The sequence below is a fragment of the Sphingopyxis sp. QXT-31 genome, from assembly GCF_001984035.1.
Lineage (GTDB): Bacteria > Pseudomonadota > Alphaproteobacteria > Sphingomonadales > Sphingomonadaceae > Sphingopyxis.
On the sequence record NZ_CP019449.1, the window covers coordinates 558397 to 612722 of the forward strand.

Annotated in this window: 64 protein-coding genes (1 of these 64 running past the window's edge); 42 read left to right on the forward strand and 22 right to left on the reverse strand. The window is 65.8% G+C overall.

The features are described from left to right. The 3 genes from BWQ93_RS02780 to BWQ93_RS02790 form a co-directional block, all read right to left on the reverse strand. Positions 1-48, reverse strand: partial view of an error-prone DNA polymerase gene (locus tag BWQ93_RS02780; protein WP_077029186.1) — the beginning only. The gene continues 3273 nt to the left of window position 1, outside the view; 48 of the gene's 3321 nt are visible here — the first part of the coding sequence; the start codon lies at positions 46-48; the stop codon falls past the left edge of the window. Positions 49-145: 97 nt separating this feature from the next. Further along, on the reverse strand, positions 146-1693 hold the full coding sequence (locus BWQ93_RS02785; RefSeq protein ID WP_077029187.1) for a DUF6504 family protein: 1548 nt from the start codon (positions 1691-1693) through the stop codon (positions 146-148). Then, on the reverse strand, positions 1614-2345 hold the full coding sequence (locus tag BWQ93_RS02790) for an ImuA family protein (protein WP_077029188.1): 732 nt from the start codon (positions 2343-2345) through the stop codon (positions 1614-1616). The genes BWQ93_RS02785 and BWQ93_RS02790 overlap by 80 nt, the downstream gene beginning before the upstream one ends. Positions 2346-2808: 463 nt before the next feature. On the opposite strand from BWQ93_RS02790, the gene BWQ93_RS02795 reads away from it, so the two are divergent. After that, positions 2809-3135: a DUF736 domain-containing protein gene (locus BWQ93_RS02795; protein WP_056350326.1), complete on the forward strand. Its 327-nt coding sequence runs from the start codon at positions 2809-2811 to the stop codon at positions 3133-3135. A 53-nt stretch (positions 3136-3188) separates the two neighbouring features. Here the strand turns inward: BWQ93_RS02795 and BWQ93_RS20635 are convergent, their stop codons facing one another. Next, a complete protein-coding gene (locus BWQ93_RS20635; RefSeq protein WP_156878112.1) occupies positions 3189-3341 on the reverse strand; it encodes a hypothetical protein in 153 nt (50 codons plus the stop codon). Between the two features lie 318 nt (positions 3342-3659). Between BWQ93_RS20635 and BWQ93_RS21040 the strand changes: the two genes are divergently transcribed. The 13 genes from BWQ93_RS21040 (at position 3660) to BWQ93_RS02855 (ending at position 12944) form a co-directional block, all read left to right on the forward strand. Then, positions 3660-3824 carry a hypothetical protein gene (locus BWQ93_RS21040; RefSeq protein WP_198040457.1) on the forward strand — a complete coding sequence of 55 codons (165 nt, stop codon included), beginning with the start codon at positions 3660-3662 and terminating at the stop codon, positions 3822-3824. Between the two features lie 126 nt (positions 3825-3950). Then, positions 3951-4385, forward strand: coding sequence for a hypothetical protein (locus BWQ93_RS02800; protein WP_077032166.1), 435 nt, complete (start codon positions 3951-3953; stop codon positions 4383-4385). Between the two features lie 314 nt (positions 4386-4699). After that, a complete protein-coding gene (locus BWQ93_RS02805; RefSeq protein ID WP_077029189.1) occupies positions 4700-5017 on the forward strand; it encodes a DUF736 domain-containing protein in 318 nt (105 codons plus the stop codon). A 184-nt stretch (positions 5018-5201) separates the two neighbouring features. Then, the gene (locus BWQ93_RS21225; RefSeq protein WP_077029190.1) at positions 5202-5411 is read left to right on the forward strand and encodes a transcriptional regulator domain-containing protein; all 210 of its coding nucleotides are present in this window, start codon (positions 5202-5204) and stop codon (positions 5409-5411) included. Then, on the forward strand, positions 5317-5982 hold the full coding sequence (locus tag BWQ93_RS02815; protein ID WP_083720562.1) for a DNA -binding domain-containing protein: 666 nt from the start codon (positions 5317-5319) through the stop codon (positions 5980-5982). Before BWQ93_RS21225 ends, BWQ93_RS02815 begins: the two co-directional genes overlap by 95 nt. Before the next feature lie 117 nt (positions 5983-6099). Further along, positions 6100-6351, forward strand: a complete 252-nt coding sequence (locus BWQ93_RS02820; protein WP_054727809.1) for a helix-turn-helix transcriptional regulator — start codon at positions 6100-6102, stop codon at positions 6349-6351. A gap of 35 nt (positions 6352-6386) precedes the next feature. Next, positions 6387-6893 (forward strand): DUF2840 domain-containing protein, encoded by a 507-nt coding sequence (locus BWQ93_RS02825; protein ID WP_077032168.1) that lies wholly within the window; start codon positions 6387-6389, stop codon positions 6891-6893. After that, entirely contained in the window at positions 6890-7480 is a 591-nt protein-coding gene (locus BWQ93_RS02830; RefSeq protein ID WP_077029191.1) for a S26 family signal peptidase, read from the forward strand. Before BWQ93_RS02825 ends, BWQ93_RS02830 begins: the two co-directional genes overlap by 4 nt. After that, the gene (locus BWQ93_RS02835; protein WP_077029192.1) at positions 7477-7809 is read left to right on the forward strand and encodes a DUF736 domain-containing protein; all 333 of its coding nucleotides are present in this window, start codon (positions 7477-7479) and stop codon (positions 7807-7809) included. Before BWQ93_RS02830 ends, BWQ93_RS02835 begins: the two co-directional genes overlap by 4 nt. Before the next feature lie 3 nt (positions 7810-7812). Beyond that, positions 7813-8541, forward strand: coding sequence for a lytic transglycosylase domain-containing protein (locus tag BWQ93_RS02840; RefSeq protein WP_083720564.1), 729 nt, complete (start codon positions 7813-7815; stop codon positions 8539-8541). 222 nt (positions 8542-8763) lie between these two features. Further along, positions 8764-10506, forward strand: coding sequence for a relaxase/mobilization nuclease domain-containing protein (locus BWQ93_RS02845; protein WP_077029193.1), 1743 nt, complete (start codon positions 8764-8766; stop codon positions 10504-10506). An 18-nt stretch (positions 10507-10524) separates the two neighbouring features. After that, complete coding sequence (locus tag BWQ93_RS02850; RefSeq protein WP_077029194.1) at positions 10525-12516, forward strand: conjugal transfer protein TraG; 1992 nt, start codon at positions 10525-10527, stop codon at positions 12514-12516. Then, the gene (locus tag BWQ93_RS02855) at positions 12513-12944 is read left to right on the forward strand and encodes a CopG family transcriptional regulator (RefSeq protein WP_077029195.1); all 432 of its coding nucleotides are present in this window, start codon (positions 12513-12515) and stop codon (positions 12942-12944) included. Before BWQ93_RS02850 ends, BWQ93_RS02855 begins: the two co-directional genes overlap by 4 nt. Here BWQ93_RS02855 and BWQ93_RS21045 read toward each other — a convergent pair. The 4 genes from BWQ93_RS21045 to BWQ93_RS02880 are packed head-to-tail and all read right to left on the reverse strand — an operon-like array spanning position 12920 to position 15276. Then, positions 12920-13891: a JAB domain-containing protein gene (locus BWQ93_RS21045; protein ID WP_198040458.1), complete on the reverse strand. Its 972-nt coding sequence runs from the start codon at positions 13889-13891 to the stop codon at positions 12920-12922. The two genes, BWQ93_RS02855 and BWQ93_RS21045, sit on opposite strands and share 25 nt — an antisense overlap. Next, on the reverse strand, positions 13840-14328 hold the full coding sequence (locus BWQ93_RS21050; RefSeq protein ID WP_077029196.1) for a hypothetical protein: 489 nt from the start codon (positions 14326-14328) through the stop codon (positions 13840-13842). Before BWQ93_RS21050 ends, BWQ93_RS21045 begins: the two co-directional genes overlap by 52 nt. Before the next feature lie 41 nt (positions 14329-14369). Continuing rightward, positions 14370-14699: a hypothetical protein gene (locus BWQ93_RS02875; protein WP_077029197.1), complete on the reverse strand. Its 330-nt coding sequence runs from the start codon at positions 14697-14699 to the stop codon at positions 14370-14372. A 58-nt stretch (positions 14700-14757) separates the two neighbouring features. Then, positions 14758-15276 carry a helix-turn-helix transcriptional regulator gene (locus tag BWQ93_RS02880; RefSeq protein WP_077029198.1) on the reverse strand — a complete coding sequence of 173 codons (519 nt, stop codon included), beginning with the start codon at positions 15274-15276 and terminating at the stop codon, positions 14758-14760. A gap of 266 nt (positions 15277-15542) precedes the next feature. Here BWQ93_RS02880 and trbB point away from each other — a divergent pair, with 266 nt between their 5' ends. The 13 genes from trbB to BWQ93_RS02940 are packed head-to-tail and all read left to right on the forward strand — an operon-like array spanning position 15543 to position 24930. Continuing rightward, complete coding sequence (gene trbB / locus BWQ93_RS02885; protein ID WP_077032171.1) at positions 15543-16478, forward strand: P-type conjugative transfer ATPase TrbB; 936 nt, start codon at positions 15543-15545, stop codon at positions 16476-16478. Next, the gene (locus BWQ93_RS02890) at positions 16475-16825 is read left to right on the forward strand and encodes a TrbC/VirB2 family protein (RefSeq protein ID WP_156878113.1); all 351 of its coding nucleotides are present in this window, start codon (positions 16475-16477) and stop codon (positions 16823-16825) included. The genes trbB and BWQ93_RS02890 overlap by 4 nt, the downstream gene beginning before the upstream one ends. Then, complete coding sequence (locus BWQ93_RS02895; protein WP_077029199.1) at positions 16825-17094, forward strand: VirB3 family type IV secretion system protein; 270 nt, start codon at positions 16825-16827, stop codon at positions 17092-17094. The genes BWQ93_RS02890 and BWQ93_RS02895 overlap by 1 nt, the downstream gene beginning before the upstream one ends. Continuing rightward, positions 17091-19532: a conjugal transfer protein TrbE gene (trbE, locus tag BWQ93_RS02900; protein WP_077029200.1), complete on the forward strand. Its 2442-nt coding sequence runs from the start codon at positions 17091-17093 to the stop codon at positions 19530-19532. The genes BWQ93_RS02895 and trbE overlap by 4 nt, the downstream gene beginning before the upstream one ends. Next, positions 19529-20239: a P-type conjugative transfer protein TrbJ gene (gene trbJ, locus BWQ93_RS02905; RefSeq protein ID WP_077029201.1), complete on the forward strand. Its 711-nt coding sequence runs from the start codon at positions 19529-19531 to the stop codon at positions 20237-20239. Before trbE ends, trbJ begins: the two co-directional genes overlap by 4 nt. 1 nt (position 20240) lies before the next feature. Beyond that, positions 20241-20492 carry a putative entry exclusion protein TrbK-alt gene (gene trbK-alt / locus BWQ93_RS02910; RefSeq protein WP_077029202.1) on the forward strand — a complete coding sequence of 84 codons (252 nt, stop codon included), beginning with the start codon at positions 20241-20243 and terminating at the stop codon, positions 20490-20492. After that, positions 20489-21769, forward strand: a complete 1281-nt coding sequence (gene trbL / locus BWQ93_RS02915; protein ID WP_077029203.1) for a P-type conjugative transfer protein TrbL — start codon at positions 20489-20491, stop codon at positions 21767-21769. Before trbK-alt ends, trbL begins: the two co-directional genes overlap by 4 nt. Positions 21770-21773: 4 nt before the next feature. Further along, positions 21774-22457 (forward strand): conjugal transfer protein TrbF, encoded by a 684-nt coding sequence (gene trbF / locus BWQ93_RS02920; RefSeq protein WP_077029204.1) that lies wholly within the window; start codon positions 21774-21776, stop codon positions 22455-22457. Beyond that, a complete protein-coding gene (gene trbG / locus BWQ93_RS02925) occupies positions 22454-23290 on the forward strand; it encodes a P-type conjugative transfer protein TrbG (protein ID WP_077029205.1) in 837 nt (278 codons plus the stop codon). Before trbF ends, trbG begins: the two co-directional genes overlap by 4 nt. Then, complete coding sequence (locus BWQ93_RS21445) at positions 23287-23985, forward strand: hypothetical protein (protein WP_335694416.1); 699 nt, start codon at positions 23287-23289, stop codon at positions 23983-23985. The genes trbG and BWQ93_RS21445 overlap by 4 nt, the downstream gene beginning before the upstream one ends. Continuing rightward, complete coding sequence (locus BWQ93_RS21450) at positions 23949-24512, forward strand: TrbI/VirB10 family protein (protein WP_335694418.1); 564 nt, start codon at positions 23949-23951, stop codon at positions 24510-24512. The genes BWQ93_RS21445 and BWQ93_RS21450 overlap by 37 nt, the downstream gene beginning before the upstream one ends. Further along, positions 24509-24733, forward strand: coding sequence for a DUF2274 domain-containing protein (locus BWQ93_RS02935; protein ID WP_077029206.1), 225 nt, complete (start codon positions 24509-24511; stop codon positions 24731-24733). The genes BWQ93_RS21450 and BWQ93_RS02935 overlap by 4 nt, the downstream gene beginning before the upstream one ends. Continuing rightward, positions 24730-24930 carry a helix-turn-helix transcriptional regulator gene (locus tag BWQ93_RS02940; protein ID WP_077029207.1) on the forward strand — a complete coding sequence of 67 codons (201 nt, stop codon included), beginning with the start codon at positions 24730-24732 and terminating at the stop codon, positions 24928-24930. The genes BWQ93_RS02935 and BWQ93_RS02940 overlap by 4 nt, the downstream gene beginning before the upstream one ends. Before the next feature lie 1020 nt (positions 24931-25950). Here BWQ93_RS02940 and BWQ93_RS02945 read toward each other — a convergent pair. Beyond that, positions 25951-26709 carry a hypothetical protein gene (locus BWQ93_RS02945; RefSeq protein ID WP_156878114.1) on the reverse strand — a complete coding sequence of 253 codons (759 nt, stop codon included), beginning with the start codon at positions 26707-26709 and terminating at the stop codon, positions 25951-25953. 399 nt (positions 26710-27108) lie between these two features. Here BWQ93_RS02945 and BWQ93_RS02950 point away from each other — a divergent pair, with 399 nt between their 5' ends. Beyond that, positions 27109-27810 (forward strand): hypothetical protein, encoded by a 702-nt coding sequence (locus BWQ93_RS02950; protein ID WP_077029209.1) that lies wholly within the window; start codon positions 27109-27111, stop codon positions 27808-27810. 705 nt (positions 27811-28515) lie between these two features. On the opposite strand, the gene arsH is transcribed toward BWQ93_RS02950, so the two are convergent. The 4 genes from arsH to BWQ93_RS02970 are packed head-to-tail and all read right to left on the reverse strand — an operon-like array spanning position 28516 to position 31126. Then, positions 28516-29274 carry an arsenical resistance protein ArsH gene (arsH, locus tag BWQ93_RS02955; protein ID WP_077029210.1) on the reverse strand — a complete coding sequence of 253 codons (759 nt, stop codon included), beginning with the start codon at positions 29272-29274 and terminating at the stop codon, positions 28516-28518. Positions 29275-29279: 5 nt separating this feature from the next. Continuing rightward, the gene (gene arsB, locus BWQ93_RS02960; RefSeq protein WP_077029211.1) at positions 29280-30344 is read right to left on the reverse strand and encodes an ACR3 family arsenite efflux transporter; all 1065 of its coding nucleotides are present in this window, start codon (positions 30342-30344) and stop codon (positions 29280-29282) included. A 10-nt stretch (positions 30345-30354) separates the two neighbouring features. Further along, the gene (gene arsC / locus BWQ93_RS02965) at positions 30355-30783 is read right to left on the reverse strand and encodes an arsenate reductase (glutaredoxin) (RefSeq protein ID WP_077029212.1); all 429 of its coding nucleotides are present in this window, start codon (positions 30781-30783) and stop codon (positions 30355-30357) included. A gap of 13 nt (positions 30784-30796) precedes the next feature. Next, the gene (locus tag BWQ93_RS02970) at positions 30797-31126 is read right to left on the reverse strand and encodes an ArsR/SmtB family transcription factor (protein ID WP_077029213.1); all 330 of its coding nucleotides are present in this window, start codon (positions 31124-31126) and stop codon (positions 30797-30799) included. Between the two features lie 525 nt (positions 31127-31651). On the opposite strand from BWQ93_RS02970, the gene BWQ93_RS02975 reads away from it, so the two are divergent. Continuing rightward, positions 31652-32014, forward strand: a complete 363-nt coding sequence (locus BWQ93_RS02975; protein ID WP_077032173.1) for a hypothetical protein — start codon at positions 31652-31654, stop codon at positions 32012-32014. Here the strand turns inward: BWQ93_RS02975 and BWQ93_RS02980 are convergent. The 3 genes from BWQ93_RS02980 to groES form a co-directional block, all read right to left on the reverse strand. Further along, entirely contained in the window at positions 32004-33329 is a 1326-nt protein-coding gene (locus BWQ93_RS02980; protein ID WP_232314721.1) for an alginate export family protein, read from the reverse strand. The genes BWQ93_RS02975 and BWQ93_RS02980 overlap by 11 nt on opposite strands. A gap of 207 nt (positions 33330-33536) precedes the next feature. Further along, positions 33537-35156, reverse strand: a complete 1620-nt coding sequence (groL, locus tag BWQ93_RS02985; RefSeq protein ID WP_077029214.1) for a chaperonin GroEL — start codon at positions 35154-35156, stop codon at positions 33537-33539. A 47-nt stretch (positions 35157-35203) separates the two neighbouring features. Continuing rightward, entirely contained in the window at positions 35204-35518 is a 315-nt protein-coding gene (gene groES / locus BWQ93_RS02990; RefSeq protein ID WP_077029215.1) for a co-chaperone GroES, read from the reverse strand. 261 nt (positions 35519-35779) lie between these two features. On the opposite strand from groES, the gene BWQ93_RS02995 reads away from it, so the two are divergent. Then, positions 35780-36007 (forward strand): hypothetical protein, encoded by a 228-nt coding sequence (locus tag BWQ93_RS02995; RefSeq protein WP_077029216.1) that lies wholly within the window; start codon positions 35780-35782, stop codon positions 36005-36007. After that, on the forward strand, positions 36004-36273 hold the full coding sequence (locus BWQ93_RS03000) for an usg protein (protein WP_077029217.1): 270 nt from the start codon (positions 36004-36006) through the stop codon (positions 36271-36273). The genes BWQ93_RS02995 and BWQ93_RS03000 overlap by 4 nt, the downstream gene beginning before the upstream one ends. A gap of 100 nt (positions 36274-36373) precedes the next feature. On the opposite strand, the gene BWQ93_RS03005 is transcribed toward BWQ93_RS03000, so the two are convergent. Then, positions 36374-36853 carry an Hsp20 family protein gene (locus BWQ93_RS03005; protein ID WP_077029218.1) on the reverse strand — a complete coding sequence of 160 codons (480 nt, stop codon included), beginning with the start codon at positions 36851-36853 and terminating at the stop codon, positions 36374-36376. Between the two features lie 309 nt (positions 36854-37162). Then, the gene (locus BWQ93_RS03010) at positions 37163-37384 is read right to left on the reverse strand and encodes a hypothetical protein (RefSeq protein WP_077029219.1); all 222 of its coding nucleotides are present in this window, start codon (positions 37382-37384) and stop codon (positions 37163-37165) included. A gap of 438 nt (positions 37385-37822) precedes the next feature. On the opposite strand from BWQ93_RS03010, the gene kdpF reads away from it, so the two are divergent. From kdpF to BWQ93_RS03050, 9 genes are all read left to right on the forward strand, one after another. Then, positions 37823-37912 (forward strand): K(+)-transporting ATPase subunit F, encoded by a 90-nt coding sequence (gene kdpF, locus BWQ93_RS03015; protein ID WP_037516526.1) that lies wholly within the window; start codon positions 37823-37825, stop codon positions 37910-37912. 12 nt (positions 37913-37924) lie between these two features. After that, a complete protein-coding gene (gene kdpA, locus BWQ93_RS03020) occupies positions 37925-39628 on the forward strand; it encodes a potassium-transporting ATPase subunit KdpA (protein ID WP_077029220.1) in 1704 nt (567 codons plus the stop codon). A 12-nt stretch (positions 39629-39640) separates the two neighbouring features. Continuing rightward, entirely contained in the window at positions 39641-41677 is a 2037-nt protein-coding gene (gene kdpB / locus BWQ93_RS03025) for a potassium-transporting ATPase subunit KdpB (protein ID WP_077029221.1), read from the forward strand. Between the two features lie 10 nt (positions 41678-41687). Then, positions 41688-42278, forward strand: coding sequence for a potassium-transporting ATPase subunit KdpC (gene kdpC / locus BWQ93_RS03030; RefSeq protein ID WP_077029222.1), 591 nt, complete (start codon positions 41688-41690; stop codon positions 42276-42278). Next, positions 42275-44944 carry a sensor histidine kinase gene (locus BWQ93_RS03035; protein ID WP_077029223.1) on the forward strand — a complete coding sequence of 890 codons (2670 nt, stop codon included), beginning with the start codon at positions 42275-42277 and terminating at the stop codon, positions 44942-44944. Before kdpC ends, BWQ93_RS03035 begins: the two co-directional genes overlap by 4 nt. Further along, positions 44941-45654: a response regulator gene (locus BWQ93_RS03040; RefSeq protein ID WP_077029224.1), complete on the forward strand. Its 714-nt coding sequence runs from the start codon at positions 44941-44943 to the stop codon at positions 45652-45654. The genes BWQ93_RS03035 and BWQ93_RS03040 overlap by 4 nt, the downstream gene beginning before the upstream one ends. A gap of 92 nt (positions 45655-45746) precedes the next feature. Then, the gene (locus tag BWQ93_RS20645; RefSeq protein ID WP_156878115.1) at positions 45747-45902 is read left to right on the forward strand and encodes a hypothetical protein; all 156 of its coding nucleotides are present in this window, start codon (positions 45747-45749) and stop codon (positions 45900-45902) included. 98 nt (positions 45903-46000) lie between these two features. After that, a complete protein-coding gene (locus BWQ93_RS03045; protein ID WP_077029225.1) occupies positions 46001-46294 on the forward strand; it encodes a hypothetical protein in 294 nt (97 codons plus the stop codon). Positions 46295-46439: 145 nt separating this feature from the next. Next, complete coding sequence (locus BWQ93_RS03050; protein ID WP_077029226.1) at positions 46440-47258, forward strand: TorF family putative porin; 819 nt, start codon at positions 46440-46442, stop codon at positions 47256-47258. A 24-nt stretch (positions 47259-47282) separates the two neighbouring features. On the opposite strand, the gene BWQ93_RS03055 is transcribed toward BWQ93_RS03050, so the two are convergent. Genes BWQ93_RS03055 through BWQ93_RS03065 form a run of 3 tightly spaced genes read right to left on the reverse strand, consistent with a single transcriptional unit; the run spans position 47283 to position 49955 of the window. Further along, positions 47283-48059: an FkbM family methyltransferase gene (locus tag BWQ93_RS03055; protein ID WP_077029227.1), complete on the reverse strand. Its 777-nt coding sequence runs from the start codon at positions 48057-48059 to the stop codon at positions 47283-47285. Next, positions 48059-49213 (reverse strand): hypothetical protein, encoded by a 1155-nt coding sequence (locus tag BWQ93_RS03060; RefSeq protein WP_077029228.1) that lies wholly within the window; start codon positions 49211-49213, stop codon positions 48059-48061. The genes BWQ93_RS03055 and BWQ93_RS03060 overlap by 1 nt, the downstream gene beginning before the upstream one ends. Before the next feature lie 4 nt (positions 49214-49217). Then, positions 49218-49955 (reverse strand): HAD family hydrolase, encoded by a 738-nt coding sequence (locus tag BWQ93_RS03065; RefSeq protein WP_083720573.1) that lies wholly within the window; start codon positions 49953-49955, stop codon positions 49218-49220. Between the two features lie 159 nt (positions 49956-50114). Between BWQ93_RS03065 and BWQ93_RS03070 the strand changes: the two genes are divergently transcribed. Next, positions 50115-50792, forward strand: a complete 678-nt coding sequence (locus BWQ93_RS03070) for a response regulator transcription factor (RefSeq protein WP_077029229.1) — start codon at positions 50115-50117, stop codon at positions 50790-50792. Further along, on the forward strand, positions 50789-52153 hold the full coding sequence (locus tag BWQ93_RS03075) for a HAMP domain-containing histidine kinase (RefSeq protein ID WP_077029230.1): 1365 nt from the start codon (positions 50789-50791) through the stop codon (positions 52151-52153). Before BWQ93_RS03070 ends, BWQ93_RS03075 begins: the two co-directional genes overlap by 4 nt. A gap of 51 nt (positions 52154-52204) precedes the next feature. Here BWQ93_RS03075 and BWQ93_RS03080 read toward each other — a convergent pair whose 3' ends face one another. Then, positions 52205-54322, reverse strand: a complete 2118-nt coding sequence (locus tag BWQ93_RS03080; RefSeq protein WP_077029231.1) for a prolyl oligopeptidase family serine peptidase — start codon at positions 54320-54322, stop codon at positions 52205-52207. Positions 54323-54326 lie beyond the last annotated feature (4 nt).

A 54326-nucleotide genomic window follows, 5' to 3' on the forward strand; every position in this document is an offset into this window, starting at 1 on the left:
ATGCGTCGTGACCTGCAGCTCGACATAGGCCGGTCCTTCATCGGTCATGCTAAGGCGCCGCTATTGAGCGGCCGCACTCTCAAGCGAATGCGATTTGATGCCGGCCGCATTCTCAAGCGAATGCGATTTGATGCCTGTCGCATTCTCAAGCGAATGCTCCGTGAATAAACCAGCGCATGGAGCCGGTGGCCGGATTGACCCCGTCGCCGAGGCGGAAGAGCCAGTAACGGCCGCCCGTCTCGGTCTCGACCTGATAATAGTCGCGGACGGTGAGGTGGGTTTCGCCTTCAATCCCGCCCTCGCGCCACCATTCGCCCTGCAGTCGCTCGGGTCCGTCGCCCTGCGTGACCCGGTAGCGTTTGCGGCGCCAGATGAAGAGGCGCGGCGCATCATCGGGAAGCAAGGCGACGACATCGACCGGTTCGGGCCGCGCGAGCATACGCGAGGGGCGCGGCCAGTCGCTCCAGCTCTCGCCTGTCCCGGGCGCGAGCGCGGGGAGGGCGGCGACCGAGCGCTCGGGCATTGCGCTCGGTCGCGGCGCCGCGCGCTGGAGCGCCCGCTGCCCGAAGCGGTTGACGAGCGTGTCGACGAGCGCGGGAAGATCGGGGCCGCGCCGTCCGATATTTTCGAGCGCGTCGGCCTGGCTCCCTTGCTGCCGCTCGGCGAGCGCCGCGACCAGCGTCATCGCCTCGATCCCGAGACCGGGATCGACGCTCTCGATCCGCGCGGCGAGCAGTTTTGCAAGATGCCTGGGATCGCGCGAGGGGGAGGCGGTTCCGACGCGGATGGCCTGGGTCTGCCCATCGACGCGGTGGAAATAGCAGTCGAGGCGCCGCGCACCCGTTCCGGCGCGGGTGAGTTGGCCTGCGATATCGTGCGCAAGGTCGCCGATCACCTGCGCCAAGGCATCCGCCGTCGCGAGCGGCTCCATGAAGCCGCGCCTGGCCTGCGGCAGCTCTTCGGGGAAGAGCGGTTCGATCGGCTCTGGCAGCGTGCCGAGTGCCTGGTCGAGCCGGCGATGCAGTTCGCGCCCGAACCGTTTCGCGAGCGGACCGCGGGGACTTCCGATCAGCTGCTCGATCCGCTCGAAGCCGAGTTTGCGCAGGCCTTCGACATCGGCGGACGGCAGGCGGAGCGCTGCGACGGGAAGGAGCGCGATCGCCTTGCGATGCGCTCCGGGTTCAACCGTGACGGGCCGCCCGGCGGGAACATGGCGCGCGGTCGCATGCGCGCAGCCGGCCGTGTCCGCGACCGCAATTTGCAGGCTGAGACCGAAGGCTGCGACGCGGCGGTGAAGATCCTTGAGCAAGGCTCGCTCGCTGCTGAAGATAGCCGCGCAGCCGGTAATGTCGAGCCAGAGCCCGTCGGGCGGATCGGGCGCGACAATCGGCGAATAACGCGCGCCTGCCCAGAGGGCGAGGCGCCGCAGCCCGTCGAGATCGGCTTCGGGCTCGCCGTCGACGACATCGAGCTCGGGCGCGAAAGCCCGCGCTTTCGTGATCGTCATGCCTGTCTGGATGCCAAGTATCCGCGCCTCGCGGCACGTCGCCGCGACGATACGCCGGCCATGGTCGGGAATCGCGGTAACGAGCGGGCGGGGCGGGACGCTGCCGTCAGGCTGCGGCTTGCGCATCTTCCTGCGCAGCCGGTCGGTCGACCAGTGCGGCAGGAAGAGCGATACGACCCGTCGCATCGCAGCCCTCCACGATCCAGTTGTGCGGATTGCCGCCGCGCGCGCGCTCGAGCGCGACGCGCCAGCGCGCGCGTCCGATCGCGGGGATGCCGAGATCCTCGGTCGGACTCGCGGTGATGCGCCAGCGGGTCACGGCGGCGCTGCCTTCGGCAGGCTCGCCGGCCTTGCAGGCGCGGCGGAAGATGAAGGCGGGGACCCCCGAGGCCTCGGCGGCGAGCTGCAGCCGCTTCGAAGCGGTGGTGCTGTATTTCTTGACCTCGCCGACGACCCCGGCGAGTCCCGGATGGCGGAGGCATTCCTCCATCGCGAGGAGGACGTTGGTGTCGCTGCCCGCTTCGACATGAATCAGCCGGTCGGGATGGAGCCCGGCAAGATGGAGCGCGGGGGCGAAGAGATCACGCCAGCGCAGGCACCAGAAAACCGGGCCGTCGCTCCTGGCGAGGATGCCGGCGAGGAAGATCGTGGCGCTCGCATCGTCGGCCAGTTCGGGACTGCCGGCGAGCTCGTGGAGCGCGCCGGTGGCGATTCCGCGCGCGGGAATCCGCGAGTCGAGATCATCGATCCCGAACGGGATGACGTCATGGCGTGCGCCCACGCCTTCGATTTGCGCGATTTTGGCGCGAATTTCTTCAAGGATGGCGGACTGGCGCATAGGTGCGGATAACTCGGTAAGCTGGCCTTATGTTCCTTCTTTGTTCTCATTGCCTGCTCTTCGTCAAGGCGCGCTGCGGCGAAGCGATATCATCGCTGTGGATGAAAAGCCGGAAAGCGAGGGTGCCGGGGGGTGCCGCGGGGCGGAGATACGAGCCGGCGGTGCGACAGATCGAAGGTGCGGGGCATTACGCCGGGACTAGGGGACGGGGTGTGGAGCGGGGGTGGGCCGGGCAGCCGTGAGCCCGGCTTTCGCATCCTGAGTCATGATTTCCGCTGAAACCCATCGGCTCCCGTTGCATGGGACCTTTCCCTCATTGGCTGCCTGATTGCGGGGCTCGGCTCGCCTAATGCCGTCAACCCCCTGCGGGGGTTCGCCCTCGCATGCGCTCGGTGACGGCGGCTCACGGCCCCTCCTTCTGGCGCCATCGGGGATGGTCCCCGAGCATCAAAGGAGACTGAACATGGGTACCACCATCGGAAATCTGACCCTCAAGGACGACGGCAGCTATGAAGGCACGCTCGCGACCCTGATGGTCACCGTGCCGATCGCAATCGTCCCGAACGGCCGCAAGATGAAGGAAAGCGAGCCCGATTTTCGCGTCGTCAGCCGGCGGAACGGATTCGAACTCGGCGGCGGCTGGGTGAAGACCGCCCGCTCGACCGGCGCCGAATATATCTCGGTGTCGCTCTCCGCCCCCGAACTCGGCGAGATTTTCTGCAACGTCGCGAACGCGCCGGGCGACGATCCCTCGAAGAAGGTGCTGATCTGGAACGCCCCCGGCAACTGACCGGACAGCATCGCGGCCCCGCCTTCGGGCGGGGCCGCATTCGCATGTTCGCATCACGCTTTGTCGAGCGCGGCCTCTATCGCGTCGAGAATATCCTCGAGCTCCTGCGACATATAGCCGCCTTTATCGCTGGCGCGGTCGACCAGGTTGCCTTCATCGCGGATGCGGACGAGCGAGCTGAGCACCTGGCGCAAATTGTCATCCATCGGGTCGGCCTTTCCAGTCGAGCAGCGCGAAACAAGCCTGTGCGGCAACATCGGTCCGCCTCATCATCGGGCACCCATCGCCATATTTCAACGGCAACCGGGAGGAGGGGCACGGCACGGCTACTGCCGCCGCGGCACCAGTCCCGCTCTCGATTGCCGCTATTCCCTTGGCCGAGGCCCGGCCTCCTACAGTCAACCCTTTCAGGGTCCCTGCGCAAGCTTGGGCCGCGGCTTTGCCGCGGTGACTGCGGCCTGTCCCCGTCCGGCGGGGCGACTGTCGAGCGGGAATGGTCCCGCTCCCGATGCAGGAGCTCCGACATGTCGCTTACCACCGCCCAATCGCTCGGCTGGAATCTCGCCCGCACGATGATGACCATCATCGTCCTGATCGAAACATCGGCCGGATATTCGGTCATGCCGCTCGACGAGTTCGACGGCGATCCCGCTTGCATCGTCTGCGAATATGACCCGTTCAGCCGCTGATATCGCGCGGGATTTCGCTCCAGGGTGGACCCGGTTCCGGTTTCACCTTCGGGGCGATTTCGCTATGCTCGCCGGGCAGATTGCGCTGTGGTGGTGGTGGAGAGCGCGTCCGACAGGAGGACGCCCGTGACCTTCATCTTCCTCCTTGGCGGCGCGGCCGCCATCTATATCGCCATGCTGATGTTTCGCCTGGCTGCGGTGGCACTTCCGCTTTACGCCGGCATCGGCATTTCGATTTACCTCATCGGCCGCGACTTCGGCTATCCGGCCTCGATCGCGGCGGGATTGCTGGTGGGGGCTCTCATTCTCTTTGCCGGACGGGCACTTTGCGCTGTCCTGCCGCCCTTCTATCGCGCGATCGTCGCGGCAGTATTTGCCGGTCCCGCCGGCTTTGCCGGTTATCAGGCCGCGAAGGGGCTGGCCGGGCTCGCGATCGGCGGAGGATATGCGCTTGAGGTGCTCGGATTTGCGGGCGCTCTCGCGGCAGCCGTTGCAGCCTGGCGGGGACTCGGGACAGCCGAGAGGCATCGCACGCGCGACGGAGCGATCGGCAGAGCTTGAGCCTGATCTCTTATCAAACCGGGTCCGCTCAAATACCCGAACTCGCGTCGAAGCCTCGCAGCATCCCCGCACCAGCCCGGCCTCCGATCTGCGCCATCTGCCGGCAAGCCGCTGACGCTGGATCGCTGGCCGCAACGGGGGGCCTGCGACTTTCTTCCCCCGGCGTTCCGCCGTTCCTCGCGAGCCAAGAAACTCTTTGCCCGCCGTCCTCCGCTTCGCTGCGGGCCCGGCGGCTGCGGCGCGCTCCCTTGCCGGCGGTCGATGCGCATCGAGGCCGCGCTGGTGCGGCCCGACATGCAGCAAAGGACATCGTCATGAGCAAGATCGGCAGCTTCAAACTCGTCTCGGGTGAATATCAGGGCGAGATCGTCACGCTTTCGGTGCAGGCCAGATCGGTCCGCATTGTCCCCGAGCGGAACCACAGCGGCAACGCCCCGAGCCACCGCGTGTTCGTCGGCGACGCCGAGGTCGGCGCAGCCTGGTCGAAGACGAGCCAGGACAAGCGTCCCTATCTTTCGGTCAAGCTCGACGACCCGAGCTTCATCGCCCCGATCTTCGCGCAGCTCTTCGCTGGCGAAGAGGGCGAATATGACCTGGTCTGGAGCCGTCAGAATCGCCGCAACGACAATTGATCCGGCACCCATCGCCCGGCTTCGGCCGGGCGATGTTATATCCAATTTGAGGGCTTTAGCGTGCGTAGCTCGGATATTTTTGCGCTAAGTCCATGATGTATGCGCCGGTAACCACGCCGCCATGGGCGAGGCAGTATTGGCTGAACGCGGCGGTTTATTCTCCTCAAACGGGTCGGAGGTGCGAATGGATCAGGCAGTCGGATGGCAGTCGCCATATTTTCCGAAAATATTCGAGCGATATGATCGCGCGGACTTCGCGCAGGAATTCCTGCGGCGAAGCCCCGCCTATCGCGGCGCCTATGCCGCCGCCGCGGCGGCGCCGGGCGCCGACCGCACGCGGCTCTTTCGGCGGCTCGCCAGCCGCTGGGGGTTGGTCTTTCGCCTTCGATCCTGATCTTCCGGCCGCGGCCGCACCCGCCCTGTGGCGGCCGCAGACCTGCGCCTTCGTCACGATCGCACGGCCGGCGCCCAAGGGCTTTGCCGCGCTGCGCCTCGCCGAGATTGTCGACGGACCCGAGATTGCCGCCGAGCTTCTCTCGTACCGCGACTGGCATGTCGTCCTGCTCGCCGGCGGACGGCGCTATCGTCTGCTGATCCGGCGCTGCCGCGCGAACGAGCGGCTGGCGTATCTCACACCCGCCGATGCGCAGGCCGGCCTCCGTGCCTCGCTGATCATGGCGCTGCACCGTGAACTCCTCGATACGGGTGGCGCTCGTCCCGCGCCGGACAGCGTCCCGGGCGCGACCGAGCACTGGCGCCTCGTCCAATGGCTTCGCCTTCTCGACGCCATGGCCGAGGGCGCATCGGCCCGCGACATGGCGGCGGCGCTGCTGCTCGCCGAGGCGCGCGACTATTCCGCCGCCGAATGGGACGCATCGAGCGAACGTCGCCGCATTGCGCGCTGGCAGCGCGCCGCCGTTGCCATGCGCGACGGCGGGTTCAACGCGCTGCTCGGCGCAGCCTGATCGGGACATTCCGACGCCCTTCGCTTTGTCCGTTCCGAATCCTCCGCTTGATTTTCCAAGAACGCCTCCTCGTTCCTGAACCCTGATCCGGGTTCCGGTCCTTGGCAGGAGGCCCCATTGTCCGATCGTCCCACGCCCGTTGTCGCCCGCTATCTGAGGACGCCGGAAGCAGCCGTCCATTTGAGCCTCTCGGCGGCAACGCTCGAGAAGCATCGCTGCTACGGGACCGGGCCGCGCTATCACAAGCTTGGCGGCCGCGTTGTCTATGCAATCGCCGATCTCGACGCCTGGGCGGCGATCGGACGCAAGACATCGACGTCGGATCCCGGCGTTGGCGATATTTCGCCGCTGCGCCCGGGTCGCCGCTGATGCGCCCGCGAATGGCCTCGGCTTTGCCGTCGCCCATGCCGGCGGCCCCCCCTCCGCCTGTCGGCTTCCGGTTGCCCGCAAGCGGCCTGACCGACGTCGAGCTGACCTGGATCGAGGGCCGTCTCGAACAGCAGCTCCGCTTCGGGCGGGTTGCCGCCGAGCGGTCCGGCGGTCCGCACAAGCGCATCGCATCTTTCCGACCGGGGGCGAGCTTCGGGCTGATCGGCTGCACCGTGAACGATCTCGGATACGTGTTCTGGAGCCTTGCCATCATCAGGTCAGTCGCGCCCGGTGCGCCCTTTGGTACCCATCCGGGTGTTCGACCGGGAGGGGAAATTCTCCTCAGCCTTTCCGACCCCGAACTGATCCGCGCGGTGTGCCGCGAGATCGACATGATCGAGGCCTCGGGCGTCGATGTGTGCGACGTGTCGCCCGATCACTGGCGCCATATCGGGCAGCGGCTCGCCGCCGCGCTGCCGTTCCGCTCCTACTCGGCCGAACGCCATACCGCGTGGCTGCGCCGCGGCGAGGCCCGGCCATGAACCGGCGGTGGCTCCGCGCGACCGCGGCCTGCGGCGCGTTCTTTTGCGGGCTGTTCGGCGCGGCCGCGATCCTCGCGCCGCAGCCGCGGCTCATATGGAACGCGAGCGCGAGCGTGCCGGTGGGGCTCTACGCCATCGACGTCGGCGCCAAGCCTGCGCGCGGCGACCTCGTCGCCATTGCGCCGCCCGCGCCGCTCTCCACCTGGCTTTCGAAGCGCGGCTATCTGCCGCGCGGTGTGCCGCTTCTGAAGCGCGTCGCCGCAACGCACGGCGCGCTCGTCTGCCGCAGCGGCGTCTTCGTCACGATCGACGGCGCGCCTGCGGCGCGCGCGCGATCGGCCGACCGTATGGGACGAACGCTGCCGCTCTGGCTCGGCTGCCGCCGGCTGGAGCGCGGCGAGCTGTTCGTCCTCGGCCTGTCTCCCGACAGCCTCGACGGTCGATATTTCGGGCCGCTGCCGGCGTCCGCCGTCATCGGCACCGCGCATCCCATTTTCACCCGCGACGCTTCCGGCGCGCCGCTTCGCTGGCGCCGGATCGGCGCGCGGCATTCCACCAACTTGCCGGACGAGGAACAGACATCATGATGATCGGAAGCTTTCAAACCGCAGGCGAGGGCTACGCAGGATCGATCCGGACCCTCCTGCTCGACGCGATGATCGCGATCGTTCCGGCTGCGCCGTCCGACGCGGAAAATGCGCCGGGCTGGCGGGTGCTGCTAGTCGAGGCCGACGATGGCGTCGAGATCAGAGCGGGCTGGGACCGGAGCGGCGAGCGCGCCGGTTCCTATATCGCGCTGCAGATCGACGACCCGGCCTTGCCGGCACCGCTTCGCGCCAATCTCATTCGCTCCACGCGAAACGAGGATGAATATCATCTTCTGTGGTCGCGCCCGGCACCGCAGGCGAAGGGCTGAGCGATGCGGCCTTCGGCTCGCTCGGCGCGCTTCCGCGCCATGCGCATCGCCGCTGCCGCCTTGCTGGCGCCCGCGGCGCTGCCTGCCGTTCCGGCGGCAGCGCGCGATGCTGCCACCGCCGCGCCTGCCGCTCAACCTTATGCACCGCATGTGAGCGAGGCTTCGCAGCGGTTCGCCATTCCCGAGGCATGGATATGGCGCGTCATGCATGTGGAGAGCCGCGGCCGATCGCGCGCCGTGTCGCACGCGGGGGCGATGGGATTGATGCAGATCATGCCCGCGACCTGGGCCATGCTGACTGCGCGATATGGGCTGGGCTCAGACCCCTTCGATACGCGCGCGAACATCCATGCGGGTGCAGCCTATCTGCGCATGATGTGGGACCGATATGGCGTCGTCTCGCTCATGCTCGCCGCCTATAATGCGGGTCCCGGCCGCGCCGACGCCTATGTGGCCGGACGGCGCCGACTTCCCGCCGAGACCATCGCTTATGTTGCCGCGATTGCTCCGGCGATCGGCGCATCGGGCATCGCTTCGCTCGCCCCCGCGCCGACACCGACGGCACCGTCCTGGCGCAGCGCATCGTTGTTCACCGAACGCTCCGGCGACGATGCGGCTGCGCAGCCCGGTGCAACTCCGCTGCAATCCGGGCGCAGCGCAAATGCAGCGGAAGGTGCATCACCTCGCGCGCCTGCGGCGCTCTTCGTTCCGCTTTCCGGCCGCGACCAATGACCCATCGCGCCTCGCCTTCGATGGCTTGCCGGGACCTGTTGGCTCGGGGGTTTTGGCTCGGCTGGGAGGAGAAGGGGGCATGGCAAGATAAAAGACCGGCCAGCTCGCTGGCGGTATGCGGTTGGCTTGTCTCGGCTTTTGCGTATGGCACGTCGCCCGCCGCGCCATCTTTGATGCGGGATATGTCTTCCTTTCAACGGCTTGCCGTCTGGCACGCAGTCGATGAGCGGTGACGACAATGATTTCCGGATCAGGCCGGGACGGGGGAGAGACGCGGGGGCGGGTTCTGCTGCCCGCGGCAAGCGGCTCGCGGCGGAAGTGCGGCGCGCGGCCGCGCGTTCCGGCGCCACGCGGCTCCGGCGCGCCGGGCCTCCGCGCGGCGGGACCGGCCGCCACGGGCGTGGTCGCCGGGCGCTTGCGGTCATCCGGCGCGGCGCGGCGATGCGCCGTGTCACCGTGATGGCGCGGATCGTCCGGCATCGCGGGGCGGGGTTTCGCGCCGCTCCGCTCGGACGTCACATAGCCTATCTCGAACGCGACGGCGTGACCCACGACGGACGCGACGCCTCGATGTTCGATGCCGCCGGCGATGAGGCCGATCGCGGAGCCTTCGCTGAGCGCTGCGGCGGCGATCGTCACCACTTCCGCTTTATCGTCAGTCCCGAGGATGCGGCCGAGCTTGGAGACCTGCGCGGCTACACGCGCGACCTGATGCGCCAGCTCGAGATCGATCTCGAGACGCGCCTCGACTGGGTCGCGGTCGATCATTGGAATACCGACAATCCGCACATCCATGTCCTGCTGCGCGGGGTCGCGCCCGATGGCACTGATCTCGTCGTCGACCGGGGCTATATGGCAGAGGGTGTGCGCGGCCGAGCGTCGGAGATCGCGACCTTGGAGCTTGGCCCCAGGAGCGAGCTTCAGGTCGATGCGGCGCTGCACCGCGAAGTCGAGGCCGAGCGCTGGACCAGCCTCGACGCCGAACTCGCGCGGCGATCGCGCGAGAATGAAATCGTCGACCTCCGTCCGGTCGCGGGGCGCGAGGCGGGAACCAACCAGCACCTGCTGGGGCGCGTCGCGAAGCTCGAAGCGCTGGGGCTCGCCTCGCGCATCGGCCCCGCCCAATATCTCATCGATCCGGCGGCCGAGGAGCGGCTTCGCGCCATCGGGGAACGCGGCGATATCATCAAGACCATGCACCGCGAGATGTCGGCGCGCGGGATCGCATTCGATCCTTCGGCCCTGGCAATCGGCGAACAGGGCGAACGGGCAGTCATCGGCCGCCTCGTCGCACGCGGGCTCGACGACGAACTCGCGGGCTCCGCCTACGCGATCGTCGACGGGGTGGATGGCCGAACCCACCATATCCGCTTTCCAGACCTCGAGTGGACTGGCGACGCAAAGCCTGGCGCAATCGTCGAGCTGAGGCACTGGGACGGCCGCGACGGCGCCCGCCACATCTCGCTCGCGGTTCGCTCGGACCTCCCGCTCGGCGAGCAGGTGGAGGCCCGCGGCGCGACCTGGCTCGATCGGCAGCTTGCTGCGCCCGACCGGTCGATGCGCTCGCAAGGGTTCGGCCGCGAGGTCCGGGATGCGATGAAGGCGCGCACCGCCTTTCTCGAGCGCGAGGAATTGTTGCCGCGCGGTTTGGAGCGCCGGTCATCCCGGGAGCGGATCGAGACACTCCGCCGCAGCGAGCTGGACGCGGCCGTCGACGCGATCGCGGCGCGGACCGGACTCGAGCATCGGCCATCGGCACCGGGCGAGCATGTGAGCGGTATCTACCGCGAGCGCGTGCTGCTCGCCTCGGGACGCTTCGCGATGATCGACGACGGGCTCGGCTTCCAGCTCGTGCCCTGGCGGCCAGCGCTCGAGCCGCACCTCGGAAAGCATATCAGCGGTACCGCGACAGCGACCGGCGGCATCGACTGGTCACTCGGCCGCGGCCGCGGGATCGGCATCTGACCGGACAGGAGAAAGCCCATGAACGACCGCATCCTCTGGGGACAAATCACCGTCATCTTCCTGATCGTCCTCGGCGCGGTATGGACCGCGACGCAGTGGACGGCATGGGAGCTTGGCTATCAAGCGGCGCTCGGCGATCCCTGGTTCCGCCTATCGGGCTATCCCGTCTATCCCCCGCCGGCCTTCTTCTGGTGGTGGTTCGCCTTCGATGCCTATGCGCCGCCGGTCTTCTATCGCGGCGCGGCAATCGCGGCGTCGGGCGGCTTCCTGTCGATCATCGTCGCGATCTTCATGTCGATCTGGCGCGCCCGCGAGCGGCGCCGCGCCGAGACTTATGGCTCAGCGCGCTGGGCGAGCGACCGCGAGGTTCGCGCCGCCGGCATGCTCGGCGAGGACGGGGTGATCATCGGGCGGCTTGGCAAACGCTATCTGCGCCATGATGGCGCCGAGCATCTGCTCTGTTTCGCGCCGACTAGGTCGGGGAAGGGCGTCGGTCTCGTCATCCCCACGCTGCTCACATGGCCCGGTAGCTGCATCGTCCATGACATCAAGGGCGAGAATTGGGAGCTCACGGCAGGCTTTCGGGCGAAGCATGGCCGCGTGCTGCTCTTCGATCCGACCAACAAGGCGTCGGCCGCCTATAATCCGCTCTTCGAGGTCCGCCGCGGCGAGTGGGAGGTGCGCGACGTGCAGAATGTCGCCGATGTGCTCGTCGATCCCGAGGGCAGCCTCGAAAAAAGAAACCATTGGGAGAAGACGAGCCACGCACTCCTCGTCGGTGCGATCCTTCATGTCCTTTATGCCGAAGAGGACAAGACGCTCGCGGGCGTCGCCGCTTTCTTGTCGGACCCGCGCCGCCCGATCGAGACGACGCTGCGGCGCATGAAGACGACGAAGCACCTCGGTACATCGGTTCACCCGGTGGTGGCTGCAGCGGCACAGGAGTTGCTCAACAAGAGCGAGAATGAGCGGTCGGGCGTGCTCTCGACCGCCATGTCCTTTCTCGGCCTCTACCGCGACCCGGTCATCGCCGCCGTCACCGGATCGTCCGAATGGCGGATCGCCGACCTCATGGAGGATGATGTCCCGGTCTCGCTCTATCTCGTCGTACCGCCGGGAGACATCAGTCGAACCAAGCCGCTGATCCGCCTCATCCTCAATCAGATCGGAAGGCGCCTTACCGAGGAGCTCAACCCCGCGGCGCGGCCGCGCCGGCTATTGCTGATGCTCGACGAATTCCCGGCGCTCGGGCGGCTCGATTTCTTCGAAAGCGCGCTGGCCTTCATGGCCGGATACGGCATCAAGGCTTTCCTGATTGCGCAGTCGCTTAACCAGATCGAGAAGGCTTATGGCCAGAACAACGCGATCCTCGACAATTGCCATGTCCGCGTCAGTTTCGCGACGAACGACGAGCGAACCGCCAAGCGCATATCGGACGCACTCGGGACCGCCACCGAACAGCGAGCGATGAAGAATTATGCCGGCCACCGGCTCTCGCCCTGGCTCGGTCACCTGATGATATCGCGTACCGAGACGGCCCGCGCATTGCTCACGCCCGGCGAGGTGATGCAGCTTCCGCCCGACGACGAGATCGTGATGGTCGCGGGTCTTGCGCCGATCCGGGCGAGGAAGGCGCGATATTTTCTCGACGCCCGGTTTCGTGCTCGGATCATTGCGCCGCCCGATCGGAAGGCCGGACCGATGAAGCCTCATGACTGGGCGCGGAGAGAAGAAGCTGCGCCCGCTCCGGCTCGTCTCGCGCTGCCCGCGCCTGAAGCGAAGGAGCACGACAGCGAGAGCGACACTGCGAATAGCGGGATCCGGCAGGAACCCCAGCTTCCGGAACATGAAGATGTCGCGCCGCCAAGCCGTCCTGTGCAGGGCGAGTTCGACTATGCCGACGACGACGCACAGGGCGACGCAGCCCGCGCCCGCGCCGCTGCCGATCGCCGCCTGTCGCGCGCGGCGCGCAATGCCTCGCTCGATCCCGGTGACGGGATCGACCTGTGAGCCGCGCCCATATCAAGCAGACGTTCCGCCTCGACGCTGGCCTCGTGCGAAGCGTGGAAGATCGGGCCCGCCAGCGCGGCACCACCAAGACCGAGGTCGTGGAGGCCGCGCTTACCGCCTTGTTGCTGCCCCAAGATCAGGACCGTGCCGAGGCCTTGCTGATCCGGCGCCTCGACCGCTTGGGCCGGCTCTTGGAACGCCTCGAATGGCATACCGACCTCACCAACGAGACGCTGGCGCTCTTTGTGCGGCACTGGCTTAACAGCACGACACCGCTTCCCGACGCCGCGCTCGCTGCGGCGCAGGCGACCGGCAAGCGGCGGTGGGAGGGATTTGTCGATGCACTCGCGAAGCGGATGGATGGTGGCGCCAAGCTGGCGGCAGAATTGAGCCGCGGCGAAGCTCAATCGGACCCGGCGAGGAAATAGGCGCGGAGGCGGTGGGACACGTCGGGGTTGAGCTCGACGAAGACGCGGCGACCATCGTAGAGGTCAGGCTTTCGCCGGATGAGGTTGGCGTCGCAAAGCTTCTGGCAGAGGCGAATGGCGCTGCTCATGGGAATGCTGGGTGTGACGCATAGCGAGGTTACCGAGATGGGCTTTCGCTCGCATTCGTGGATGAAGAGGTCGACCAACATCTCCCAGGCCGGATCGCCGAAGAGTTCGGGCGCGCCGAGTAATTGCTGGCGAAGCAGCCGTCTCCGCATCATTGCTCGGGCATTGGCGAGCGCCAAGTCCTCGTCGTCCGAGGTCTGCTGGTTGTCGGGGCTGCGGAGCGTGAAAGGCGCTGCTGGATCCCGATTGGCCGTCGGATCCCGATTGATGAGGTGATGTGTGTAGGCGGCGGTGACGACGATATGGTCGAGCACCTCGATCCCGAGCGAACGGCCTATCTGGTCGAGGCGCCGCGTCACCTCGATATCTTCCGCGCTTGGGTTGGGATCGCCGCTCGGATGATTGTGCACGAGGATGATCGCGGCGGCGTTCACCTCGAGCGCACGGCGAAAGATGGTTCGCGGATAGAGGCTGATCTGGGAAATCGTCCCGCGCTGCATCTCTTCGTCGGCGATCAGGCGGTGCGAAGAATCCAGAAAAAGGATGCGGAAGCGCTCGTCGGCAAGGCTGCCCATCGACAGGATCAGATACTGTCTGACCTCAGCTGCGAACGGATCGATGCGAATTCCGCGGATGTCGGAACTCGCCGCCGCGATTGCGGCGTCGCGGGCATGAAGGATCAGGGACGCCACTGGCGAATTGCTGCCGACGATCCTCGCTATGGCCTCGGGCTCTTGTGCCCACAGGCGGCCGAGCGACTGGAATTCGTCTAGGAGAGCGTTGGCGACTGCTGCGCCGCGTCCCGGGGCTGCGATTTCCACGAGATGTGCCAGGACGGATCGCTGCCGAACTGCTTCAGGCGACGCTGGTGATGCCAGGTTGCAAGGATGAGCAGGGGTGGTACCAGCCAGGACGATGCGACCTGCATCGTCAGATACACGACAGGACTGATGGAGAGGTCCACGGCTCGGCTCAGATGGGCGAGCAGTGGTAAAGCATGAAGGATCGCCGCGGGAATGGTCCAGAAGCGGTACGCGATCATCGCCAAGGCTAGCGTCGAGAGAGCGCCGAATGCGTCTTGCGCGAGATATCCAATATCGAGCGCATAATATGAGACCAGCCCTGAAGCGACCAACAAGCGATCCCAGACCACAATGGTAACGGCTATCCCGACCATCGCTCGCTCCGGGCCGCCCCCCTTCCACGCCGCATAGACGAGAGCGATCAGCAGTATCGTGGCGAAAATGGCTATGCGCATTCTCGTGACTTTTCATGCGGATCGCTCTCGGTCAATTCGCTTCATGCAGCCGACGAAAGCGGACCGACCTCCGTGCCGGCAACGGACGGGCATTCGCGCAGATCGTAGCCGGCCGTTTCCTTGCCGATCTCGGCCAGTTCATTGTGCGCACGAAGAATGCTGCCGCTGACCTTGACGAGCGACATCTGCGCCTCGACCAGGCGCATGATCGTTCCTTGGCCGGTCTTCGCCGGCGCGCCGATCGCTCGCCGTGCCATAACGACGCTGGTCGTGAGCGAAGCCACGGCGATCAGGGCGTCGTCGATACTTCCTTCGGCGTTTGGAACGTCGCGATGCAGCCGGGCCGCCATTGCGGCAATATTCTGAGACATAGGTTCTCCTTCGCCGAAGCCGCAGAGCCTCAGCCAATTGGACCGATTTGAAGAGAGGTCAGTTCTGGATCAGCTGGTTCAGCGCTTGGGCAACGCCGAGACCACCCAGGACAATCCAGACCGCAGCGGCAAGTCCGGCGAGATAGATCCAAAGCCGGTTTGCCGAATTATGATCGCGCTTGAAAAGACCTCTGAACGGCGGGCGAATTCCCGATGACCCGCCCCGCAACGCCGAACTGTCGTGCAGTTCCATGAGGTTGGGCGAGCCGCCGTCCGGAAACTCGGATCGCACCAATGCCGGCGTCGCCGGAACCTCCACCGCGTCGTATGTCACTCGGTCGTATTTCTCCTTCATCTGACGGTAGATGAAGGCGGACTCGTTCCGGTCCTGCGCGCCAAGTGTGTCGCGCGCCAGATTCAACCGCTGATCGACGGTGTGCTTCGAAATATCGAGAAGCCGAGCGATCTCTTTCGAGGTCTTGTGCTCGATGAGCAGGTCAAGGCACGCGCGCTGCTTCTCTGTCAGGCGGTTCCATCGAGCTTCGTCGTCAAGTGGGTGCGACCCCGAATCATTCATGTTTACATGATTGTCGAAATAGCGCCGCGCGCAAGCGTCATCGGAGTGAGTCGCGGTAAGATGGCTGCAGACCGGGCCGGCTGCATAGGCAATGGCTAGTCATTCTTTCCGATGGTTTGACGCGCGTAAATCCCTGTTGAAGCCGGGACTTTTCTGCGTCTCTTACTCGTCCCCGTCGAGCCGGGCGCCGTTGCCCGGACCAATGAACGGGGACTCCGATGGGCGCAGCATCGACCGGCAATGAGCCGCAGGCACGCGGCGCGCGCATGCTCCGGACCGCGCTTGGCGGCGCCATCGCCGAATGGCTCGCCGACCCCTCGGTCATTGAGATCATGCTTAACCCCGATGGCCGTCTTTGGGTGGACCGGTTGGGCATCGGCATCGCCGACAGCGGCATCCTTCTTGCCGCCGCCGATGGCGAACGCATCATTCGCCTCGTCGCGCATCATGTTGGCGCCGCGGTCCACGCTGGCTCCCCGCGCGTCTCTGCCGAACTCCCGGAGACCGGCGAGCGCTTCGAAGGGCTGTTGCCGCCGGTGGTGGCAGCGCCGACCTTCGCCATCCGGAAGCCCGCCGTCGCGGTGTTCACCCTTCACGATTATGCCACCGCCGGTATCATGTCGGACCTCTCGGCCGAGATCCTCCGCTGCGCAGTGTCCGAGCGGAAGAACATCCTGGTGGCCGGCGGCACTGGTACCGGAAAAACTACGCTTACCAACGCATTGCTCGCGGAAGTTGCGAAGACATCGGATCGTATCGTTCTGATCGAAGATACGCGCGAGCTTCAATGCGCCGCACCCAATCTCGTCGCGATGCGAACGAAGGACGGCGTGGCGACGCTCGCGGACCTCGTCCGCTCTTCGCTCCGGCTGCGGCCTGATCGCATCCCGATCGGCGAAGTCCGGGGAGCGGAGGCGCTCGACCTTCTGAAAGCTTGGGGAACCGGCCATCCAGGCGGCATCGGGACGATCCATGCCGGCAGCGCGATCGGTGCGCTCCGCCGGATGGAGCAGCTCATCCAGGAAGCCGTGATCACCGTTCCGCGCGCGCTGCTCGCCGAGACGATCAATCTCGTCGCTGTGCTGGTCCGCGACGGCGCCGGGCGGCGCCTTGCCGAACTCGCTCACGTCGACGGGCTCGACGCCGCGACCGGCGACTACCGCCTCAATTCGCTCATCCCCCCTGAAGGAGTGCCAGCATGAACAAGAAGGATACCAAGCGCCGTTTGCTCGGCGGGACGACGCTCGACCGCTTCGGCGCGGCTGCCATCACCGCTGCCGGCCTCATCTACACGGCGCCCGCGCGGGCCGGTGGATCGTCGATGCCTTGGGAAGCGCCGTTGCAATCGATTCTCGAGAGCATCGAGGGGCCGGTCGCCAAGATCGTCGCGGTGATAATCATCATCGTGACCGGGCTCAGCCTCGCTTTCGGCGACACCTCGGGCGGCTTCCGTCGGCTGGTCCAGATCGTGTTCGGCCTGTCGATTGCCTTCGCCGCGTCGAGCTTCTTCCTCTCCTTCTTCTCCTTCGGCGGCGGAGCGCTGGTCTGATGGACCGGGAAGGGGAAGTGCCTGGCTTCTTCGCACCTGTTCACCGGGCGCTCGCCGAGCCGATCCTGCTCGGCGGCGCGCCGCGGTCGCTCGCGATCGTGAACGGCACACTCGCGGGCGCGATCGGCCTCGGCCTCCGGCTCTGGATCGCGGGCCTCGCCCTCTGGGCGATCGGCCACGCGCTCTCGGTCTGGGCGGCGCGCCGCGATCCGCTCTTCGTCGACGTCGCCCGGCGTCACCTCAAATATCCTGTCTGGATGCGGCCATGATGAACCTCGCCGAATATCGTTCGAAATCCGCCTGCCTTGCCGATTTTCTCCCGTGGGTCGCGCTGGTGGGCGAGGGCGTGGTGCTGAACAAGGATGGATCGCTGCAGCGCACGGCGCGCTTCCGCGGTCCCGATCTCGACAGCGCCACGCCCGCCGAACTCGTCGCCGTGACCTCGCGGCTCAACAATGCGCTGCGGCGCCTCGGCTCGGGCTGGGCGGTATTCGTCGAGGCGCAGCGCCTGCCGGCGAGCGACTATCCGCAATCGGACTTTCCCGATCTGGCCTCGGCGCTGGTCGATATGGAGCGCCGCGAGCAGTTCCGGGAGGAGGGCGCGCATTTCGAGAGCCGCTACTTTCTCACGCTTTTGTGGATGCCGCCGGCCGAGGATGCCTCGCGTGCGGAAGGGTGGCTCTATGAGGGCATGGCGCGCTCGGGCGTTGATCCGCGCGAGCATGTCGCGAGCTTCACAGACCGGACGAACCGGGTGCTTCATCTCGTCGAAGGTTTCATGCCCGAGGCCAAATGGCTCGATGATGGCGAGACGCTGACCTATCTTCACTCGACCGTCTCGACGAAGCGGCAGCGCGTCCGCGTTCCCGAAACGCCGGTCTATCTCGACGCGCTTCTGACCGATCAGCCGCTCGTCGGCGGGCTCGAGCCGCGGCTTGGGTCGGCGCATCTGCGGACGCTGACGATCACCGGCTTCCCGTCGTCGACTTGGCCGGGGCTGCTCGACGAGCTCAACCGGCTCGCCTTCGCCTATCGCTGGTCGACCCGCGCCATCATGCTCGACAAGACCGACGCGACCAAGCTGCTTACGAAGATCCGGCGGCAGTGGTTCGCGAAGCGCAAGTCGATCGCGGCGATCCTGAAGGAGGTGATGACCAACGAGCAGTCGGTCCTGATGGACAGCGATGCCTCGAACAAGGCGGCGGATGCCGATGTCGCGCTGCAGGAACTCGGGGCCGACCATGCCGGCATCGCCTATGTGACGGCCACCGTGACCGTGTGGGACGCCGATCCGGCGCTTGCGGCGGAGAAACTGCGTCTCGTCGAGAAGGTCATCCAGGGCCGCGACTTCACCTGCACGATCGAGGGCATGAACGCGATCGAGGCCTGGCTCGGGGGCCTGCCCGGCCATGTCTATGCCAATGTCCGCCAGCCTCCGATTTCGACGCTCAATCTCGCCCACCTGATCCCCCTCTCAACAGTGTGGGCGGGGGCGGAACGGGACGAGCATTTCGGTGATGCCCCCTTGCTGTACGGCAAGACCGAAGGCTCGACCCCGTTCCGCCTTTCCCTCCATGTCGGCGACGTCGGGCATTGCCTCGTCGTCGGGCCGACCGGTGCCGGCAAGTCGGTGCTGCTCGCCACGATGGCGATGCAGTTCCGCCGCTATCCGGGAGCGCAAATCTTTGCCTTCGATTTCGGCGGCTCGATCCGCGCCGCCGTACTCGCGATGGGCGGCGACTGGCAGGATCTCGGCGGGGCGCTGCACGACGGCGAAGGCGGGGTGGCGCTGCAGCCGCTCGCGCGGATCGACGAGGCGGCCGAGCGGAGCTGGGCGGCGGAATGGCTCGCCGCGATGCTCGCGGGCGAGGGCGTCGAGATCGATCCGGCCGCGAAGGAGCATCTCTGGTCGGCGCTGACCTCGCTAGCAACCGCACCGATGTCGGAGCGCACGCTGACCGGGCTCGCGGTCCTGCTCCAGTCGATCGAGCTCAAGCAGGCGCTGGCGCCCTATCTGGTCGGCGGTCCCTGGGGGCGGCTGCTCGACGCCGACGAGGAGAAGCTCGGCGAGGCGCGCGTGCAGGTCTTCGAAACCGAAGGTCTCGTCGGCGCGGCTTCAGCGGGCGCGGTGCTCTCCTATCTCTTCCACCGCATCGCCGGGCGCCTCGACGGTTCGCCGACGCTCATCATCATCGACGAGGGCTGGCTGGTTCTCGACAGCCCGGCATTCGCGGCGCAGCTTCGCGAATGGCTCAAAACGCTCCGTAAGAAGAACGCCAGCGTTGTCTTCGCCACACAGAGCCTCGCCGACATCGAGACGTCGAGCATCGCGCCGGCGATCATCGAGAGCTGTCCTACCCGCATCTTCTTACCGAACGAGCGTGCGCTCGAGCCGCAAATCGCCCGCATCTACGAACGGTTCGGGCTCAACGACCGGCAGGTCGAGATATTGAGCCGGGCGACGCCGAAGCGAGACTATTATTGCCAGTCGCGCCGCGGCAATCGCCTCTTCGACCTGGGTCTTGGCGACATCGCGCTCGCCTTCACGGCCGCCTCTTCCAAGACTGACCAGACGCGCATCGGCGAGCTTTTCGCCGCGCACGGCCGCGAGGGTTTCGCAGCCGCCTGGCTCTCCCACCGCAAGCTCGACTGGGCGGCCGAGCTGCTTCCCCCCACCGCCGCCCCCAACCAGGAGTCCTCCAAATGAAGAAATATGTTGCCCGCGGCCTCGCCGCCGCCTTGCTCGCGTCCGCCGCGGGTCCGATGGTCGCGGCGCCGGCAAGCGCGCAGGTCGGCGGCGTCGTCCACGATCCTCGCAACTATTCGCAGAATATCCTCACTGCCGCGCGCACGCTCGAGCAGATCAACAACCAGATCAAGCAGCTCCAGAACCAGGCGACCTCGCTGCTCAACGAGGCGCGCAACCTCCAGAGCCTGCCGACGTCGACGCTCGGCGAACTGCAGGCACAGATCGATCAGACCAAGCAGCTGCTGAGCGAGGCCGAAGGCATTGCCTATGACGTCGCCGACATCCGCAAGGGCTTCGAGCAGCGCTACAAGGGCACCGCCTTTTCGGGCCCGACGTCGGCGCTCGTCGCCAACGCCGAAGCGCGCTGGAAGGACAGCGTCGGCGCCTTCGAGGACGCGATGAAGGTGCAGGCCGGCATCGTTTCGAACATGGGCGGGACGCGGACGTCGATCTCGACTGTCGTCGGCGCCAGCCAGTCGGCCACCGGCGCGCTGCAGGCCGCGCAGGCGGGCAATCAGCTGCTGGCGATCCAGTCGCAGCAGATCACCGACCTTGCCGCCGTCATGACGGCGCAGGGGCGCGCCGAGATGCTCGATGCCGCGCGCGCGGCCGCTGCCGAAGCCGAAGGCCGCGAACGCTTCCGCCGCTTCCGCAAGGGCAATTGAGATGGGCCGGGCGGGCGGGCTGGTGATGGCGGCAATCGTTCTGGGTCTTGCGCTCACCCTTGCCCTCATCGCCGCGCTCAAACCGCCCGCGCCCCGTGCGTCCGCTCCCCAGATATCCGGAGCGAACGCACCCCCCGACTATGGCGACACGCTGCGCCGCTGCCGAACCGCCACCGAGACCGATCCCGAGTGCGAGGCGGCGTGGGAAGCGAGACGGCGCCTTTTCTTCCGTTCTGGAAAGCCCGAGCAATGAACGACACCGGTGTTATCGACAATTTCCTGTCGGTCTTCTCGACCTATATCGACAGCGGCTTTGGGCTGCTCGGCGGCGAGGTCGGCTTCCTCTCCTCGACGCTGATCGTGATCGACGTGACGATAGCCGCGCTCTTCTGGGCGTGGGGTACTGACGAGGATGTGCTGCAGCGGCTCGTCAAGAAGACGCTCTATATCGGTGTCTTCGCCTTCATCATCGGCAACTTCCAGGCGCTGAGCGTCATCCTGCTTGAAAGCTTCGCGGGCCTCGGATTGAAGGCGAGCGGCGGGGCGATGGCGATCGGCGACTTCATGCGCCCGGGCATGATCGCTGCGACGGGGCTCGATGCCGCCGAACCCTTGCTCGATGCAACAGCCGATCTCGTCGGCCCGGTCGGGCTTTTCACCAACTTCGTCCAGATCCTGATCCTGCTGATCGCGTGGGTAATCGTGGTGCTCGCCTTCTTCATCCTCGCGGTGCAGGTGTTCGTCACGATCCTGGAATTCAAGCTCGTGACGCTCGCGGGCTTCGTTCTGCTGCCGTTCGCCTTCTTCAACCGCACGGCCTTCATGGCCGAGCGTGTGCTCGGCCATGTCATCTCGTCGGGTATCAAGCTGCTCGTCCTCGCGGTCATCACCGGCATCGGCGTCACCCTGTTCGAGCGCTTCATGGAGGCCGGACTCGGCACCGAACCCGACATTCGGGAGGTGATGGCGATCGCACTCGGCGCGCTGACGCTGCTCGGTCTCGGCATCTTCGGTCCGAGCGTCGCCAACGGCATCGTTGCCGGCGGACCGCAACTCGGTGCAGGCGCCGCCGCCGGAACCACGCTCGCCGCCGGTGCGACGATCGCCGCCGGCGCCGCCGGGGCCACGCTTGCAACAGGTGTCGCCGCGTCGATGGCCGGGAAGGGAGCGGCGGGAGCCTCTCGGGCCGCCGGTGCGGCCTCGGCCTCCTATGCCCGCGGCGCTGCCGGCAAGTCGGGGATGCGGGCCTTCGGTTCGGGCATGGCCAATGTCGCGCGCGACGCTGCGAGCGGCGCTGGCTCGCCGCTGCGGCAGGCGGCCGCCAAGCTCCGCCAGAATTATGCCGAGGGGCAGGCCAGGAAAGCCGCGCCCGCAGCTGCCGGGGCGGAGACCTCCGGTCAGCCGGCCTGGGCGGCCGCGATGAAGCGGCGGCAGGCGATCACCTCGGGCGCCACGATCGGCGCGCAGACCCTGAAGCAAGGTGACAGCCACGGCGCCGGTTCAGCCCCCGACATCAGCCAGAAGGATTGAGATCATGTTTCGACGACCCCAACAACATTATGGCAAGTCGCCCGAGCCGGTGACGCCCTACCAGCGTGCCGCCCAGATCTGGGACGACCGCATCGGCTCCGCGCGGATCCAGGCGAAGAACTGGCGGCTCGCCTTCTTCGGCTGCCTCGCGCTTTCGGGCGGGCTCGCCTCGGCGCTCGTCTGGCAGTCGCTCCGCGGCACGATCACCCCTTGGGTGGTCGAGGTCGACAAGCTCGGCGAGGCCAGGACGGTCGCGCCGGCGGATGCCGACTATGCGCCGACCGATCCGCAGGTCGCCTTCCATCTCGCTCGCTTCATCGAGCATATCCGCTCGATCCCCGCGGATCCCGTGGTGCTGCGTGCGAACTGGCTCAGCGCTTATGATTTTGCCGCTACTTCGGGGGCGCAGGCGCTCAACGACTATGCGCGGCACAACAACCCGTTCGCCGAAGTCGGTAAGCGGCAGGTCGCAGTCGACGTATCGAGCGTGATCCGCGCGTCGAAGGACAGCTTCCGCATCGCGTGGACCGAGCGCCGTTATCAGGACGGCGGCCTCATCGAGACCTCGCGCTGGTCGGCGATCGTGACGGTCACGATCGTGCCGCCGCGCACCCCCGAAGCCTTGCAGAAAAATCCCCTCGGTCTCTGGGTGACCGCGATCAATCTTTCGAAGGAGCTCAATCAATGATGAGGATTTCCCTGCTTGCGAGTGCTGCCCTGCTCGCCGTTCCGCTTCATGCCGCACCCGGCGATCCGCGCGCTCAGATCGGCCGCGCCAATGACGCGGCGCGCGTGCAGCCCGAGCGCACGACCTTCCTCAATGCGATTCAGCAATATGCCTGGGGCGAAGGCGCGCTGTTCCAGGTTTATACGGCACCGGGGCAGGTGACCGACATCGCGCTGCAGGAAGGAGAGGAGCTGGTCGGACCCGGTCCGGTCGCCGCGGGCGATACGGTTCGGTGGATCATCGGCGACACGCTGAGCGGCGAGGGCGCGACGCGGCGCGTTCATATCCTCGTGAAACCAACGCGGCCCGACATTGTTACAAATCTGATCATCAACACGAGCCGCCGAACTTACCACATTGAACTGCGCGCGACGCCTTCGACCTATATGGCCGCAGTCTCGTGGCGCTATCCGCAGGACGAACTGATCGCGCTTCGCGCGGCCAAAGCCGAGCGTGTGAGGGCCGCGCCCGTCGCCAGCGGGATCAATCTGCCGTCGCTCAACTTCGCCTACCGGATCAGCGGCGACAAGGTGCCATGGCGCCCGGTGCGCGCGTTCGACGACGGCCGACAGCTCTTTGTCGAGTTCAGCCCTTCGATCGCGACCGGCGAGATGCCGCCGCTCTTTGCGGTCGGCGAGAAGGGCGTGGCCGAGCTTCTGAACTACCGTGTCGACGGCCGCTTCATGATCGTCGACCGGTTGTTCGATTGCGGCGAGCTTCGCCTCGGCGCCGGAAAGGCGGCGAAGAAGGTCCGTATCGTTCGCGATGCGTCGGCTGCGCGGGTACGCCCGTGAGCCGGCCCGAGGACGCCGAAGGCGAGGCTCCGACCGCTGAAATGGCACCTGACGCGGCAGTGGTAGCGCCTGCGAGCCCCGACGGCTTTCGTCTTGAGGGCGAACTGCCTCGCGTCATGCGCCTGTCGCGCAAGACGCTTGCGGTGCTCGGCGGCACCGCCGGGATCGCAATCGGCGGCGCGCTTCTCTGGGCGCTGCGCCCGGTCGATCCGAAGGCGGCGCAGGAGCTCTACGAGGTTACGTCGCCGAACCGGTCCGAGGCCGTGACCGGGGCGCCCGCAGACTATGGCGCCGTGCCCAAGCTCGGGCCGCCGCTCCCCGGGGACCTCGGTCGGCCGATTGTGTCGGCGCAAAAGGCGGGCGATCCTGTTCCCGTCCCGGCGATGGGGCCGCCAACGCCTGATCCCCGGCAAATCGCGCGGGAGCAGGCGAGGCAGCGCGCGCTGCAGGAGCGCGAGGCGGCCGAGGGAAGCCGCCTGTTTCTGGGCGGCGGCAGCGCAGTGGCCGCCGCGCCCGAAATTCTCGATGCCCAGCCGACAGCCGCGGAACCGGACAGGGAGACGGGTACGCCTACGGCGGCGCGCAAGGCCTTTCTCGCCGGCGGGGCGCAGCGCGCGTTCGAAAGCTCTGAGGGGTCGTCGCGCCGAGTTCGGCGGCCGTGGTTCAGGCTGGCACGGTTATCCCCGCCGCTCTGATTACGGGAATCCGGTCCGACCTCCCCGGCCAGATTACCGCGCAGGTCACGCAGAATGTTTACGATAGCCCGACTGGGCGGCTGCTCCTCATTCCACAAGGTGCGCGGCTTGTCGGCGAGTATGACAGCGACGTCGCAGTCGGCCAGCGCCGCGTCCTGCTTGCATGGGATCGTCTCATTCTTCCGGGCGGCGGGTCGATCCGGCTCGATCGCCAGCCGGCGGGCGACGCCTCAGGTATGGCCGGTGCCGAGGACCGGGTGAACAATCACTGGGGCCGGATGCTTCGGGCAGCGTTGGTGTCATCGTTCCTTGGGATCGGAACGGAGCTTGCCGCGGACGGCGATGGTGACCTCGTCCGGGCCCTACGCTCGGGTTTGCAGGACAGCACCAACGAGGCCGGGCGTCGGATAGTCGAACGCGAACTTTCCGTTCCGCCGACGCTCACAGTGCGGCCGGGCTTCTCCTTGCGAGTGATCGTGACCCGAGATCTTATTCTTGAGGAACAGCTGGCGAGCAGCCGGCGATGAGCAAGCTGCGCCTCGGTCCGGTCGTCGAGGAGCGGCCGGTCAAGCTGACTGTCGAGCTGCCAGGATCCCTCATGCGCGACCTTGCGGACTATGCGGTCATCCACGCAAAATTGACCGGCTTGGCGACCCCGCTCGCGCCCGAAAAGCTAATCGCGCCGATGGTGGAACGGTTCATCGGAAGTGATCGGGAGTTCAGCAAACAACGCCGGAGGAAAGCATGAGCGGCGGAACGGACAGACTCGTACGCCTCCCGACGGTTATTTCGCGAACGGGACTGTCGCGATCGACGATCTACGAGAAGATCGCTGAAGGGACTTTCCCGAAGCAAATCCGTCTGAGCAAAAGCTCGGTCGGCTGGCGTGAATCCCAGCTTGATCAATGGATCGAGGACCCACCTTCTTACCGAGCCGACATCTGAAAGCAGATTGCCGCGCGCCTTCTCACCCGGATCGATAGTTGATTGGCCTGACGATAAGGCTCGGTCGTCGCCAAGCCGCACTCAAACAGCGTCTCGGGCGCGCGCGCGACAAGCGCTGCCCGGCTGTCTCCATACGGCGCATCATCCGGTCCGCGTGGTCGCCGCAACGCTCGTGCCTGCCTGAATGGTCGCCGCAACACTCCCCCAGCAGAAATCTATCGCGGGCTCTCGCTGCCCGCTCGTCGACGGGGGTTCCGGCCGGAGCAACGCTGTGGCCGCTCGGGCTCATTCTCATCGGTTGCATTGCTCAGACGAGCGAGTGTTCTCTCATTCGAAACGGGGGTTGATCGAGACGAGATTTTCCACGAAAATGGATGCGCTTCTGATATACGGTCGTTCGAATCTTTTCGCCTAATGAACGAAAGTGTGGGGGAAAGTGTGGGGGAATTAAGACCTCTTGACGACCTAACCTATTGTTAAATTAGACGCTAATTTTTGCGTTCGATACAAGCCCTGCCACCACCCTCCGGTCCGAGGGCATCTCCTAAAAGTGGATGGCCCGCGTTACGACTGAGACTTGCTCGGGTTGGGTTGCTCCCCGGTTAGCTGGCGTTCTTCAACTCGCCTAAGTTATGCAATCGCTGAAGTTGAACGCAGCCGGTGTTACAGCTCGACCAACTGGGTATGTCTGCTTTGGCAACTTGCCGAGCGTGAAGCCGACGTCTCCAACCGGCCAGTCTCGACGCGAGGGCGCGCGCTCTTGCCTGCCTGTGTCGACGCTTTGCTCCCAATCTATCTTCGGTGCTCTATTTTCGATTCTTGCGAAATGTAGATCGGCTGATTTCGGTTCTTAAACCGGATATCGTCGACCGCGACCAATGCTGATCGGGCCGGGACAGACGTCCACAATTCCTGAACAGCCTAGCGGAAGGCGGCGTACCGCAGACGCGCGCTCGATAGGCCAGATAATAGAGCTCGGCTCCTAGAGATCGAGAATGCCAGTCGAAATATCGGCCACAGCTAGCGTGGCCGTGCGGATGCGCGCACTTCGGTTGCGGGACACCAGCGCATTATTTCCTCGCCAAACTCCGGGTCGCCTATAGCGATCCGGTCTGGACCCATTACTCTCAACGCTTCGCCGGTAGCTGCGTCCGTGATCCAACCTGCGCCGCGCCGTTTCGCGCCCGCGACGGCGTTCATCTTGTTCGGATTGAACGCCTGCATGTCGATCCAGCCGATCCGCTTGCCATCATAATAGAGGATGAGCTCCTGGCTCGAACCGCAGGTCGCAGCGACAGGCAGATAGTGGCCGGGACGGATGTTGAAAGGAGCCATGGGAGGCGGCAGCCCGGGCGCGGCGGCCGGCGCGGCACTCGATACTCCAACCAGTTGCGGCCGTGCCGCGCGGATTGCGCCCTGCATCGTCGCCGGAAGCTGGGCGAAGTCGCACTTCAGATAAGGCGTGTCGCTGATGTCGACGCCGCCGGTGCCGTTCCGAAAATCGACGCTCCGCATCGTGAACTTGCCAGGCGCGGTCGCCTTCACCGCGAGACTTCCGTAAAGCCCGCTGTCTTCCTGCGTCCAGGCGAGCGTATATCCCAGATAATATTTGCTGGTTGCCGCATTCTGGCCGCCGCTCGGCGGAGGGCCGCTGCGCTGGATCGTATTTACCCGCGCAGTCGCCTTGTAGCCCGGACCACCGGGGAACACCTGCCCGAAGCTCGCACCGTCATAAAAGAAGATTGCACTCGCTCTGGCGCAACCCTCGCTCACGTCCACATACACTCCTTATTCGATGGGGAGCGCGCCCGCGGCGTGGGCGGGCGAAGCGACGATGATAGCTGCAGCGCCGGCTAGCGCGACGGTCGCTCGATCGATGGCCCGCATAAATTCTCTCCTCCTGTCCCGGAGGCAAAACTTTATGCATGTTTTCAGCGCGATCACCACAAATTTCCTGCGGACGCGATCGGGCTCATTCCATGTTTCCAAGATGCCTGCTTCATGACGTTGCAGTGGAATGCCACGAGCAGCTAGCCGCGCCCGGTTCGCGGCCTGTTGATTGCATGATCTTGAGCTGGCTGGCCAATTTGCGCAGAATCCGTCCTGTTTCTCGCCATGCCCTGCCTTGACGCCGTAAATCGCGTCGTCTCTAATCGGTGCGTCTGATGGGGAATCGGCATGGCGGTTGCGGGTAAGATTGCAAATCTGGAAGAAGCGGTTGTCGAGGTTCGCACGGGCATAGTCGAGGGAAACCAGAACTGGTCGCGATCAAACGTGAATGTTCGGACAACCGCGACCCATGATGCGGCAACGGGCCACGGCCGCAGCGATATCGACGTCTCGACCACCTCTACCGAAGAGCTCAGATTGTTCGTGCGCGACGACGCCGGGGACGAGTTCGAGATCAGGGCTCACGGCGTCGGCTTCGGTTTTCGGGAAGGGCACCGGGTATCGGCGATTTATCTCGCATCGACCCGGGATAGCCAGCGCACCGACAGGGATAATCTGGTCGGCCTCATCAATCACTCCACCGCCAAGCACACGCTTTTCAACAACAGCGTGCGCCAGCGGCTCAGCGGTCCGGTCGGGCTGCTCGGCATGGTGATCGGCATAGCCATGGTCATCGCGGGCCCGATCCTCGTTTACAAGCTTTGGAGCGCCTTCGGTCCCGGCGACGAGGACTTCGGATGGATTTTCATAAAGGGCTTGGGATCGCTTGTGATCGGTGTCATTGGCGCATTGTTTCTCCACGCGCGGCTAGGCGCGATGTTAGGACCAAAGGGGCCGACCCTCGAAGAGACCGTTTTCGCACGCCTTCGGGAGGCGAGGGACGCCTCGATCGAACGGGAGAAGGGCCGCATGGCCTCGACGTCGGGATGACGCATGGCGGAACCGGATGTCGGAAATGGAATCCGGTGTCGCCGCGTCGCTCGCTGGCAGCGCATTCTCGGCGTGTCGACCGACGCCGACCCTCTTCGCAGGTGCGGGCGTTTTGAACGAGATTACGGCAAAGGGGCGCTATGTACTCCGTTCGTTCCGCCCCAAAACGGTCCGCGCAGGATGATCCGATGGGGCGTCTGCGGGGAGGCGGGCCTCCTTCGTCAGATCGATTTGATCAGTGCCTAATCCAGCCGTGGCATGCTGGACGTCAAATTCGAGGCCGAGAGCTATTACGTGAATAAGGAGGATGAACTGACCTTCTTCATGATAGCGAAATTTCCGCCAACTCATCTTCTTTGCAAAAGCTGCCGGTCGCAATCGGCCAAGCTCCGACGTCTATTTCCGCCGCGTCGGCGCTGTAGTGCAAATTTGCCGAATGTCGTCGGATCAGAGCGGCTCGATCGCGCTCATACTGAGGCTTTGAAGAATGCAGAGACGTGAACCTGCCTCTCGAGCAGCGCGATGCTCAGCGCGCGGCTCATTCGAACTCCGGGTCGCGGGCCAAGGACCGGATCGCTGTGGCGACGCGCTCATAGCCTTCAAATCTCGATAACCCAGAGAGCGAGCGATCTCGATTTTCTCGGAACGTCCGCTCTCTCTGCTTGCCTCCCTACAGCCGGACTGTCTCCGACCGGCCAGAATCGTTCAGCGAGCGCCCGGAATTCCAGCCAATTCAACTGGCGTCACCACTGGCTCTTTCCGATCCTTGCGCTCCGAATAGCGGTCGACAAGCTGGTCGGCATGGCCTCGCGTCAGCACGGTGAACCGCACCAATTCTTCCGCGACGTCGACGATCCGGTCATAATAGCTCGAAGGCAGCATCCGGCCGACCTCGTCGAACTCCGCATATGCCTTGGCGACGCTCGACTGGTTGGGGATGGTGATCATCCGCATCCAGCGACCGAGGATGCGCAGCGTGTTGACGCTGTTGAACGACTGCGATCCCGCCGAGACCTGCATTACCGCGAGTGTGCGGCCCTGCGTGAGGCGCAGCCCCTTGTAGGCGAGGGGGAGATGGTCGATCTGTGCCTTCATGATGCCTGTGATCTGACCGTGGCGTTCGGGACTGCACCAGACCTGGCCTTCGGACCAGAGCGAATGTTGGCGAAGCTCCTCCACGGCAGGATGGTCGTCATCGGCAATCAGGTCCGGCAGGGGGAGGTCGGACGGGTCGAAGATGCGTGTCTCGCAGCCAAAGAGCTGGAGCAGTCGCGCCGTTTCCTCGACGACCAGCCGCGAATAGGAGCGCTTGCGCAAACTGCCGTAGAGCAAAAGGATGCGCGGAGCGCGATCGAGCGGTCCGAGGCCGAGCGCGGGCTGCGCGCGAAGATATTCGGGGCTGAGCGCCGGAAGATGGTCCGGGTCGGAGAGTGTCCGAAGACGGCTGTGGGTCTGTTCTGTCATGATACTCAGGCTTGTGAAGGCGTGCTCGCAGGGAACCAGCGGCGTCCGAGACGGAAAGCGACGCCGACGAGCAGGATGAGGACGGGCACTTCGACGAGCGGTCCGATGACGGCGGCGAAGGCGACCGGCGAGGCGAGGCCGAAGGCGGCGATAGCGACCGCAATTGCCAGCTCGAAGTTATTGCCCGCGGCAGTGAAGGCGATGGCCGTCGTGCGTGGATAGTCCGCCTCGATCAGCCTGCCCATCCAGAAGCTGATGAGGAACTGTACGATGAAATAGATTGTGAGCGGGATTGCGATCTGGATCACGTCGCCGGGGATGGTCAGAATCTCACCGCCCTTGAGACTGAACATCGCGACGATGGTGAAGAGTAGCGCGACGAGCGTGATCGGGCCGATCTTGGTCAGGAAGCGGGTTTCGTACCACTCGTCACCCTTGGCCTTCGCGAGGAAGCGGCGCGTGAGATATCCTGCGAGGAACGGGATGCCGAGATAAATGAGGACCGCCTCGGCGATGGTCCATAAGCTTACGTCGATGACGCTGCCTTCGAGGCCGAAGAGTGGCGGCAGCACGGTGAGGAAGAACCAGGCGTAGACGCTGAAGAAGAGGATTTGGAAGATCGAGTTGAAGGCGACGAGCGCCGCGACATATTGATTGTCGCCCTTGGCGAGTTGGTTCCACACGATCACCATCGCGATGCAGCGGGCGAGACCGATCAGGATCAGGCCGGTCATATATTCGGGGCTGTCCGAAAGGAAAATGACCGCCAGCGCGAACATCAGCACCGGCCCGATGATCCAGTTCTGGATCAGCGAGATAGCGAGGACGCGCTTGTCCTCGAACACGCGCGGCAACTCATCGTACCGTACGCGCGCGAGTGGCGGATACATCATCAGGATAAGGCCGATCGCAATCGGGATGTTCGTCGTTCCTACGGACATGGCATCGATCGCGGTAGGCAACCCCTTGAAGGTTGACCCCAAGAGGACGCCGAGCGCCATCGCGATGAATATCCAGAGCGTCAGATAGCGGTCGAGGAACGACAGGCGTTCGGGCTTTGCGACAGTCATGATGCTGTCCTCACGCTTGGACGCGGTTACCGTTGGCGTCGACGACTTGCTCGCCATTTTCCTTCGTGAAGGCACCGAGCTGCCGTGCGGGCAGGAGGTCGAGCACGGCTTCTGACGGGCGGCAGAGCCTGACCCCGAGCGGCGACACGACGAGCGGGCGGTTGATGAGGATAGGATGCTCCATCATCGCATCGATCAGGGTGTCATTGCTCAGGCTTTCATCTCCGAGGCCGAGGTCCGCGTAAGGCGTGCCCTTTTCGCGTAGCAGGTCGCGCGGGCCTATCCCGGCGCGCTGGATCATCTGTTCGAGCAACGCGCGCGACGGCGGCGTCTTAAAATACTCGACGACATGCGGTTCGATCCCGGCATTCCGGATCAGCGCGAGCGTGTTGCGCGAGGTGCCGCAGTCGGGATTATGGTAGATGATGATGTCTGTCACGGGGCCGGTTCCTTCAGCAGCAGGTGAGTTCGGCGAGCAGCGGCTCGCACAGCTCGGGGCGACCTTGGCAACAGTCCTTCGCGAGGAAGAGCATCAGATCCCGGAGCGTGTTGATATCGGCGCGCTGTATCTGTTGCCGGCCTTGCTTCTCGGATTTGACCAAGCCTGCCTTGGCCAGAACCGCGAGATGCGTCGAGAATGTGCTCTGTGTCAGGCCCGATGCATCGACGAGTTCGCCGGTCGAAAGGCCGTCCGGTTCATGTCGCACAAGCAAGCGAAAGGCTTCGAGGCGCGTCGGATGGGCGAGAGCGGCTAGAGCGGGAAGCGCGGAATCAGTATTCATACATCGGGATTACCCGATGCATTGGCGCTCGTCAATTCCTATCGGAAATATCCGATGGGTTGGAGAAAGTGCGCGCTTGTCCCGATCGCGCACTTCCATGAGGTCGGAGGCGGCTGCGTCGGTCTCGCTGCGCGCAGCTTGCCCGCGATAATGTTCGCTCGTTGCGGTTGCGGCGATGCTGCTATCCTTTCGATCGGCGATGTCGTCGGCGATAAGCCACCTTGGTTCGCGGCGCGACGAGCGCGGCGGTTCTCGGACGGATCATCGCATGTGAAGCCCGACGCACGGCCCGCCACGATCGGCCGGATGCTTGAGCCCCGCATCCGGTCGATCGTGTGGATCGGCCACCAGCCGCTCCGAAGCGTCAGACCACTTCGAGGTTCACGGCCGAAACAAAGTCGAGCAATTCATTGGTTTGGAGGATGGCCATGCGGCTAGCTGGAGCTATTTGAACTGGCAGGTAGTTGTCAGCCGGCCCGATCTGTGATCCGCTCGCCCGCACGTAGCTCAAGTGGGGAGGGTGTGATGGTCTGGTTCAGGGCTTTTCTCATCACATGTACGCTGTCGATCCTCGTTTACACGGGTGTCACGATCAGCGCGCACGGATGGAATCTGCTGCCGATATTCTTCGGCGACATGGCTGCCATGGCATGGCCGGGGCAGTTCAATTTCGATTTTTTCACCTTTCTGCTGCTCTCGGGGCTCTGGACCGCCTGGCGGAACGACTTCACCTTGGGCGGATTGGCGCTTGGCTTGGTCGCGGTATTCGGCGGGATGCTGTTTCTGTCGATCTATCTGATGATCCTCAGCTTCCAGCATGGGGGCGAGATCGACGCCATGATTCTAGGCGCGCGGCGGGCGGGCGCGCGATCGACCTCTAGAAGCTGATTGTTGCGTTGACGCTGTTGTAGATGGTGCTGCGTCCCGGCGGTGCGTTTGGCGCATCGTGAAGAAAGCGTCCCTTCGCGAGCAGCAGGCCGTTCCATTCGAGTCGCAGGCGCTTCGGGATCAGCCAATAGCGGACGCGTGCCTCGAACTGGTGCCCCGCGAACCGCCCTGAGTTTCCTGAAACGTCGCGAACGCCGGTGGCGGAGAAACTGTCATATCGGGAAGCGAGCCACAGCGGGCGGTAAGCGGCGAAGGCATCGAGGCGCTTCGAGGGTGTCGCTTCGACGCGCAGGCCGGCCGCGACAATGTTGGCGCGCCCGACCGCATTATAGAGACCGGCAGGCGCGAGATCCGCCCGCCGCATGCCGAACAGCGTGTCGAAGCGGGTGAACTTGCCGCCGCGCCCGTCGCCGCTCGCATAGTCGAACTCGATCGCCACCCGCGGCGACCAGGGGTGCTTGAAGCTATAGCCTGCTTCGAGATGCGCGAACCAAGCGGAGACGTCGAGCCTGGCGGCGGTCGGCGCGAGCGACGCCCTGACCGATCCGGTCTGATAGATGGTCTCGCTCTCGAAATCGGCGCGTCCGGCGGCGGGGTCGCGGTAGACGCGCAGACCAACCGTATCGAGCGAACGGTCGCGCGTCGCGAGCTTCGGGGAGTCGCGCTCGCCGAGATGAAAATAGGACAGCTCGACGGCACCGCGCTTCCCCGCGAGCTTCCCCGTGACGAGTCCGCCCCAGAGGACAAGGTCGAAATTCTCGCGATCGAATTTGACCCGGTTGTCGACGATATCGGGACGGTTGTCGGGAAGCCGGACCTGCGGCAGCGTATAGATGAGCGTCGCCGACAGATCGTTCGGCAGGCCGAGGTCGGCGCGGACGCCGGTATAGCCGTTGGTCGTGTTGCGATAATCGTCGGCGGCGACGAGACGGCGCGACCCGAGATTGAGGGTGAAGCGGCCCGCCTGGAGGCCGAGCTTCGTACCGGTCCCAAAGGCGTCCGGCAGATCATAGCCCACATAAGCCTGCACCAGCTCGAGCGTGTTGACTTCGCCGGTCGTGATCGGCGTCCCCGCATCGCCACCATAGACGCGGCTGTCGTAGAGCTCGGCGCCGAGCCTCAGCCTTCCCGTGCGATACTCGCCGGTAACGATCGTGCGGATGTTGAAGAGATCGTCGGACTCGTTGAAGCCGGCGCGCGGCTGCCCTTCGATCGTCTCGTAGCGCAACCGCGTATTGGCGCTCAGCGTCAAACCGTCTTCCGCATAGACAGGGGTAGCGACGAGCAGCAGAGTGGCAAAAGAAAAGCGCTTCAAACAGACCTCCTCATCCCCGCGCACGCGGGGACCAAAAGGCAACGCTTGAGCGCCCGCTGCGCTTGTCCGGGAGGTTGCTTCGCCCCGGTGCGGAATATTTAGAAGCGGTCGCGCGCCGTTACAAACTAAATCCATTTGACCAGCGGGAAGGACAGCTTGGCTGGCATCGCTGGGTGAGGGCGGCAGTCGCCCGCCGCCCTCCTGCAATCAGAAGTCCATCGCCGGCATCGGCGCGGCCTTCTCCTCCTTCGGCAGCTCGGCGACGAGCGCCTCGGTTGTGATGAGGAGCGAGGCCACCGAAGCCGCGTCCTGCAACGCGGTGCGCACGACCTTCGCGGGGTCGATGACGCCGGCCTTGACGAGGTCCTGATACTCGCCGGTCGCGGCGTTGAAGCCCCAGCTATACTCCTCGCTCTCGAGCAGCTTGCCGACGATCCACGCGCCGTCCTCGCCGGCATTGTCGGCGATCTGGCGCGCCGGTGCGCGGAGCGCGCGGCGGACGATGTCGATTCCCGACTGCTGATCATCGTTCGCGGCCTTCAGGCCCTCGAGCGCCTTCAGCGAGCGGAGCAGCGCGATGCCGCCGCCGGGAAGGATGCCTTCTTCCACGGCCGCGCGCGTCGCGTGGAGCGCGTCGTCGACGCGGTCCTTCTTCTCCTTGACCTCAACCTCGGTCGCGCCGCCGACGCGGATCACCGCAACGCCGCCCGCGAGCTTGGCGAGCCGCTCCTGCAGCTTCTCGCGGTCATAGTCGCTGGTCGTCGTCTCGATCTGCTGGCGGATTTGCGCGACGCGGGCGTCGATATCCGACCTCGAACCGACGCCGTCGACGATCGTCGTATTATCCTTGTCGATGACGACCTTCTTGGCGCGGCCGAGCATGTTGATCGTGACGCTCTCGAGCTTGATGCCCAGCTCCTCGCTGACGACATTGCCGCCGGTGAGCACCGCGATATCCTCGAGCATCGCCTTGCGGCGGTCGCCGAAGCCCGGCGCCTTGACCGCCGCGACCTTGAGCCCGCCGCGCAGGCGATTGACGACGAGCGTCGCGAGCGCTTCGCCCTCGACATCCTCGGCGATGATGAGCAGCGGTCGGCCCGACTGCACGACGCTTTCGAGCAGCGGCAGCATCGCCTGCAGGTTCGACAGCTTCTTCTCGTGGATGAGGATGTACGGATCGTCGAGCTCGACCTTCAGCTTCTCGGCGTTGGTGATGAAATAGGGGCTGAGGTAGCCGCGGTCGAACTGCATGCCCTCGACCGTTTCAAGCTCGGTCGCGAGGATCTTCGCTTCCTCGACCGTGATCACGCCCTCATTGCCGACCTTCTCCATCGCTTCCGCGAGGATGCGGCCGACCTCTTCGTCGCCGTTGGCCGAGATCGTCGCGACTTGCGCGATCTCGCTGTTGGCTTCGACCGACTTGGCGTGGGCCTTGAGGTCTTCGACGACGGTGGTGACGGCGAGGTCGATGCCGCGCTTGACGTCCATCGGGTTCATGCCCGCGGCGACCGCCTTCGCGCCTTCGCGGACGATGGCCTGCGCGAGCACGGTCGCGGTCGTCGTGCCGTCGCCGGCCTTATCGTTCTGCTTGGATGCGACCTCGCGCAGCATCTGCGCGCCCATATTCTCGAACTTGTCGGCAAGCTCGATTTCCTTGGCGACCGTGACGCCGTCCTTGGTGATGCGCGGCGCGCCGAAGCTCTTGTCGATCACCACGTTGCGGCCCTTGGGGCCCAGCGTGACCTTCACTGCATTCGCAAGCGTATCCACGCCGCGCAGCATGCGATCACGCGCGTCCGACGCAAATTTCACCTCCTTGGCAGCCATTTTTACCTCCTTCTTGATGTCCTTTCAGTTGCTGGATGCATGCGGCGTCAGGCCGCCTTTTTGAGCGCCTCGGCCTGTTCGATGACGCCGAGGATGTCGCTCTCCTTCATGATGAGCAGTTCCTCGCCGTCGATGCGGACCTCGGTGCCCGACCATTTGCCGAACAGGATGCGGTCGCCCGCCTGGACGTCGAGCGCGGTGACCGTGCCATCCTCGGCGCGGGCGCCCGGGCCGACGGCGACGACTTCCCCCTCCAGCGGCTTTTCCTTGGCGGTGTCGGGGATGATGATGCCGCCCGAAGTCTTCTCCTCGGCTTCGATGCGGCGGACGACCACACGGTCGTGCAAGGGACGGAAATGCATGCATAACCTCCATGTTGCATAACGATATGATAAGCCGGCGCGCCTGTCCGGGACGCGCGGCGCCGAGAAGCTAGGAAGCGATTTTTTTGGCTTCAAGAGGTCCGGCGAAAATTTTCTTGGCGCTTGATCGGCTGAGAAACAAATGCCCCTTATCAAGGGACTGGGACCTCTTGACTCGACTCGCTTCCTTTCCAAAATCTCTGGTCGCGGCACCCTGCCGCACGACAGGAAAGGAAAGGCTTAAAGGAAGGAGGCACGATCATGTCCGAGCCATTTTCCCGTTTTCTTCATCCCTTCGACGTTGCGCGCCACCCGAGCCTCGAGCCCGAGGTCAAGCGCGCCCTCCTCGCATCTTGGGCATCGGATCGTTCGGCGGTCCGCAACAAGCCCGCGCTTCGCAAACCCCCGGGAGTGAAGCGCGCCGTGCCGGTCGACGATGTGTTCGCCGCGCTCCGGTCGCTCGACGGCGGCGCGGCGCGCGCCACATGACCGACCGGGCGCTGCTCGCGCGGCTGGACGGCTATGGGCTGACGACCGCCGAAATTCATTATTACCGGCCCGACTATCCCTCGCTGCTCCAGCTCTTCGTCTGGCAGGATTATGACCTGCCGCCGGACTTTCCGGTGCTGTTCGATTTTCTGGGCCTTTGGCGGCGTCAGATCGAAGCCGCGCTCCACTCGGTGCGGATAGCGCATGATGCGCTGATCGGACCCGCCGAGTGGCGCGCGGCAGATATCATCCGATCGCTCGATTAGCGGCAAATTTGGGCGCTTGCGGTGCGCGGACGCGGTCGTCGGGTATCGCGCGTCCATGAAGAAAGGGAGGCACGCTATTGGCGTACCTCCCTTGTCGAGCTTAGGCGTTCTCGAGCGTCTTGTCTTTCGGCGCTTCGATCCGCTGCGGCTTACCGGAACTGCCGCCGATCTCGATCTTGCGCGGCTTCATCGCCTCGGGGACGACGCGGCTCAGTTCGATCGTGAGCAGCCCGTCCGCAAAGCTCGCGCTCCCGACCTCGATATAGTCGGCGAGCTGAAAGCGGCGCTCGAACGGCCGACGGGCGATGCCGCGGTGGAGATAGACGCGCTTTGGGTCCTCATCGGCGGGCTTGCCCGAGACACTGAGCTGGTTCTGCTGCGCGACGATCTCGATCTCGTCGGCCTTGAACCCGGGGACCGCCAGCGTGACGCGGAAGCGGTCATCGGCGTCGCGCACGATGTCGAAAGCGGGAAAGCCGTCCGACGTCTCGCCGCGCTGCCCCTTCTCGAGCAGGTCGAAAAGATGATCGAAACCCACCGTCGAACGTCGGTAGGGGGTGAAGTCAAAGTCGGTTCTCATTTCCAAATCCTCCTGATTGAAGCAATTCGGGCATGAGATGCGCCGGGACTTAGAGCCGGCGCTCTCTATGTCCTTCGGACCCGGACAATCCGGGGTCCGGGAAAAAAGTTAGGAAGCCATTTTTTTGGTTTCAAGAGGCCGCGTGCATCGGATTTCGAATAGGACGGCTTGTGAAAATTTACGGTGCCAAAGGGCGGAGTCGCGCCGCGCGCGGCCCGGCTATCGGGGGCATCCATTAGATGCCGTGAACGTGTAGCACTTCATGGCCATAGCAGGTGGCTGCTTCCGACCCACAGAATCCCGTCCTCCTCATGCCCCGTGCGCGATGGTGATCTCGTCCGCGCGCAGCGGCGCGAAGGAGATGGCGGGGACCAGCGGGTGCAGCGCGGCGAGGGCGATCGCGCCGGGGACGCCGCGGCACTCGGACCTGGCAAAGGCCCAGGCGGCGCCTTGCGAAATGAAGCGGCCCTCGAGCTGTCCTTTACAGCCCTGAACCAGCCAGTGACCGGCCGTATCGCGCCCGACGAACAAAGGTCAGGCTCGATAGGTCGGGCTCCGCGGAAATCGCAGAAATCATGGTGAGATGCTCCTTGGCTGCTCAAAACCGGAGCCCGGAAATCGGGATCCGATCCCGGCAATTTATTGGGGCAGACATAGGGATTCGAGATCGAGCAAAGGCACCGGCCATTGTATTTTCATTATGTCCGGTGGGGGGTGGCAAGGCGCTGCGATGCCGAAAACGGCAAAATCATACGCAAATACTATGCGGCCATAGTTTTCGCTGTCTCGCATTCAAATGCGCCCCGCACCTATTTGAGCCTCCGCAGACGACTCGTGCCGCGCCCCGCGGCCAGCGTCCTGCCGGAGCAAACCCATGCAGGATCTCATCTGGGTCGGCCTCATCCTCATCCTCGTCGCCGCGAGCCTTGGCTACGCGCGGCTGTGCGACGACGCATAAGGAGCGATGGCATGACTCTCGACCTCTGGCTCGCGGGGATCACCGCGCTTGGCCTTCTCATCTATCTCGTCGCCGTGCTCGCGCGGCCCGAACGCTTCTAAAGGAGGCGCGCCATGACTTTTCAGGGATGGCTCCTGATCATCGTCTTCGTCGGCATCCTGCTGGCGATCACCAAGCCGATGGGCCGCTGGCTCTACGCGCTTTACGACGGCCAGCGCACGCCGCTGCACCGCCTGCTCGGCCCGATCGAGGCGGGCTTCTATCGCCTGTCGGGCATCGACCCGGCCGAGGAGCAGGGCTGGCGCCGCTATGCGGTGCATATGCTGATCTTCAACGCGGTGCTGCTGCTCTTCACCTATGCGATCTTGCGCCTGCAGGGCGTGCTGCCGCTCAACCCGCTGGGTTATGACGGCACGAGCGCCGACCTCGCCTTCAACACCGCGATCAGCTTCACGACCAACACCAATTGGCAAAGCTATGGCGGCGAATCGACGATGTCGAACCTCAGCCAGATGCTCGGCCTCACGATCCACAATTTCCTCTCGGCGGCGGCGGGCATCGCGCTCGCCTTCGCGCTGTTCCGCGGCTTCGCGCGGCGCGAGATGAAGACGATCGGCAATTTCTGGGCCGACATGACGCGCGTGACGCTCTACCTGCTGCTGCCTTTGTGCTTCGTCTATGCGATCTTCCTGATCGCCAACGGCGTGCCGCAGACGCTGGCCGCTTCGGTCGACGTCACCACGCTCGAAGGCGCGAAGCAGACGCTCGCGCTGGGTCCGGTCGCCAGCCAGGAAGCGATCAAGATGCTCGGCACCAACGGTGGCGGCATCTTCAACGCCAACAGCGCGCATCCGTTCGAAAACCCCAATGCGCTGACCAATTTCGTCCAGATGCTGTCGATCTTCGCGATCGGCTTCGGCCTGACCTGGACCTTCGGCAAGGCGGTAGGCAATCCGCGCCAGGGCTGGGCGATCCTCGCCGCGATGGTGACGATCTTCCTCGCGGGTGTGACGGTCACCTACTGGCAGGAAGCCTTGGGCAACCCCATCCTCCACAATCTCGGCGCCATGGGCGGCAATATGGAGGGCAAGGAGGTCCGCTTCGGCATCGCCGCTTCGTCGCTCTTCTCGGTGGTCACGACCGCGGCATCGTGCGGCGCGGTCAATGCAATGCACGACAGCTTCACCGCGCTGGGCGGCATGATCCCGCTGTTCAACATCCAGCTCGGCGAAGTCGTGATCGGCGGCGTCGGCGCGGGCATCTATGGCTTCCTGCTCTTCGCGATCCTCGCGATCTTCGTGGCGGGCCTGATGGTCGGGCGCACCCCCGAATATGTCGGCAAGAAGATCGAGGCGCGCGAGGTCAAGCTCGCGGTGCTCGCGATCGCGGTGCTGCCGCTCATCATCCTCGGCTTCACCGCCATCGCTTCGGTCACCGAGGCGGGGCTTGCCGGGCCGCTCAACAAGGGGCCGCACGGCTTTTCCGAGATTCTCTACGCCTTCACCAGCGCGACCGGGAACAACGGGTCGGCCTTTGCGGGCCTCACCGCCAACACGCCCTTCTACAACGGCTTGCTGGGGATAGCGATGTGGCTCGGCCGCTTCTTCGTCATCGTGCCCATGCTGGCGATCGCGGGCGGCCTGGCGGCGAAGAAATATACGCCGGCGACCGCGGGCAGCTTCCCGACCACCGGGCCGCTGTGGACGGGCCTCCTGATCGGCATCGTGCTGATCGTCGGCGGCCTGACCTTCCTGCCCAGCCTCGCGCTCGGTCCGATCGCCGATCATCTCGCGATGATCAACGGCCAGCTTTTCTAAGGATTACGCAAAATGGCTCGGTCCCAAACCAAGTCCCTGTTCACGGCTGACCTGATCGTTCCGGCGATCGGCGACGCCTTCCGCAAGCTCAACCCCAAGGAACTGATCCGTAACCCGGTGATGTTCACGACCGCCGTGGTCGCGGCGCTGCTCACCATGTTGCTCGTCGTCGGGCAAGACGGGCTCGCCACCGGCTTCAAGCTCCAGCTGGTCATCTGGCTGTGGCTGACCGTGCTGTTCGGCACCTTTGCCGAGGCGCTCGCCGAAGGGCGCGGCAAGGCGCAGGCCGCGTCGCTGCGCGCGACCAAGGCCGAACTCACGGCCAAACGCGTGAAGGGCGAAGGGAAGGCCTATGAAAATGTGCCCGCCAGCGCGCTCAAGGTCGGCGATGTCGTGCTTGTCGAAACGGGCGACCTGATCCCGTCGGACGGCGAAGTCGTCGCGGGCGTCGCCTCGGTCAACGAAGCCGCGATCACCGGCGAAAGCGCGCCGGTGATCCGCGAGGCGGGCGGCGACCGCAGCGCGGTGACCGCGGGCACGCGCGTCATCTCGGACGAAATCCGCGTAAAGGTGACGGTCAATCCGGGGCAGGGCTTCCTCGACCGGATGATCGCGCTCGTCGAAGGCGCCGAGCGGCAGAAGACGCCGAACGAGATCGCGCTGACCCTGCTGCTCGTCGGGCTGACGATCATCTTCCTGATCGCGGTCGGCACGATCCCGGGCTTCGCCTCCTATGCGGGCGGCAGCATCCCCGTCGCGATCCTTGCGGCACTTCTGATCACGCTGATCCCGACGACGATCGCCGCCCTGCTCTCTGCCATCGGCATCGCCGGCATGGACCGCCTCGTGCGCTTCAACGTGCTCGCCAAGTCGGGCCGCGCGGTCGAGGCGGCGGGCGACGTCGACGTGCTGCTGCTCGACAAGACCGGCACGATCACCGTCGGCGACCGCCAGGCGACCGAATTTCGGCCGGTCGGCGGCCAGTCGGTGGCCGTGCTGTCCGAAGCCGGGCTACTCGCCAGCCTCGCCGACGAGACGCCCGAGGGCCGCTCGATCGTCGCGCTGGCGCGCGCAAAATTCGGCCAGACGGTGAGCGAATTGCCGGGCGGGGCCGAAATCATCCCCTTCACCGCGCAAACGCGCATTTCGGGGATCAAGGTCGGCGAGAGCGTGATCCAGAAGGGCGCGGTGGACTCGGTGCTCAAGGCCAATCCGGGCGCCGACACCACTGCGGCTGCGACCGAACTCCGCCGCATCACCGACGAGATCGCGCGCGCCGGCGGCACGCCGCTGGCAGTCGCGAAGGACGGGCAGCTGCTCGGCGCGATCTTTTTGAAGGATATCGTCAAGGCGGGCATCCGCGAGCGCTTCGGCGAACTGCGCGCGATGGGCATCCGCACCGTGATGATTACCGGCGACAATCCGCTGACCGCCGCGGCGATCGCCGCCGAAGCCGGGGTCGACGATTTCCTCGCGCAGGCGACGCCCGAGGACAAGCTCGAGCTGATCCGAAAGGAACAGCAGGGCGGCCGCCTCGTCGCGATGTGCGGCGACGGCACCAACGACGCCCCGGCGCTCGCGCAGGCCGACGTCGGCGTCGCGATGAACACCGGCACGCAGGCGGCGCGCGAGGCGGGCAATATGGTCGACCTCGACAGCGACCCGACCAAGCTGATCGAGGTCGTCGGGCTCGGCAAGCAATTGCTCATGACCCGCGGGGCGCTGACGACCTTCTCGGTCGCCAACGACGTCGCCAAATATTTTGCGATCATCCCCGCGATGTTCATCGTGCTCTACCCGGAGCTCGGCGTGCTCAACGTCATGGGGCTGACCAGTCCGGAGAGCGCGATCCTGTCGGCGATCATCTTCAACGCGCTCATCATCCCGATGCTCGTGCCGCTCGCGCTCAAGGGGGTGACCTACAAGCCGATGGGCGCGGGGCCGCTGCTGGCGCGCAACCTCGCCGTCTATGGGCTCGGCGGCCTCGTCGCGCCGTTCGTGGGCATCAAACTCATCGACCTGGCCGTCGGCGGCCTGGGTCTGGTCTGAGGAAATAGATATGAACAAGGATCTTATCTCTTCGCTGCGTCCGGCGCTCGTCATGACGTTGCTCTTCGCGCTCCTCCTCGGGATCGCCTATCCGCTCGCCATGACCGGCGTCGGACAGGCGCTCTTCCCGGGGCAGGCAAACGGCAGCCTCGTGCGCGAGAACGGCAAGGTCATCGGCTCGGCCGTCGTCGGGCAGGCCATCGTCTCCGAACGCTATTTCAACACACGCCCCTCGGCGGCCGGCGACGGTTACGACGGGCTCGCCTCCTCGGGGTCTAACCTCGGCCCGACGTCGCAGGTCCTCGTCGACCGCGTGAAGGGGGACGTCGAAAGATTGAAGGCAGCCGTGCCCGGCAAGGCGGTGCCCGCCGATCTGGTGACGGCGTCGGGTTCGGGGCTCGACCCCGACATCACGCCCGAGGCCGCTTTCTATCAGGTCGACCGCGTCGCCAAGGCGCGCGGGCTCGATCCGGCGGCGGTCCGTGGGCTGGTCGAACGGAGCGTCGAGACGCCGCTCTTAGGCTTCCTCGGCGAACCGCGCGTCAATGTGTTCGAGCTCAATCGACGACTCGATGCCTTTGGGGCTAAACCCGCCGCGTGACAGAGAGCGATCGACCATCTCCGGAGGCCTTCCTGCGCCAAGCGGCGCAGGAAGGTCGCGGCCGTCTCAAGGTGTTTCTCGGCGCCGCGCCCGGCGTCGGCAAAACGTGGGAGATGCTGACCGACGGACGCCACCGGCGCGAGGCCGGGGTCGATGTCGTCATCGGCGTGGTCGAAACGCACGGGCGGCGCGAGACCGAGGCGCTGGTCCACGGCCACGAGATCGTTCCTCGCCGCGACGTCGAGCATCAGGGCCACAGCCTCGGCGAGATGGACATCGACGCGATCCTCGAACGGCGGCCGGAACTTGTACTCGTCGACGAGCTTGCGCACACCAATGCCCCCGGCAGCCGCCACCCCAAACGCTATCAGGACGTCGAGGAACTGCTGGGTGCCGGCATCGACGTCTATTCGACGATCAATATCCAGCACGTCGAAAGCCTGAACGACGTCGTCGCGTCCTTCACCCGCGTCCGCGTGCGCGAGACCGTGCCCGACTCGATTCTCGAACAGGCCGAGATCGAGGTCGTCGATATTCCCCCCGACGAGCTGATCGAGCGGCTGCGCGAGGGGAAAGTCTATATCCCGCAGGAAGCGACGCGCGCGCTCACCCATTTCTTCTCCAAATCGAACCTGACCGCGCTGCGCGAGCTTGCGCTGCGGCGTGCGGCGCAGGCGGTCGATGCGCAGATGCTCGACCATGTCCGCAGCCACGCGCTCGCGGGCAGCTTCGCGGTCGGAGAGCGGATCGTCGTCGCGGTCAGCGAACTTCCCGTCGCCGCCGAACTCGTCCGCGCGGGCAAGCGCCTCGCCGACGCGCTGCGCGCGCCCTGGACCGCAGTTTATATCGAGACGCGGCGCAGCCAGTCGCTGACCGACGACGACCGCAAGCAGCTCGCCGATACGCTGGCGCTCGCTTCGCGGCTCGGCGCCTCGACCGCGACGGTGCCCGCGGCGAGCGTCGTCGAAGGCTTGCAGGCCTTCGCCCGGGACGCGCGCGCGACGCAGATCGTGATCGGCAAGTCGGCGCGCCCCTGGTGGTTCGAGATGCGCCACGGCTCGGTCGTCGACCAGCTGGTGCGCACGATCGACGATGTCGCGGTGCACGTCCTGCCGGGCGAGCCCGAGGCGAAGGCGGCCGGGCGCCGCGCGATCGCCGTTCCCGGGCGCTGGGGCAAGCCCTCGGACTATGTCTGGTCGCTCGCGATGGTTGCGGCGATGACCGCGCTCGGGCGGATGCTGATCGAGGTCATCGATCTGGGCAATATCTCGCTGCTCTATCTCGTGCCCGTGATGTTCGCCGCAGCGACTTTCGGCCTGCGCGCCGGGCTGTTCGCGGGGCTCGCGTCGAGCCTCGCCTATAATTTCTTTTTCCTGCCGCCGACCGGCACGCTGACCGTCAACAACCCCGAGAATGTCATCAGCATCCTCGTGCTGCTCGGCGTCGCGATCGTGACGAGCCAGTTCGCCGCGCGCGTGCGGGCGCAGGCGGACTTGGCGCAATCGAGCGCGCGCCAGAATGCCGCGCTCGCCAGCTTCTCGCGCCTCCTCACCGCCGCGCCCGACCAGGATGCGCTGATGCAGGCGATCTGCGCCGAGGTCGGGCGCCTGCTCGACGTGCGCACGGTCATCCTGCTGCCCTCGGCCGACGGCCCGACACTGCGCGCCGCGGTGCCGCCCGAGGACCGGCTCGAACAGATCGAGCGCGCGGCGGCGCAATGGGCGATGGACAATGCGCAGCCCGCGGGGCGCGGATCGGCGACGCTCACCGCCTCGGACTGGCTCTTCCACTCGCTGCGCACGACGCGCGGGGTGCTCGGCGTGCTCGGGCTGACCCGCGACGATGCGCGCGAGCCGGTGCGCTCGGACCAGGTGCCGCTGCTCATGAGCCTGCTCGACCAGGCGTCGATCGCACTCGACCGGATGGAGCTCGAGGAAGCGTCGCTTCGCGCACGGCAGGTCGACGAACGCGACCGGCTGCGCTCGGCGTTGCTCTCGTCGGTCAGCCACGATCTGCGCACGCCGCTCACCACGATCCTGTCGGCGGCGCAGGAAATGCAGCGCCATCCCTCGCCCGACCTCGCCGAAACGATCGAGGCCGAGGCGCGGCGGCTCAACCGCTTCGTCTCGAACCTGCTCGACATGGTGCGCGTCGAGGCCGGCGCGCTGCCGATGAAGGTCGAGGCGACCGACCTGTTCGACGCCGCCGCGAGCGCCGCGCACGACACGCGCGCATCGCTCGCGGGGCATGAGGTCAAGGTCGATATCTCGCCGAACATCCCGCTCGTTCGCGTCGATCCCGTGCTGCTGCACCATTGCCTGATCAACCTGCTCGACAATGCCGGCCGCTACGCCGATGCGGCGACGCCGATCACCATCCGCGCGCGCCGCACCGCCGATGCGATCGAACTGTCGGTGATCGATCAGGGGCCGGGCATCGCGCCGGGCAACGAAAAGCGCGTCTTCGAGACCTTTACCCGGCTCGAGGGCAGCGACCGGGCCAAACATGGCACGGGGCTGGGCCTTGCGATCGTCAAGGGCTTTGCCGAGGCGATGGGATTGACGGTTGCGGCGAGCAACAATGCGGAACCGCACGGCGCCTGCTTCACGATCCGCATCCCCGAAGCGCTGATCATCACGAATCTGACCGACAAGGATATCCCATGAAGCTGCGTCACAAGGTGCTCGTCGTCGACGACGAACTCCATATCCGCCGCCTGATCCGCGCGGCGCTGGAACGCGCCGACTATGCGATCGTCGAGGCGGAGAATGCGCGGGAGGCGAGCGAGAAGCTGCACGCGGAGCGCCCCGACATCACCCTGCTCGACCTGGGCCTGCCCGACCGCGACGGGCTGGAACTCGTGCCGCTGTTCAAGCAGCAGTCGGGAACGACGCTGATCGTCGTATCGGCGCGCGACGCGACCGAGGAGAAGGTCGCGGCGCTCGACCTCGGCGCCGACGATTATCTGACCAAGCCCTTCGACACCGACGAACTGCTGGCGCGCGTGCGCGTCGCGCTGCGCAACCGGCTGACGCGCGACGGCGGCAATCTTACCCTCGCGGTCGGTGACGTGACGATGGACCTTGTCGCGCACACCGTGACCAAAGCCGGCAAGGAGGTGCATCTGACCCCCAAGGAATATGGCGTGCTGGCGCAGCTCGCGCGCTTTCCGGGCCGCGTCATCACGCACAAACAGATCATGGCCGAGGTGTGGCCGCGCGAGCATGAACATCATATCGAATATCTGCGCGTGCTGATCCGGACGCTGCGCCAAAAGCTCGAAACCGATCCGCAGCAACCGCAGATCATCACCAACGAACTCGGGATCGGCTACCGGCTGCGCGTGGCCAGCGAGGGCGGCGAAGCGGGGCATTGAGCGGGTGCGGCCCGGCGATCCTATGCAATTGCTATGGAAATGCCGGCCGCTCGCTCTCGAAATCCAACGGCGGCCGCGCCTAGATGAACGGCATGACCGGACATGATATCGAAAGCCGCGCCGCCGGAGACCGGCGCCTATGGGACCGCATCGTCGACTGGCTGGGCGCGCAAGGCCCCTTGCTGCTGACGGTCTATATGTGCGCGATCGTCGCGGTGATCGCCTATGTCGCCGGTCCTGCGGGCTAGCTTCCGATCATATGCAATCTCAATGCCGCCTGCGATTTGCCGCTCTCGAACCTTTATGCGGCGATGCGTAGGTGAAGCACCTCCTTCGGAGGCCTTTCATGAAACAAAGTCTTTCCTTCAATATCGGCCTGCGCGCAGGCGGGATCGCGGTGCTCGCCATCGGCTGGTGGTTCGCGGCGCGGCTTCACCAGCTCGCGCTCGCCGCTCCGCCGCGCGATCATTCACCGACCATGATGCTGCTCGCGGCGATCATATTCCTCTGCGGCAGCGCCGGGAGCGCGCTGCTGTTCGTCGGCCCGGGGCTCTGGGAAACGGTCGAGGTGTCCGAGCGCTGGCGGCGGCTGCCGGACACGATCGCCGACGCGCCGAACTACCGCGATCACGGCTGGTAAGCAGCTCCCGGCCGACCCGCGGCGCATAGGAAAAACACTATGCGATCGCGCACCGGCTCCTCTCGATTTCCAACACGCGCCCGATCTAGTGGGGCCGCCTCATGAGCCCGGGCCATTCCGGCGGGGCGAGACCCAAGAGGACAAGATGAAACATATCCTTCCCGCCGCGCTTTTCACGGCCGCCCTGATGCCTGCCGCCGCCTTGGCGCAGGAGGAAGAAAAGCCGGTCGTCACCGTCGCGGGATCGGCGACGATCGCTTCGGATTATCGTTTCCGCGGCGTGTCGCAGTCGGACATGGAGATGGCGGTACAGGGCGGGATCACCCTGACGCACGAGAGCGGCCTCTACGCCGGTGCGTGGGGTTCGAGCCTCGCCGGCTGGGGCACCTTCGGCGGCGCCAATATGGAACTCGACCTGATCGGCGGCTACAAGCTGCCCGTGGCCGATAATGCCACGCTCGACGTCGGGCTGGTCTGGTACATGTATCCGGGCGGCGCCGATGAATCGGATTTCGCCGAGCCTTATGTCAAGCTGACCGGCACCACCGGCCCCGCGACGCTGACCGCGGGCGTCGCCTATGCGCCCAAGCAGCAGGCGCTCGCCAATGTGTCGGCGGCGCCGAACAGCCGCGGGCAGAAGGACGACAATCTCTACTTATGGGGCGACGGCGCGCTGGCCATTGCGGGTACGTCGCTGACCGCGAAGGCGCATATCGGCTATTCGGACGGCAATCCAGGGCTCGGCCCCAACGGCACCAGCGTCGCGCCGACGGGCCGCTATTGGGACTGGTCGCTGGGTGTGGATGCCAACTGGCGCAACCTGACGCTGAACCTTTCCTACGTCGATACCGATATCGGCAGGGCCGAGGCGGCGCGGCTGCAGCCCAATTTCAGCAAGGGCGGCGACGGAACGGGCTCAATCGCCGACGCGGCGGTGGTGGCGAGCGTTACGGCCGCTTTCTAACTTGGGGTTTCCGGGCGCCGCGCCTCATCGCTCTGCGAGCATGTCGTAGTGGCGCCCGAAGCCATAGCGGGTGAAGCGCGCGAAACCCGCGGCGCGGAGCTGCGCCTCGATGACGGCGGCGTCGGTCCAGCGGCGGTCGACCTCGTAGAAGATCGCGGCGATGCGCGGGAGATGCGTGGAGGCCATCAGCACGTCGATCACCGCCTCCTCATGCCCCTCGACGTCGATCTTCACGACCAGCGGCAAGCGCGCGTCGATCAGCAGGTCGAATTCGGCGGCGCCGAGGATGCGGATCGTCTCGCCCTTAGCGTCGGCGTGGCGCAGGCTCGCGGTGCCGCTGTGGGCGCCGTCGGTGGCGATCGTCGCGCTGCCGGGTTCGCGTGAGATGGCGGCGTCGATGGCGGCCACTTTCGCCGCGCCGGCATTGGCCGCGATATTGCGGGTCAGGCGCGCGAAGGTCGCGGCGACGGGTTCGAACGCCGTCACCGCGGCGCATTGCGGGTTCTGCGCGGCGATCAGGCTGTAGAGGCCTTGGTTGGCGCCGATATCGACGAAGGCGAAGGGCTGCTGCCACTTCGCGAGATAGTCGGCGAGCACCGGGCCGTAGGTGCCATGATAGCAATATTGGAAAGTCCGGTCGCGCCAGTTGGCGTGCATCGTCACACCGTAGCGCGTTTGCACCGGGCGGTCGCTGACCGGGCGCAGCGCCGACAGCGCGCGGGCGCGCCATTTGGCGAGCGTCTTGATGAGGCCATATTCGACGAAGGCGCCGAGCGGCGAGGGGGCGGCGAGGCCGGTCATCAGGCGCGGCCCATATAGTCGAGGATAGCTGCGGCGGCGCGTTCGGACGAGGGGCGCGCGTCGAGGTCGAAGCTGTAGGCGAAGAGGTCGCGCTGGCGCTGGCGGTCGGCGGGATCGAGCATCGGCACCTCTTCGAACGCCGCCTCGAAATCGTCGAAAGTCTCGACCACCGGGCCCGCCTGCCAATGCGCGAAGTCGGCGTCGCCGCGCCAGGCGTGGCCGCGCGGGTTGAGGAAGACGCAGGGGCGCGGGCGGCGGATAAACTCGTAGATCTGGCTGCTCGCGTCGCCGAGATAGATGTCGGCGGCGTCGGTATAGGTCATGTCGACGCTTGCCGCGCTGCCGGTGTCGATCAGCATATGGTCGAGGTCGTAGTGGCGGACGTCGGGCAGGCGGTTCCAGCCGAGGGCGAAGGGCGACAGCGAGGCGGTGAGCTTCTTCTGGAACAGCATGACGTGCGGCGCGAAGATGAGATTATATTCGTCGCTCTTCGCGAACCAGTCGAGGATCTGCGGCCCCATGCTGTACCAGCTCGACAGCGCGGGCGAGGGGTGCGGGTTATAGAGGACGGTCGGGCGGTCATTGGGGAAGAGGCGCGGGCGCGGGCTGCGCGGCGGCAGGTCGAACTTTGGGTAACCGACGATCGCATGGCCGTCCTGACGCAGCAGCCCGGCGTCCGACAGCCGGTCGCGGATCTTCGCGCCCGACATCAGCACCAGGTCGAACTTCCCGCTCGCCTTGTCGAAACCGATCGCGCGGTCGCCCGCGCCGTGGCGCGTGTGGATGAGCTTCAGATTGTCGAGCCCGAAATGCGTCTTGAGCAGCAGCGAGGTCTTTTCGGGCACGACGAGCGCGTCGAGGTCGCGGAAATGGTCGAGGTTGCGGCGCAGCACCGACAGCGTGTCGGCGGGGACCGCGCCGCCGGTGGCGCGCTTGGCGGCGCGCGCAAGGGGCGCGGGCGGCGCCAGGCGCACGATATCGGGGCGCGGACCGGCCTCGCGGTCGAGCATTCGCGTCACCTCGGCCTCGCTGCCCTGCGACACGAGGATGCGGATGTCGGCGCGGTTCGACAGGCGGCGCAGCGCGAGCGCGACGGGGAGTGAATGCGCGACCTGATGGCCGGCGCTGTGGTTGAAGAGGAAACCGATACGCATGGGGTCAGGCCTTTGTCTGGCGCCAGTCGAGCAGCGGCCAGCCGCGCGCGGCGGCGATGCTCGCCAATTTGGGCGAGGGGTTCACGGCGACGGGTTCGTCGCTAAGCTCGAAGAGCGGCAGGTCGGACGCATGGTCCGAATAGAAGCGGATATGCGCGTCCGCGCGCGCGATGCCCGCGCGCGCCATGAAGGCTTGGACCATCGCGCATTTGTCGGCTCCGTAGCAATTTTTGCCGTCAATGGCGGGAATCAGGCGGCCATCCTTCCACGACGAGGCTGTCGCGACGACATCCGCGATGCCCAGCCGGCGTGCGAGCGCGGCGGTGTAGAAATGGGGGGCGGCGGTCGCGAGTATCACGCGGCGCTCGGCGGCGCGCTCAGCCTCGATCAGCGCCAAGCCTTCGCGATAGAGGCCGCGTTCGACCAGATGCTTCGCGAAACGGTCGGCGAGCCGCGCGGCCTCGCGTTCGGGCAGCGCGCTACCCAAGGCGACCCAATGCATCGCCTGCTTCATCCGGCAGCGCGGGAGCAGCTTCAGCGCATAGAGCAGGGCCAACGGCAGCAGCAGCGGCACGAGCAGCAGCCGCCACGGCGCGCGCGTCCGCGCCGCGAAGAAGAGGAAAGGAGTGTAGGTCGGCAGGATGCTGAGCGTGCGGTCGAGGTCGAAGATCGATAGCCGGATCTTCGCTCGCGCGACGTCCGGTTGCGGCGTCGCCGCGATAATGATTTGTGCCCGACCCATGAGCTGCTCCTTTGCTGGGCAGGGCCATGGCGGGCGGGCTTAACGGGCGGGTGGCGCAAAGATTTGATTTTGGCCATGTTTGCCGGCCGAGACCGAACATGTCGAAAATCAAATGTTCGCGGCGGTGGCGGGCGGCGCGCGGCTTGCCTAAGGGAAGGCATGCAAATCCTGGTGATCGAGGACGACGCCCGCGTCGCGGAGCATATCGGCAAGGGGCTGAAGGCCGCGGGGCATGTCGTCACGCAAGAAAGCGACGGCCGCGCCGGGCTGCTGCGTGCCGCCGCCGATACGTTCGACCTGATTATCGTCGACCGCATGCTGCCGCAGGTCGACGGGCTGACGATCGTCCGGACGATCCGCGCGACGGGCGATGCCACTCCCATCCTGTTCCTGAGCGCGCTTGGCGAAGTCGATGAGCGCGTTGCGGGGCTGCGAGCGGGCGGCGACGATTATCTCACCAAGCCCTTCGCCATGTCCGAGCTGCTCGCGCGCGTCGATGTGCTCGCGCGCCGCGGCCCCGCGATCGTCGCCGAGACCAGGCTGTCGGTCGGCGACCTCGACATCGACCTGCTCGGCCAGCAGGTGAAGCGGCAGGGCAAGCCCATCGACCTCACCGCGCGGGAGTTCCGCATCCTCGTCTATCTGGCGCAGAACGAGGGGCGCGTGGTGACGCGCTCGATGCTGCTCGAACATGTGTGGGACTATCATTTCGACCCGCAGACCAACATCATCGACCAGCATGTCAGCCGGCTGCGGCAGAAGGTTGACAAGGGCTATGATACGACGCTGATCCACACCGTGCGCGGCACCGGTTATATGATGCGAGCTGGCGGATGAGCGCGCCGCGATGGCGGCGGATGGCGCGCAGCCTGACCTTTCGGCTCGGGCTGATTTACGTGGCGCTGTTCCTGACCTCGATGCTCGCGCTGTTTGGAGCCGCCTATTGGATCGGGGTCTATCAGCCGCTGCTGCGCGAGGCCGATGCGGTGGTGGCCGAAGCGAACAAGCTGGCGTCGGTCGATGGCGACGAGGGCCGCGGCGCGCTGATCGCCGCGCTTGATGCGCGCCAGCGAACCCCGGGGCATCGCCACGCCTTCCATGCGCTGGTTGACGCGAACGGCAACACGCTGAGCAGCAACCTGCCGAGCTGGCCCGACGAGGCGGTGCGCGGCTGGCGGCTGATCGAAGCCGATCTTTACGCCAGCGGCGAGGAGATCGACTATGAGGCGCTCGTCGTCGAGCGTCGGCTGGGCGATGGCGCGCGGCTGATCGTCGGGCGCGACGTCGAGGATATCGACGACCGCGACGAACTCTTCGCGGTGAGTTCGGCGTGGCTGGTGCTCATCGGTGCCTTGCTCGCGATCGGCGGGAGTTTCGCGATGGGCGCCGCAGTCGGGCGCCGTATCGATGCGGTGACGCGCACTGCGCGGCGCGTGATGGCGGGCAGCATGACCGAGCGCATCCCGCTCAGCGGCACCGGCGACGATTTCGACGAACTCGCCGACACGCTCAACCTGATGCTCGGGCGCATCGAGGAATCGGTCGAGTCGGTGCGGCGCGTGTCGGACAATGTCGCGCACGAACTGCGCACGCCGCTCGCACGGCTGCACGCCGACCTCGACGAACTGCGCATGGCGAAGGGCGCGAAAGAGCGCGAGCGGCTGACCGAACAGGCGATCGCCGAGGCCGCGCGGCTGCAGGCGATCTTCGACGCGCTGCTGCGCATCGCAAGGATCGAGAGCGGACGGCATTTCGCGGGCTTCGCGCGCGTCGACCTGACCGCGCTGCTCGCCGATGCGATCGAGCTGCACAGCCCCGACGTCGAGGCGCATGGGCAGCTGCTGGAAAGCGCGATCGCCGACGGGCTGGAGATGGAGGGCGACCGCAATCTGATCTTCCAGGCGGTGTCGAACCTGCTCGACAATGCGGTCAAATATGCGGGCGAGGGCGGGCGCATCCTGGTCGCGGCGAGCACGAAGGGCGGCCGCATCCGCATCGAGATCGCCGACAGCGGCCCCGGCATCGCGCCCGCCTATCGCAAGCGGGTGAAGGAGCGCTTCTTCCGCGTGCCCGAAACCGCGGGGGCGCCGGGGACGGGGCTGGGGCTCGCGCTGGTCGCGGCGATCGTGGCGCTGCACAAGGGGATGCTCGAGATCGGCGATGCCGAGCCGGGGACGAAGGTGGTGGTCGTTTTTTGAGGGTTGAGCTGTTAAGCTCTCTCCCCTGAAGGGGAGAGAGCACCCTGCCCCCTACTTCTTCTCCACCAATTCCCGCAGCAAAAACGCATGCAGCATCGCCGCGCGCACGGCATCCTCGGCATGGTCGGCGCCGACCGAATGCCCGCCCTCCAGATATTCGTGGTAGTAGACTTTGTTCTTATATTCCTTCAGCCGCGCCGCGAATTTGCGCGCGTGGCCGGGGTGGACGCGGTCGTCCTTGGTCGAGAGGTAGAGGAAGATCGGCGGATATTTCACGCCCTTCTTCAGATTCTGGTACGGCGAATATTTCGAGATATACGCCCAGTCGGCCGGATCGTCGGGGTCGCCATATTCGTCCATCCACGATGCGCCCGCGAGCAATTTGGTATAGCGTTTCATGTCCTTGAGCGGCGAGCCCGAGATCACCGCGCCATAAAGGTCGGGGCGCTGCTCCATCGCCGCGCCGACCAAGACGCCGCCGTTCGAGCGGCCCGAGATCGCGATCTTGCCCTTGGGGCTGACCCCGGTCGCGACGAGATCCTCGGCGACCGCGTGCAGGTCGTCGAAGCTGTTCTGGCGCTTCTCGTAGAGTGCGGCCTGATGCCACGCCGGCCCATATTCGCCGCCGCCGCGGATGTTGGCGAGGACATAGGCGTTGCCGTCCTCGACCCAGAAGAGCCCCAATGGCCCGGCGCGATAAGGCTGGCCGGTCAGGTAACCCGGCGTCTGCGCCGCCTTGAACCCGCCATAGGCGTGGACCAGCGCCGGGACCGGTCCGGTCGTGCCCTTCTTGCGCGCCAGGAAATAGGGGATTTTCGTCCCGTCCTTCGAGGTTGCGAAGCGCTTCTCGACACTCATGTCCTTCGCGTCGAACACCGCGGGCAGGCTCTGGATCGTCTGCGGCGCGCCCGTCTCGCCCAGAGCATAGAGCGTCGGCGGCTGCAGCATCGTCTCGGCGGTCGCCGGTAGCTGGTTGGTCTTGCCGATCACCCCGGCGATCTGCACCGTGGCATTTTCGGCGAGCGGCACCTCCTTCTGGCTCCAGCGGCCATAAGGCTGGTCGCGGCGCAGCGCGAACAGCTTGCCCTCGACATCGTCGAGCGCCTTGACCCAGAGGACGTCGTCGCCCGCCGCAACATTCTCGATCGCTTGCGACGCCGAGGGCGTCATCACAGGGATGATCGGCACCTGGTCGTTCCGCGCCATTTCGAGCAGCGGCATCGCGATCAGTGACCCCGCGGGGAAGTCGGCATAGGCATCGTTGAGGAAGACGATCGCCTGACCGTCGATCACCGCGCGCAATTCGGCGGTCTCGGGAATGATCGTCGTCGTATATTCGCCGCCCTCATAGGGTTTGGGGAGGTAGAAGTCGGTGGTGTAGAAGCTCTTGTTGCGGCTGATGATCGGCCAGCGCGTGTCGCCGTCCATCTCGGCGCCGACCCCCATGCCGACGTCGGCGGTCTCGCCTTCGACCAAGGTCTCGGCCGCCGACAGCGGCGTGCCACGCTTCCAGCGCTTGACGATGCGCGGGTAGCCCGACGTCGTCATGCTGCCCGCGCCGAAATCGGTCGCGACGAGCAGATTGTCGGCATCCTCCCACGTCACGCTGCTCTTGGCGAGCGGCAGCGCGAAGCCGCCATCGACGAAGGTCCCGGTCGTACGGTCCCATTCGCGGACGATATCGGCGTCGGTACCGCCGGGGCTCAGCGAGACGAGGCAACGCTTGTATTCGGGCGCAAGGCAGTCGGCGCCGTGCCACACCCAGCTCTGCTTCTCGGCCTTGCCGAGCGCATCGACGTCGATCAGCGTCTTCCACTCGGGCTTGCCTGCGAGATAGGCGGCGAGGGAGCTCTGGCGCCACAGCCCGCGCGGATTGGCGCCGTCGCGCCAGAAATTGGTGATCGTCTCGCCCATCACCTCGCCGGGCATCGCGATCTGGCGGTCGTCGTCGAGGATGGTGCGCGCGCGCTTGCGGTCGGCCTCGAAGCCGGGGCGACCGAGGATCAGCTTGTCGGTTTCGGCATTCTCCGCCTTCACCCAGTCGAGCGCCTTCTTGCCCTCGATCTCCTCGAGCCAGAGATAGGGGTCCTTCTCCTCGGTCTCGGCGGCGACGGCGAGGGTTGCGAAGGAACAGCCGAGGGCGAGCGCGGCGAGGGTAGCGCGGATCATCTGG

Bases quoted from the DNA above. Each gene is read 5' to 3' on its own strand.
- BWQ93_RS02935 (WP_077029206.1), top strand. From the start codon at position 24,509: ATGAGCAAGCTGCGCCTCGGTCCGGTCGTCGAGGAGCGGCCGGTCAAG.
- BWQ93_RS20635 (WP_156878112.1), bottom strand. From the start codon at position 3,341: ATGGATGACAATTTGCGCCAGGTGCTCAGCTCGCTCGTCCGCATCCGC.
- BWQ93_RS03075 (WP_077029230.1), top strand. From the start codon at position 50,789: ATGAGCGCGCCGCGATGGCGGCGGATGGCGCGCAGCCTGACCTTTCGG.
- BWQ93_RS02880 (WP_077029198.1), bottom strand. From the start codon at position 15,276: ATGAATGATTCGGGGTCGCACCCACTTGACGACGAAGCTCGATGGAAC.
- kdpA (WP_077029220.1), top strand. From the start codon at position 37,925: ATGACTTTTCAGGGATGGCTCCTGATCATCGTCTTCGTCGGCATCCTG.
- BWQ93_RS03065 (WP_083720573.1), bottom strand. From the start codon at position 49,955: ATGGGTCGGGCACAAATCATTATCGCGGCGACGCCGCAACCGGACGTC.
- BWQ93_RS03050 (WP_077029226.1), top strand. From the start codon at position 46,440: ATGAAACATATCCTTCCCGCCGCGCTTTTCACGGCCGCCCTGATGCCT.
- BWQ93_RS02950 (WP_077029209.1), top strand. From the start codon at position 27,109: ATGGCGGTTGCGGGTAAGATTGCAAATCTGGAAGAAGCGGTTGTCGAG.
- trbF (WP_077029204.1), top strand. From the start codon at position 21,774: ATGTTTCGACGACCCCAACAACATTATGGCAAGTCGCCCGAGCCGGTG.
- BWQ93_RS02805 (WP_077029189.1), top strand. From the start codon at position 4,700: ATGAGCAAGATCGGCAGCTTCAAACTCGTCTCGGGTGAATATCAGGGC.
- BWQ93_RS02845 (WP_077029193.1), top strand. From the start codon at position 8,764: ATGAGCGGTGACGACAATGATTTCCGGATCAGGCCGGGACGGGGGAGA.
- trbG (WP_077029205.1), top strand. From the start codon at position 22,454: ATGATGAGGATTTCCCTGCTTGCGAGTGCTGCCCTGCTCGCCGTTCCG.
- BWQ93_RS02975 (WP_077032173.1), top strand. From the start codon at position 31,652: ATGGTCTGGTTCAGGGCTTTTCTCATCACATGTACGCTGTCGATCCTC.
- BWQ93_RS03045 (WP_077029225.1), top strand. From the start codon at position 46,001: ATGAAACAAAGTCTTTCCTTCAATATCGGCCTGCGCGCAGGCGGGATC.
- BWQ93_RS02875 (WP_077029197.1), bottom strand. From the start codon at position 14,699: ATGTCTCAGAATATTGCCGCAATGGCGGCCCGGCTGCATCGCGACGTT.
- groES (WP_077029215.1), bottom strand. From the start codon at position 35,518: ATGCATTTCCGTCCCTTGCACGACCGTGTGGTCGTCCGCCGCATCGAA.
- BWQ93_RS02940 (WP_077029207.1), top strand. From the start codon at position 24,730: ATGAGCGGCGGAACGGACAGACTCGTACGCCTCCCGACGGTTATTTCG.
- BWQ93_RS02850 (WP_077029194.1), top strand. From the start codon at position 10,525: ATGAACGACCGCATCCTCTGGGGACAAATCACCGTCATCTTCCTGATC.
- BWQ93_RS21225 (WP_077029190.1), top strand. From the start codon at position 5,202: ATGGATCAGGCAGTCGGATGGCAGTCGCCATATTTTCCGAAAATATTC.
- groL (WP_077029214.1), bottom strand. From the start codon at position 35,156: ATGGCTGCCAAGGAGGTGAAATTTGCGTCGGACGCGCGTGATCGCATG.
- BWQ93_RS02970 (WP_077029213.1), bottom strand. From the start codon at position 31,126: ATGAATACTGATTCCGCGCTTCCCGCTCTAGCCGCTCTCGCCCATCCG.
- BWQ93_RS02895 (WP_077029199.1), top strand. From the start codon at position 16,825: ATGGACCGGGAAGGGGAAGTGCCTGGCTTCTTCGCACCTGTTCACCGG.
- BWQ93_RS02835 (WP_077029192.1), top strand. From the start codon at position 7,477: ATGATGATCGGAAGCTTTCAAACCGCAGGCGAGGGCTACGCAGGATCG.
- BWQ93_RS20645 (WP_156878115.1), top strand. From the start codon at position 45,747: ATGACCGGACATGATATCGAAAGCCGCGCCGCCGGAGACCGGCGCCTA.
- BWQ93_RS02795 (WP_056350326.1), top strand. From the start codon at position 2,809: ATGGGTACCACCATCGGAAATCTGACCCTCAAGGACGACGGCAGCTAT.
- trbJ (WP_077029201.1), top strand. From the start codon at position 19,529: ATGAAGAAATATGTTGCCCGCGGCCTCGCCGCCGCCTTGCTCGCGTCC.
- BWQ93_RS02830 (WP_077029191.1), top strand. From the start codon at position 6,890: ATGAACCGGCGGTGGCTCCGCGCGACCGCGGCCTGCGGCGCGTTCTTT.
- BWQ93_RS03060 (WP_077029228.1), bottom strand. From the start codon at position 49,213: ATGCGTATCGGTTTCCTCTTCAACCACAGCGCCGGCCATCAGGTCGCG.
- BWQ93_RS21050 (WP_077029196.1), bottom strand. From the start codon at position 14,328: ATGCGCATAGCCATTTTCGCCACGATACTGCTGATCGCTCTCGTCTAT.
- BWQ93_RS02815 (WP_083720562.1), top strand. From the start codon at position 5,317: ATGCCGCCGCCGCGGCGGCGCCGGGCGCCGACCGCACGCGGCTCTTTC.
- BWQ93_RS02890 (WP_156878113.1), top strand. From the start codon at position 16,475: ATGAACAAGAAGGATACCAAGCGCCGTTTGCTCGGCGGGACGACGCTC.
- kdpF (WP_037516526.1), top strand. From the start codon at position 37,823: ATGACTCTCGACCTCTGGCTCGCGGGGATCACCGCGCTTGGCCTTCTC.
- BWQ93_RS03040 (WP_077029224.1), top strand. From the start codon at position 44,941: ATGAAGCTGCGTCACAAGGTGCTCGTCGTCGACGACGAACTCCATATC.
- trbE (WP_077029200.1), top strand. From the start codon at position 17,091: ATGATGAACCTCGCCGAATATCGTTCGAAATCCGCCTGCCTTGCCGAT.
- BWQ93_RS02825 (WP_077032168.1), top strand. From the start codon at position 6,387: ATGCCGGCGGCCCCCCCTCCGCCTGTCGGCTTCCGGTTGCCCGCAAGC.
- BWQ93_RS03000 (WP_077029217.1), top strand. From the start codon at position 36,004: ATGACCGACCGGGCGCTGCTCGCGCGGCTGGACGGCTATGGGCTGACG.
- BWQ93_RS03055 (WP_077029227.1), bottom strand. From the start codon at position 48,059: ATGACCGGCCTCGCCGCCCCCTCGCCGCTCGGCGCCTTCGTCGAATAT.
- trbB (WP_077032171.1), top strand. From the start codon at position 15,543: ATGCTCCGGACCGCGCTTGGCGGCGCCATCGCCGAATGGCTCGCCGAC.
- BWQ93_RS03070 (WP_077029229.1), top strand. From the start codon at position 50,115: ATGCAAATCCTGGTGATCGAGGACGACGCCCGCGTCGCGGAGCATATC.
- arsH (WP_077029210.1), bottom strand. From the start codon at position 29,274: ATGACAGAACAGACCCACAGCCGTCTTCGGACACTCTCCGACCCGGAC.
- kdpC (WP_077029222.1), top strand. From the start codon at position 41,688: ATGAACAAGGATCTTATCTCTTCGCTGCGTCCGGCGCTCGTCATGACG.
- BWQ93_RS02785 (WP_077029187.1), bottom strand. From the start codon at position 1,693: ATGCGACGGGTCGTATCGCTCTTCCTGCCGCACTGGTCGACCGACCGG.
- BWQ93_RS02995 (WP_077029216.1), top strand. From the start codon at position 35,780: ATGTCCGAGCCATTTTCCCGTTTTCTTCATCCCTTCGACGTTGCGCGC.
- BWQ93_RS02790 (WP_077029188.1), bottom strand. From the start codon at position 2,345: ATGCGCCAGTCCGCCATCCTTGAAGAAATTCGCGCCAAAATCGCGCAA.
- BWQ93_RS02840 (WP_083720564.1), top strand. From the start codon at position 7,813: ATGCGGCCTTCGGCTCGCTCGGCGCGCTTCCGCGCCATGCGCATCGCC.
- kdpB (WP_077029221.1), top strand. From the start codon at position 39,641: ATGGCTCGGTCCCAAACCAAGTCCCTGTTCACGGCTGACCTGATCGTT.
- arsB (WP_077029211.1), bottom strand. From the start codon at position 30,344: ATGACTGTCGCAAAGCCCGAACGCCTGTCGTTCCTCGACCGCTATCTG.
- BWQ93_RS03080 (WP_077029231.1), bottom strand. From the start codon at position 54,322: ATGATCCGCGCTACCCTCGCCGCGCTCGCCCTCGGCTGTTCCTTCGCA.
- BWQ93_RS21040 (WP_198040457.1), top strand. From the start codon at position 3,660: ATGTCGCTTACCACCGCCCAATCGCTCGGCTGGAATCTCGCCCGCACG.
- trbL (WP_077029203.1), top strand. From the start codon at position 20,489: ATGAACGACACCGGTGTTATCGACAATTTCCTGTCGGTCTTCTCGACC.
- BWQ93_RS03005 (WP_077029218.1), bottom strand. From the start codon at position 36,853: ATGAGAACCGACTTTGACTTCACCCCCTACCGACGTTCGACGGTGGGT.
- trbK-alt (WP_077029202.1), top strand. From the start codon at position 20,241: ATGGGCCGGGCGGGCGGGCTGGTGATGGCGGCAATCGTTCTGGGTCTT.